Raw genomic sequence first — 48,572 nt, forward strand, 5'->3', positions numbered from 1 at the left:
TTATCCGGTATTAGCCCCGGTTTCCCGGAGTTATCCCAGTCTTATGGGCAGGTTACCCACGTGTTACTCACCCGTCCGCCGCTAACTTCTTGAGAGCAAGCTCTCAATCCATTCGCTCGACTTGCATGTATTAGGCACGCCGCCAGCGTTCATCCTGAGCCAGGATCAAACTCTCCAATAAAGTTAGTTTGTCTAGCATCTAAAAATAAAAATTGACGTTTCACGTTGTTTGTTTCGTTCAGTTTTCAAAGAACTACGTTGTCGCTCACAAGCGACTTTATCAATATAACATTTTGTTATATTTTCGTCAACAACTTTTTTCAATAAGTTGTTTTTCGTTTGTTTTGCTTGTTACCTTTCGTGGCAACGGATATAAATATACCAGTTTAATTATTAAAATGCAATAGTTTTTCTAATAAAATTTTTAACTTAGTAAAAAAGTATAAAAACAGCACATTTCTTCTATATAAATATAATTTCTCGCACCATCAAGATCTATTATACCCACGCAACTCATACTCAAATAAAAAAAGCTTTGGAGAAATCTCCAAAGCTTAGTCTTGTTTATGACGCATAGCAGGGAATAATAATACATCACGAATAGATGGTGCATTTGTTAATAACATAACTAGACGATCAATACCGATTCCTAATCCACCCGTAGGAGGCATACCGTACTCAAGAGCTTCGATATAATCATCATCCATCATGTGAGCTTCGTCATTACCTTGCTCACGCTCTTTTAATTGAGCTTCAAAACGTTCTTTTTGATCAATTGGATCGTTTAACTCAGTGAATGCATTTGCATGTTCACGTGCAACGATAAATAACTCGAAACGATCTGTGAATCGTGGATCTTCGTCATTCTTTTTCGCAAGTGGCGAAATTTCTACCGGATGACCGTAAATAAATGTTGGTTGAATTAATTTATCTTCTACTTTTTGCTCGAAGAACTCATTAATGATATGACCAACTTCCATTGTATCCTTAATTTCTACATTATGTTCTTTTGCAAGCTCACGCGCTTCTTCTACACTCATCGGCGTCCAGAAATCCGCTCCAGAGTGTTGCTTAATTGCATCTACCATATGAAGACGTGTCCATTCTGGTTCTAGATTAATTTCATAATCACCATATTGGATCGTTGTTGTACCCAATACTTTTTTCGCAATATGAGCAACCATATTTTCTGTTAGTTTCATAATATCATTATAATCAGCGTACGCTTCATATAATTCAATCATCGTAAACTCAGGATTATGACGAGTTGATACACCCTCATTACGGAATACACGGCCGATCTCATAAACTTTTTCTAATCCGCCCACAATAAGACGTTTTAAATGAAGTTCAATTGCGATACGCATATATAATTCCATATCTAACGCATTATGATGCGTAGTGAAAGGACGAGCAGATGCTCCACCCGCAATCGCGTGCATCATAGGCGTTTCTACTTCAAGATAACCGTTGTCATCTAAATATCTTCTCATTTCACGAATGATTTTACTACGAGTAACAAATGTTTCACGACTTTCCATACTTGTAATTAAGTCTAAGTAACGTTGACGGTATCGTTGTTCAACATCTTTTAATCCATGGTATTTATCCGGTAATGGACGAAGAGATTTCGTTAAAAGCGTAAATCCTGTTGCTTTTACTGAAAGTTCTCCAACGTTTGTTTTGAACACTTTACCTTCAATACCTACTAAGTCACCTAAATCTGCTGTCGTAAATAACTCGTACTCTTCATCTCCAACAGTATCTTTACGAACGTAAATTTGAACTTGTCCGTGTAAATCTTGAATGTGTGCGAATCCAGCTTTTCCTTTACCGCGTTTTGTCATAATACGACCAGCGATAGAAACCGTGATTTCCTTCTCTTCTAATTCTTCTTTAGAGAATTCTCCATATAGACTTACTAAGTCGGTTGTTGAATTTGTGCGTTCAAATCGTTTACCGAACGGATCGATTCCTTGCTCACGTAAATTATGTAGCTTTTCACGACGAACAAGCAATTGGTCGTTTAATTCTTCGTGGTTCATGTTATCCATGATATTGATATCACTCCAGCTCTATTAATTTTTACAATATATACAGTATAGCATTTTCTACTCAACTAGAAAAACTGCCAGCAACTAACTGGCAGTTCTTCTTTCTTTCACGTAATTATAGGAAGTGTGTAGAAGAATGTCAATCTTCTCCGTCCTCCTTATTAACCAACGTAAATTGTTTGTTGTTTCGCCTCTACTTCTTCTACAAATGCACCTAATACATTCGCAAGGTCTTCACGCGTGTTGCAAGTATTGATACCATTACGCACACTCGCATTACCACGAACACCTTTTAAATACCAAGCCGCATGCTTTCTCATCTCTCTTACAGCAACATTTTCGTTCTTTAAATCGATAAGACGATCTAGATGCAACATACATACATCAATTTTCTCACGGACTGTTGGTTCCGGCATTAATTCACCTGTCTCTAAATACTTTACCGTACGATAAATCATCCATGGATCCCCAAGAGCTGCACGACCAATCATAACACCATCTACACCAATCTCATCAAGCATACGCTTCGCATCTTGCGGTGTTTCGACATCACCATTTCCGATAACCGGGATATTCACAGCTTGCTTTACTTGTTTAATGATATCCCAATCTGCTTTCCCTTCATACATTTGCACTCGCGTACGTCCGTGAACCGCCACAGCTTGTCCGCCAGCACGCTCAACAGCTCTAGCATTTTCTATTGCGAAAATATGTTCTTCATCCCAACCGATACGCATTTTAACCGTAACCGGCTTTTCAACAGCATCTACAACCGCTGCTACCATTTCGTATATTTTATTTGGATCTAGAAGCCACCTTGCCCCCGCATCACATTTAACGATTTTCGGTACTGGGCAACCCATATTAATATCAATAATGTCTGCTGTCGTATATTTATCTACGTATTTCGCAGCATCTACAAGCGTTTCTTTCTCTCCACCGAAAATTTGTAAACTTAATGGTTTTTCTCTCTCATCAATATATAACATATCTAATGTTCTTTTGTTATTCAGTAATATTGCCTTATCACTTACCATTTCAGCACAAACTAAACCTGCACCAAATTCTTTAACTGTTAAACGGAATGCAGAGTTACACACTCCCGCCATCGGTGCTAATACAACCGGATTTTTCATCTCAATATTTGCAATCTTTAACAATCAACCTACTCCTTCCTGCACAGTCACTTTGGCATTAATTCATCTATCGAAACATTTAACGCCTTAGCAACTTCTACTACAAAATCTTGAGAAGGCGATCGATTCCCTCTCTCAACTTCACCTAAAACAGATACTGATACCCCTAATTCTTTAGCAAAACCTTCTTGCGTGTAGCCTTTTAGCTTTCGAAAAGCACGAATGCGTCTTCCCCATTTTTCTGCTTCCATACCGTTACTCCCTCTCGCCTTTTCATTTCTTCTACTTGTGAACGTGAAATGTTTTGTTTTATATCTTGATTAATCTCTAACAACGGAACGATAACAAAAGCTCTTTCGAACATCCGCGGATGCGGAACAATAAGATTCTCTGCTTCAATATTCTCTTGATTATAAAGTAAAATGTCAAGGTCGATAGTCCTCGGCCCCCACCTAATTTCCCTTTTTCTTCCTAGGTCATTTTCTACTTTTTGTGTTACTTTCAATAATTCTTGCGGTGATAAATTGGTAGAAATTTTTATAACTAAATTTAAAAAACAACTTTGGTCAGTATAGCCAACTGGATCAGTTTCATACACTGACGAAACATCATCAACTTGAATATACGGACTTTTATTTAAAAACTGAATGGCTTCAGTTAAATACGTATAACGCTCTCCAATATTTGACCCTAATGCAATGTACGCTATATTATTCATGGACGTTCTCTCGTAATTTCTACTGCTACAGCGCGATAATGGCCCGGTATCGGCGGATCTGGTTTAATCACCTTAATTGTACACCGTGAAATACTTTTATATTGCTTTAATATATCTGCAGCAATATTTTCAGCGATACTCTCCACAAGCTTATACTTTCTATCCTCAACAACTTTTCTACATAATTCGAAAAGCTCTCCATAATTGACCGAATGCTCTAAGTCATCACTTTCCCCTGCACGCTTTAAATCCAACTCCACCGTTAAGTCAACTTTAAATCTCTGACCTAATCTATTCTCCTCTGGAAACACACCATGATAACCATAAAATTCCATATCGTGGATATAAATTTTATCCAATTACCTTACCCCCTTACCAATCATCGCATCCATCATTTTAGCCATACGCGCCATTTCTTTCACATCATGGACACGAACAAACTCACAGCCCTTTTCAATACCAAGACAAACAGTAGCTCCCGTTCCCTCAAGGCGTTCCTCTACTGGCAAATCTAATACGTGCCCAATAAAGGACTTTCTCGAAGTACCTAAGAGAACCGGATAACCTAGCACATTTAACTGTTCTAAATTACGCATCGCCTCTAAGTTCTGCTCCGGTGTTTTAGCAAAACCGATACCTGGATCTAAAATAATATTCTCATCTCGCACACCAGCATTTTTAGCAATTTTAATACTGTCATACAAATCAGCAATCATATCCGCCATTAAATTACGATAATTCATATTATCACGGTTATGCATTAAAATGATGGGTACATCATAATGGGCTGCGACTTCAGCAATTTTCGGCTCCGCCTTCGCCCCCCAAATATCATTAATAATATGAGCACCAGCCTCAATTGCTTGCTTTGCAACTTCAGCTTTATATGTATCGATAGATATAGGTAATTTTACTTCTTTTGAAACTGCTTGAATCATCGGGACGACTCGCTTTATTTCTTCTTCTACTGATACTTTAGCAAAACCTGGGCGAGTAGATTCGCCACCAATATCAATAATATGAGCACCTTCACCTTGCATTTCTTTTGCGTGACGTACCGCAGCATCTACCTCGTTGTAACTCCCACCATCAGAAAACGAATCTGGTGTTACATTTAAAATCCCCATAATTAATGTCTTTTCATTTAAATTCAATGTATATTCGCCGCAGCGTAAATCATAATCCCACTTCAAACTACACATCTCCTCTTCGTAATTCATTTCTGCTCCATAATTTCTCTCTTTGCATTCCATAAAGGTACATTAAACTTTTTGTAACCACTCCTACTTTACCCGGGAAATCCTGCGCTTCTATACGATAAAGCGGAACAATTTCTTGAATGGAGTTTGTTACGAAGACTTCATCCGCTGAAAGTAGCTCATCTTTTGTAAAGAAACCTTCCTTTACTTCTATATTTAATTCTTCAGCACTCTTTATAATAAACGCACGAGTGATACCATTTAAAATACCTGTCTCTAACGAAGGTGTATATAAAACATCACCTTTCACAAAAAATAGATTCGAAACAATACCCTCTGCAACATAACCTGCTTCAGTAAGGAAAATACCTTCCTTGCTCACAACATTTCCAATTTCACGCTTACCTAAAACATTATTTAAATAGTGATGAGACTTCAGGCGAAATGTCCCTTCCGGTGTATTTCGCACTTGTTTTAAAATAACACCTTCTTTTTCTACTACATCTCCTGGAGCTGTTAAAGGTTTTATAAAAACAATAACCGAAGGCTCTTCGTATATTTCCGTTTGTAATCCTATTTCATCTATACCTGCCGATACATTAAAACGTACATATGCATGCTTCAATTCATTCTTAGCGAGTAAATCTTTCAAAATAAGCATCACATCATTTTTTGTCATTGTCCATTTAATTTGCAATGTATCCAGCGCCTCTATTAAACGGTCATAATGATCATCCAATAAGAAAGGATGACCATTATAAATACGAAACGTTTCAAAAACTCCAAGACCATATAAATAACCATGATCATAAGGAGAAATTCTCGCTTCACTTGCTTCTACATACTGACCATTTACGTAAATTAACATAATGTCGCACTTGGACTGTATTTACGAATGAAATTCTGCAATAACTCTTTCCCATGAGAAGTCATAATAGATTCCGGATGGAATTGCACACCCTCTATCGGCAATGTCTTATGACGAAGTGCCATAATTTCCCCTTCCTCCGTCCAAGATGTTACCTCTAAGCAATCTGGTAACGTCTCTTTCTTAACAATAAGGGAATGATAGCGCGTCGCAGTAAACGGATTAGGAATATCCGAAAAAATCGTCTTTCCATCATGATGCATAAGCGAAGTTTTCCCATGCATTAATCGCTCTGCACGAACAACCTCTCCACCAAACACTTGTGCAATAGATTGATGCCCTAAACAAACTCCAAAAATCGGAACCTTCCCCGCGAAGTATTTAATAACTTCCATACTAATCCCCGCTTCATTAGGACTACATGGACCTGGAGAAATCATTAGAAAATCTGGTTTCATATTCTCGATATCTGAAATCGTCACTTCATCGTTACGTTTAACAACGAGCTCTTGTCCAAGTTCTCCAAGAAACTGCACTAAATTAAATGTAAAAGAATCATAATTATCAATCATTAATATCATTTCTCTCACCTAACCGTTTCTTCGCTACGTTCTTTTGCACGCCATAAAGCAATCGCCTTTTTTAACGACTCTTTATATTCATTTTCCGGATTTGAATCAATTACAATTCCCGCCCCCGCTTGTACATGAGCTTTTCCATCTTTAGCAAGAAGTGTTCTAATTACAATATTCAATTCTGTATCTCCAGAATAACCAATCCAACCGATTGAACCTGTATAAATCCCTCGGCGAACAGGTTCTAATTCCTCAATAATTTCCATTGTACGTATTTTCGGGGCACCAGTAATTGTTCCACCAGGGAATACAGCCTTCACTAAATCAAAAGCATCTTTATCTTCTTCCACCTCACCACGCACATTAGAAACAATATGCATAACATGTGAGTATTTCTCAATTACCATAAATTCATCTACTTCTACAGTGCCATATTTACAAACACGCCCTAAATCATTTCTTTCTAAATCCACAAGCATTACATGCTCTGCTCTTTCTTTTTCGTTCTCAATTAATTCTCTTGCTAATTCTTCATCCTCTTGCTCATCCGCGCCTCTAGATCTCGTTCCAGCAATTGGTCTTGTACTTACTTCAGTTCCTTGTTTCTTAATTAACAACTCTGGCGATCCACTAACAATTTGAAAATCCCCAAGCTCCAGGTAACCCATATATGGAGATGGATTAATTTCACGAAGACTTGTATAAATTTCTAGTGGATGCGTTTGTAAAGTTCTTTCTTGTCTCGTCGACAAGTTTACTTGGAACACATCACCCGCCCCAATATATTCTTGAATACATTCAACTGCCTTCATAAAGCCTGTTTCTGTAAAGGCAACCGCTTCGTTTTTCTTTTTAGGACGTTCAAACGGCATAGTCACTTCAGGCACTTCTGCCACCCAAAGATCCTTCCATTCATTTAAACGTTCTTCTGCTTCTGCATGCTTATCTACATAATGTGTAATAATCCACAATAGCTTTTCTTTTTGATCATAGACAAACACATCGTCAAATAATAAAAAGTATATATCGGGTATATTCAGATCATCCTCTGCAAGAGAAGGGAGTTTTTCGATATAACGGATACAATCATAACTAAAGTAGCCAATTGCACCACCTTGAAAAGGCGGGTACTCTGGATTGTAGTCTGTTTTCCATTTCTCCATATATTCTTGCATTAAATCTAATGGATTCCCTCTTTTTATTGTTTCCTTACCGCTTTCACTTATATGTAACTTTTCACCCTTCCCTTGGATTACCGATACCGGGTTTAAACCCACTATGTTATAACGACCGCCACGTCCACTTTCCAGCAAAATATGTTGCGGCTTATCCTGAGAAAGAAATTTATATTGCTTAAAGAAATCTAACTGATATGGAATAGAAAGCGCTAAAGATTTTCTTCGTTGCATATCAACACCCCGTCTTCTTTTATCCCACCCTCTTAGATGAACCAGCTCCAACTACATAAGTTATTTATATAGAGATTGATTATACTCGAAGGCTAGTGAAAATAATTTAATTATACTACCTCTTATTTTACATGAAGTTTTCTAGTCATTCACTCTTTTCCTATTTCCAATCCAAAAAGAAAAAGCATCCTTTTTCAAGGATGCTTTTTCAATCGCATTTAATTATGATTCAAATTGATAAAGTGGTGTACTTAAATAACGTTCACCGTTACTCGGGATAATAACAAGTACCTTTTTCCCTTTACCTAACTTTTTCGCAACTTCTGTTGCTGCATAAATAACTGCGCCTGAAGAGATACCAACTAAAATACCTTCCTCTTTAGCCACTCTTCTCGCATATTCAAATGCTTGCTCTGTTTTCACTTGAATAATTTCATCATATACTTCTACATCCAACGTCTCCGGAACAAATCCCGCCCCAATTCCTTGGATTTTATGTGGACCTGGTTTCCCACCAGATAATACTGGTGAATCTGCAGGTTCTACTGCATAAATTTTAATATCTTTATACGCTTCCTTCAGCACTTCACCAGCACCAGTAATCGTTCCACCTGTACCAATACCTGCAATAAACGCATCTAATTGGTCGCCCATTTGTTCAATAATTTCTGGACCTGTTGTTAAACGGTGAATTTCTGGATTTGATTGGTTTTTGAACTGTTGTGGTATAAAGTAGCCATGCTCTTTCGCTAATTCAGTCGCTTTACGAATTGCTCCACCCATCCCTTCAGGACCTGGAGTCAATACTAATTCAGCACCGTAAGCACGTAATAAATTACGACGCTCAATACTCATTGTTTCTGGCATTACTAAAATTGCATTATATCCTTTAGCAGCCGCTACCATCGCTAAACCAATCCCTGTGTTACCACTTGTTGGCTCAATGATTGTATCGCCCTCTTTTAACAATCCCTTTTTTTCAGCATCTTCAATCATAGCTAGTGCAATACGATCTTTAACGCTACTCCCTGGATTCATAAATTCTAGTTTTAAGTATATATCTGCGCTGTCTGATTCTACGATGCGGTTCAACTTAACGATCGGCGTTTTCCCGATTAATTCTGAAACTGATTGTGCCACTCGCATTCCTGTCACTCCTAACACCGAGTATTTTTATTGGTTTTATCTATATTTAGATTTTGTCAGAAAATTCCCTGTTTGTCAATCTATTCGGAGGGTTAATCCCCTTATTACAAATTCTCAATTAAATTTGTAATATCTTCTTTAGAGAACTTGTATCGTTCATTACAGAAATGACAATGAACTTCTGTTTCTTCTTCTTCTTCACGAATTTGCTCTAACTCTGTTTTACCTAAACTAATTAACACACTCTCAATACGTTCACGTGAGCACGTACAATTAAATTGAACATCCATTGTTTCTAATACTTTTACTTTATCTTCTCCAAGGACTGCATATAGTAGCTCTTCTGGAGAAAGACCTTGTTCGATCAATGTTGATACAGGCGGGATTTTTTGCAAACGATCTTCAATGAATGAAATTGTTTCTTCCTGTGCGCCCGGCATAATTTGAAGGATAAATCCACCCGCCGCTAATACGCTGTCATCTCCATTTACAAGTACACCCACACCAACAGAAGAAGGCGTCTGCTCAGAAACTGCGAAATAATACGTGAAATCTTCCCCTAGTTCTCCCGAAACGATTGGAGATTGACCGATAAACGGCTCACGCATACCAATATCTTTAATTACTGTTACAAACCCTTCTGTACCTACAGCTTGATATACACGTAATTTCCCTTGTTCCGTTCCTTCAAAATCAACATGTGGATTCGTTACGTAGCCACGTACATCCCCATTTGCATGAGCATCTACTAAGATAGGGCCAATCGGACCATTACCTTCTACCTTAATCGTTAACTTTTGATCACCTTTTAACATCGCACCCATCATTGTACCTGCAGTTAAAGAACGACCAAGTGCCGCCGAAGCTGTCCTCCATGTATCATGACGTCTTTGTGCCTCACTTACTGTATTCGTTGTACGTACACTATACGCACGTACTTCTCCATCAAACGCTAACGCTTTTACTAAATAATCTTTCATACTTATTTATTCACCTTTCTCATGCTGTAAATTTGCATTACGCTCATATAACATATACAAGCCTTTTAACGTTAAAAATGGATCTACAATATCAATTACATTCGATTCTTCTGAAATTAATTTCGCCAATCCACCTGTTGCAATAACTTTCGGTTCTTGTTTAGCTTCTTCTTTCATACGCTTAACAATACCTTCCACTTGTCCTACATAACCATAAAGAATACCTGATTGCATCGCACTTACTGTATTCTTCCCAACAACACTGCTCGGTTTTGTAATTTCAATACGAGGAAGTTTTGCTGCCCTACTATATAAAGCCTCTGCTGAAATCATAATTCCTGGCGTAATAACTCCACCCATATAATGCTTTTCTTCATTAATATAACAATATGTAGTAGCCGTACCAAAATCAACAATAATAAGTGGACTTCCATACAATTGGATTCCCGCTACTGCATTTACAATTCGATCTGCGCCTACTTCACGTGGATTTTCATATTTAATATTTAGCCCCGTTTTTATTCCAGGCCCTACTACAAGCGGTTTAATTTTAAAATATTTTTCACACATACGTTCTAAAGCGAACATAATTGGTGGTACGACTGAAGACACAATAATACCTTTCACATCTTCAAACGAAAGACCCTCATGATCAAGTAACTGTTTTACAAGCATTCCATATTCATCTTCTGTCTTATGACGATCTGTTTCCATGCGCCAATGCTGACGAAGTTCCCCCTCTTCAAACACGCCTAGTACAGCATTTGTGTTCCCTACATCCAATACAAAAATCATATTCTCACCACTTATCTTATTTAATCTATATTTGTGTAGTATGTATAAAACTTATAAAAACATCATATCACACATACTTATATAATCAGCTTTCCTATCCTCATCATTTTACAAAAAGATTGCTCTCTATTTCAATTTTTAATACTAGTTTTACTTAAATTACTTTATCCACTAAGCCCTTAATAGTAATTAACAAAAATCTTAACAAACAAAAAAGGAGTGACGATAGTCACTCCTTCATTTCTTACTTATCTTCTTTATCTTCATCGTCTTTCTTCATATTGATGTTTACTTTCACATCATCTGAAGATGTTGGACGCTCAGGTAATCTGCCATAATCATATAAATGATTAATTTGCTCTGCGTCTAATGTTTCTACTTCAAGTAACGTTTTCGCGATAATATCAAGCTTATCTCGTTTTTCAGTAAGAATATGTTTCGCACGAGCATAACATTCTTTAATAATTGTTTGCATTTCCACATCAATTTCATGTGCGATTGCATCACTGTAGTTTTGTTCTGAATGGAAGTCTCTTCCTAAGAATACCTGACCACCTTGTGAGCTACCAAATTGCATCGGTCCAAGCTTATCACTCATACCGAATTCCGTAACCATACGTCTTGCAATACCAGTTGCACGTTGGAAATCGTTGTGAGCACCTGTACTTGCTTCACCAAATACAATCTCCTCAGCTACTCGACCACCAAGTAAACCAGTGATTTTATCAAGTAACTCTGGCTTTGTCATGAAGTAACGATCTTCCTTCGGAAGCATTACCGCATATCCACCAGCCTGACCACGAGGGACAATTGTTACTTTATGAACGACATCAGCTTCATCAAGAACAACACCAATTACAGTATGGCCTGCTTCATGGAAAGCAACGATATTACGTTCTTTTTCAGAGATAACACGACTTTTCTTAGCTGGACCTGCAATAACACGATCCGTTGCTTCATCGATATCACTCATATCAATCTTCTTCTTATCTCGACGTGCAGCTACTAAAGCAGCTTCGTTTAATAAGTTTTCAAGATCCGCACCAGAGAATCCTGGTGTACGAGTCGCAATTGCTCTTAAATTAATATGCTCATCAAGCGGTTTATTACGCGCATGTACTTTCAGTACAGCTTCACGGCCATTTACATCTGGACGATCTACTGTAATTTGACGGTCAAAACGACCTGGACGTAATAACGCTGGGTCAAGAATGTCTGGACGGTTTGTCGCAGCAATGATAATAATACCTTCGTTTGCACCGAATCCATCCATTTCAACAAGTAACTGGTTCAATGTTTGCTCACGCTCATCATGACCACCACCAAGACCTGCGCCACGTTGACGACCTACTGCATCAATTTCATCAATGAAAATGATACAAGGAGCATTTTTCTTTGCATTTTCAAATAAATCACGTACACGTGATGCACCGACACCGACAAACATCTCTACAAAGTCAGAACCACTGATAGAGAAGAATGGAACGCCAGCCTCACCTGCAACAGCACGTGCTAATAAAGTTTTACCTGTACCTGGAGGTCCAACTAATAGGACACCCTTCGGAATACGGGCACCAACTTCAGAAAACTTACGAGGGTCTTTTAAGAATTCAACTACCTCGACAAGTTCTTGTTTCTCTTCATCCGCCCCAGCAACATCTCTGAAACGAACTTTTTTCTTTTCATCATTATATAACTTCGCCTTACTTTTCCCGAAGTTCATAACACGGCTACCGCCGCCTTGAGCCTGGTTTAATAAGAAGAAGAATAAAATGAAGATGATGACAAACGGAATGATTGAAGTAAAGAATGTTACCCAAGCACTTGTTTCTTCTGCTGGTTGATACTTAACTTCGGCACCTTTCGCTTTATCATTGATTTTCTTTTGTAATTCCTCAGTATTTGGTGCATAAGTAACAAATTGTTCTCCTTGGCTAGAGTTATTGAATTGTCCTTTTACCTCAAATACACCATTTTTCGGTTGAAGTTGCACATTACGCACTTCACCGCTTTCTAGTTTAGTAATGAATTTGTCGTAGCTAACTGATGTCGTTTTTTGTGTCGAACCATTAAAATAGCTCACGATTCCAATTACTACTAAGAATATCAGTAAATAAAAGATGGTATTACGGAAGATACGATTCATTCCTAACCTCCTCTCACGGCATAAACACTATAGTAAATCGTAACATAGAAAAACTTTCCTATACAATTGTAAAGCCTGTATTTAATTAATTTGAGTAAACGCTTGGTTTTAATACGCCTACATAAGGAAGATTACGGTACTGCTCTTTATAATCTAATCCATATCCTACTACAAATTCATGTGGAACAGTAAATCCAACATAATCCGCTTTCAGATCAACCTTACGGCCTGTTGGCTTATCTAATAATGTAACAATTTTTACAGACTTCGCTTTACGATATTTGAATAAGTCTACTAAGTAGCTTAGTGTAAGACCACTATCAATAATATCTTCGACGATTAAAATATCGCGACCTTCTACAGAAGTATCAAGATCTTTTAAAATTTTCACTTCGCCTGTTGAAACTGTAGAGTGACCATAACTAGATACAGCCATAAAATCCATTTCAAGATATGTATCTGTTCTCTTTAATAAATCTGCCATAAATGGCATTGCGCCTTTTAATACACCAATTGCAAGAGGTACTGTGTTTTTATAATCCTCTGCAATAACTGCACCTAGTTCGCGCACCTTTTCTTGTATTTGTTCTTCAGAAATTAATACTTTTTCGATATCTTGATTCATCATTTCATTATCCTCCCGGAAGACTCCTTGCTTTTGTAGTGAATAATCATATATTTACCCTTCTTTGCCATCTCTTTCGAAATTGCAAATGCAGATCGCTTCAACAAGGGTACCCAAATAATGTTCCCACTTGCATCACAAACGACCGGCCATTCTTCTCTTTTTTCTTTTGGTACTTTCGCTTCGATAAAAATAGCTTTTATCTTTTTCGTGCCATCCATACCTTGTATTGACATGCGATCTCCATTTTCCCTAGAACGAATACGAAGTGGATATGATATATCATTATACTTAGCAACAAATACTGTTTCATTCATGTTACTTGGTATATCTTCGCTCACCTCTGTTACAAATTCATCCCCGTTCAATAGTGTAATGGTCCCGGGTACTGATAAATCTTGCAAAAAAGGAGAGACAATTTCTTGTTTAAATCTAAAGCTACACTCCTCGTATGTGCGAACAATTTTCAAATCACCTGGAAAATCAAGTGAACCTGAAGGTTGTGTCCGCTTAAAAAACTCAATCACCTTGTCAATATGTATAGAAGAAAGAGAAGATGGAATCTTATATTCATAAAGATAGTTTAATATTAGTTGAATCCCTCTTCTTTGTAAAGGCATAGACATGGATTCAAAGGCAGGAATTGATAAGCTAATTTGTTTATCACTTTTTTTTGTAATTACTTTATTCATTTTCTCAAAAGCTAATTCCTGCAAATAAGCCTCATCCTCTTGCATCTGCACGCTAAATTTTTGGAATTTCTCATGCATTTGTGGATTTTCTTCTTTTAAGTGAGGAAGGACATATTTACGTAATCGATTCCTTGTATATACTTCCTTTTTATTACTCGGATCTATACGTGGAATTAAATTTAGCTTATTACAGTAATCAACAATTTCTTCCTTCGTTACCCCAAGTAACGGCCTAATTAAATATCCATTATGAAAAGGACGCTTCACTGCAATTCCTGCATATCCTTTCGGAGTACTCCCTCTTACAAGACGCATTAAAATTGTCTCGACTTGATCATCTCCATGATGTCCAAGAGCAACATATCTTGCATCATATTTCTTCATTATTCTTTCCAAAAATGCATATCTGCATTCTCTAGCAGCAACCTGTGCATTCATTCCGTATTGCTGTTGATATTGTGATACATTAATCCTTATCGTTTCACAAATAATTCCTAGTTCTTCACAAAGGTCCTGCACAAACTGTAAATCCTCATGAGATTCATCACCTCTAAACATATGATCTACATGAGCTACTACAATTTCCAACTGTTTTTCCGCTCTTTTTTCTAATAAATAATATAAAAGGGCTAACGAGTCAGGACCACCAGAAACTCCCACAACAATTGTTGAATCATTCTTTAATACATCATGCTGCTTTACAAAGTCATCTACTTTTTCAACAAATGTATCTTTCAACTTCGCAATCACCTTTCATTAAACAAGAACAGCAACGTTAGTTACCTTGTCTATAATGGTACAACTTTTACAAACATTGTGCAAAAAAAAGATATACAAAAATTACATTTTTATCTTACATCCTCCGTGTATATTCATAAAATCAATAACATTACCTTTTCCCACAAAAAAACCTAGGTATTCACCTAGGTTTTTAAAATCAAATTATAGATAAACATTCCACTTATATTTTACTGCGCCTGCATTCCTACAATCGGAATCGTAGCCCACTTCGGCATATTTTTCTTCACTTTTGCCACCACAATAGTCATATCATCATTTATATAACCATCACAAGAGCGAATCACTTCTTCCATAATGATATCAGCAATTTCTTGCGGGTCTTCGGTTTGCAATTCTTTAATTTTCCGCTTCATCCATAATTCATGATTCTCTACATGCTGCGCGCCCTCAAAAATCCCATCGCTCATCATAATAAGGATATCGCCCGTTTTTAATTGTTCACCCACCACATCAACTTCAACATCTTCGATGATTCCCATCGGCAAATTACTTGCTTCAATTTTCAAAATATTATTCGCGCGTTTAACAAAACTCGGGGTTGATCCAATCTTTAAAAACCTAGCACTCGCATCCCGCAAATCTACCATAGCTAAATCTAATGTTGTAAACATCTCTTCTGTCGTTCTCAAAGAAAGAATTGAATTGATAGACTTAATAGCTATTTCTTCATCAATACCCGATTGGAGTATTTTTTGTAATAATTTCACCGTTTCCTTACTTTCCATATGAGCTCTTTGCCCATTACCCATACCATCACTAATCGCAAGTGCGTATTTACCAACACTTAAATCCATCATCGCATAAGAGTCACCCGAAACAAACCCACCGCCTTTTGCGGCTGTAGCCAATCCTGTATCAAGAGAATACGTCTTCGCCGAACCAAATGATATTAAACTGTGGCCATTCGGATAAGAAGACTTTTCTTCATGTTTAACGACAATATTTTCTTTAAGGATATCCGAAAGCATCGGTGCAACTAACTTTTCACATTCACCATGTTCATTAGATGCAACTGGAATCAACATTTCAATATCAATACTTCCTCTATCTAAACAATAAATATCAACATGCTCTACTTCGACACCAAAATCACGGAACGCTTGCATAATCTGCTCTTCCTGCACTTGATGATTTTCACGCTCTCGTTGTATCTCCTTAGCAAAATCTTCCATAACCTTTGATACACCTAATAGTTGCTCCGCTACTATTCTACGATTTTCCTTCATTTGTTTTCGCAATTTTTGCCCCTCATAGAAGTGATCTAATTCACCCGCTACTAAATCCGTCACTTTTTTCCCTCTCACACAATGCTTATCCCACTCACGAACTAATTTACGATTATGTTGCAGGGTTCCTTCTTCCGTTTCATTCATTATTTGTTTCATATAATCGTACGTTTTATCGAAATTCACTACCCAGCATTGATCCTTTTTAAAGCACGTTTGACATGTTTTCGCAGTAATTGTACTCAAAAACAAATCTGCTTCTGTCTCTTTATCTTCTTCCTCTACATACCCATATACAGAAAAACTATTAGATAAAGCAGCAAATACATTTGCGAATTGGTTGATTTTGTTCGCTGTAACATCACGCATCCTTCTTAAATATTGTTGTTGATCTTGCGAATGCTCTTGTGTACCTGGCATAAATTTAGCAATACGATCCAAAACAAGCTTTGGCGTTAATAAGAAGATAGCAATCGCTACACCTGACTCAATTAAAGTTGTTACAATATTTGTCTGCTTGTCTACATATAATGTAATTAAGCTTGTCCCTATTAATAAACCTAAACTAACACCTAAACGCTTCCCTTCTTTTAACAACCCACCAAGTAATCCAGAAAAAGCGAGAAGGCTAAGCTGAGACAAACTAGACACATTTGCTAAACTTAATATCAATCCTGTTACGACCCCCACTGTAGATCCTGTAGCAGCACCCGCAATAAATGCAAATACTAGTACTAAATACCTTGTAAAAATATGTTGAATAGAAGCATCATATACAAACCAATCTGTTGTACCCGTTAAAACAGATGCTAGTAATATAATCAAACAAACAATTTCTTCCGTCTCTAACGCCTGTTGCTTTCCTTTCCTTTCCACTAAAAGCGGGACACTTTGTAAAAATATCATAGTTAATACGAAACTAAGCCCAGCCTCAATGGTACTAACGAGTAAATCGTACATGGTGACAGTTTGTTGCGCAAAATATACAACAACTAAGTGTGCGGTTAATGCGGAGATAAATACTTGAAATGGAACAAGTCCAACGGTTTTACGTGTAAATCTACTAAAGAAGATATTATAAATGAAGAAAGTAAAGATAGATGCAAAAGTAAAAAACAAATTATCTATCGAGACTGAAAGAGCTCCTCCCATTAGAGCTAAAAATGCTAGCGGCATCTTATCCCGCTTCATAACATAAACAGCAGCAAAAAACGGTAGTGCAAACGGTAAAATATTTGTTAATATATATGCTCTTCCCAAAAGAAAACCAATAACAACAATAATAAATCCCCATCTAAAGAAAACTTGTTCGAATTTCATTCGCAACTTACTCGTCCACTTTATTCCTCCAAGCTGACTCTCATTCATTGCCAATGCACTTGTATTCATAGTATTCCTTCCTGCTTTAGGCATATTTTTAACACCACCTGCATAGTTTAATTACTGTCATTATAAAAGATGATTGTTGGGATTTTTGTCAAAACAACAGTTTTCACTTTTATAATCGTTCGACTTTTTATTCGAAATAACTCTACAGATATACACGGTATGTAAGTTATCCTTGATTTTTTAATTAAATATTCAGAAAATATAGGGTGATTTTGTAGAAGTGTTGTATGTCTTAATCCATTTAACAAAAAAAGATCATGCAAATTTGCATGATCTTTTTAGATGACCCGTACGGGATTCGAACCCGTGTTACCGCCGTGAAAGGGCGGTGTCTTAACCACTTGACCAACGGGCCGTTAAAATAAATATAGCGGCGGAGGGGATCGAACCCCCGACCTCACGGGTATGAACCGTACGCTCTAGCCAGCTGAGCTACACCGCCATGTCGTCGTATTTAACGGACAATTAGTATCTTACATCAGATATTATTTAAAGTCAACACATCTTGAAAACTTTTTTAAAATATATTTTCACATATAAAAAAGCACCCTGAGCCATCACTCTGGGTACCTCTCTATATGTTAAAAACTAAACGGCCTTATTATCCGCGACGTGCGCCACGGCCACCACGTTTAGACTCTGTGTTACGCTTTAAAGAAGTTAAACGATCTTCGCTATCCTTTAAGAAGCGCGCCATCTTTTGCTCAAATGTTTCTTTTGGAGCTCGGTCGTTACCGCCACCACGATTATCTCTGTTGAAAGAGCGATTATTACGTTGTGGACGTCCAGAACGTTGTTGATCACCACCGCGTTGGTATTCACCACGTGGACGATCTCCTTCTGTTTTTTCACGTTCTTTCGCTTTTTTGATAGATAAACCAATCTTTCCATCTTTTTCAACATTAATAACTTTTACTTCTACTTGGTCGCCCACTTTTAAGTGATCGTTAATATCTTTTACATAGTTATCAGCAACTTCACTAATATGAACAAGACCAGTTAAGCCTTCTGGCAGCTCCACAAAAGCCCCAAAATTTGTAATACCTGTTACTTTACCCTGTAACTTGCTGCCTACCTCGATTGACATAAAAAAAATGCTCCTCCTTAGTGGTTAAAAAGTCAAATTTTACTTTATTATATATAATCCTAAAATATAGTGTCAATAAGACATACTCTACTTCGAAACAGGAAAAATTATCTCCCCTTTACCAGAGAAGAAATAATCCCTTCTAGCAATCTTTAATACGTACTCTTCATCATTTAACTTTTGAACTTCGTCTTTTAGACTTTTTTCTTTATTCGTTAATGAATCCAGTTCTTTTTTCATGTCCTTAACTTTTGCTTCTTTTGCTTTAATGGAACTGTTTTGTTGATAAAACGTTACACTAATACTCGCAATAATTGTAAAAGTAAAGACAAGAAAAACCGCTAAACGGCGATAAAGTCGCTTCCTGTTCTCATCCGTTTGTATTATATGCTCTTTAACAGGATTTGGACTCTGTTTTTCGATTGTTCTTTGTCTCAGTTCCCTCATTTCCGAGGTCCCCCTAACTTCTTTTTTATACGCTCCCATATTTGGAAGATATGTCCCTTCAATTTTGCTATATATTGCAGGAACCCTATATGTTTCACTATAAAAAGTTTAACACGATTAGGGAGAAGTTTCCATATGAGCGAAGCAATAAATCGAACAGGCCAGAAAAAAACTTTCCATATGAAAAGTAATATCCAAATCACAATTTTCCATAACACATGTCCAATTGAAAGCAGTATACGAAATAAGAATAATATAAATGCAATAAATAGCTGCGCTATAATAATAACAGGTTTTATCATGAGTAGCTGTATAATTCGAACAAAAAAATATGTTGTTTGCATAAAAATATAGATGAGAAAATTTAACAGCTTCATGTATAGTGCTTTCAGTAAGCTTTGATATGCCGCAAAACCACATAACAATGCCAAAAACACATATATACGTAGTTCAGCTTCATTTACGAGAAGCAATACATAAAAGACGAATAATGCTTGGACAATCCAAAATAATATATCTTGTATAAATACAAGCCAACGTTTACGTTCTTGGCGCTTTAAAAAACGTTGATATGTATCTAAAGACGCTCCAATCCAAGCACCCATTCCAATCATTGAAAGCATTGTATACAACTGAATTGTTAGACTCATTTAAACAACTTACTAAAGAAACCTTTAGTTTTTTCCCCTTGATTTTCATCAATATACAGCATCTCATTAACTTTCCCTTTAATCGACACAATACCTTTTTCTACATCTAAATTTTTCATTTGTAAATTTTGACCACGAATCGTTAAAAAACCCATTACGGTCTCTAGCAAAAACTCTTCGCTATCAAAACTCTCTACCTGCTTCACACCGGTAATATCAATTATACGCCTGCCACGCATAATAATGTCATGTTCTACAGAAACATTTTGTTGATTAGAAGACGTAGGTGAGTAACCATTATTCACGTAAATCCCCCCATAGGTTTTTACTAGCTAATAGTAATGTATGAGGGGATACATGATTTTAGAACAAGCCTTCTTCCGCTTTTACTTTTTCTTCACGAACTAAGCTATACATATTTGCTGCATCTTCTTTTTTAGTTGTTTCTTTCAATTCATTTATTTTTACAGTCACTATTTTTTGACCAAAACGAATTGTTAATTCATCAGCTACTTTCACATCAGAACTCGCTTTTGCCACTTGACCATTAATAGATATTCTTCCTTGATCAGCTACTTCTTTCGCTAATGTTCTTCTTTTTATTAAACGTGACACTTTTAAAAACTTATCTAGACGCATATCAAATCCCCCTATTAACGCTCTGTTTGTTTCGCTTCTTCCCATAAAACATCTAACTGTTCTAATGATAAATCTTCCATCTCTTTATTCATTTCAGCTACTTTTGCCTCCATGTATAAAAAACGACCAGTAAATTTCTCATTAGTTGAACGTAACGCCTCTTCTGGATCTATTTTGTAATGACGGGCTATATTAACAAATGCAAATAGTAAATCACCAAACTCACCTAGCATCTTTTCCTCATCCATGTTTGTAACTTCTTGTTGGAACTCTTGCCATTCTTCCAAAGCTTTCTCTATCATCGGCTGCACATCAACCCAATCAAATCCAACCTTACCAGCTTTCTTCTGAATTTCAAAGGCGCGTAGTAACTGCGGCAAACTTTTAGGAACGCCATTTAAAACAGATTCTTTCACGAATCCTTTTTCTTGTTTTTTAATTTCTTCCCAATTGGCAATCACTTCATCAGCATTGTTTACATCCGTATTTCCAAATACATGTGGATGACGACGAACCATTTTTTCAGATAGAGTTCGAATGATATCATCTATAGAGAACCAACCTTCATCTTCTCCGATTTGAGCATGAAGCATAACTTGTAATAATATATCACCTAATTCTTCTACTAAGTGATCATCATCCTCTTCATCAATTGCTTCCAACACCTCATAAGCTTCCTCAATTAAATATTTCTTTAATGATTGATGCGTTTGCTTTTTATCCCACGGACAACCATTTGGACCACGCAGGTCTGCAATAATTTCTCTAAGAACATCAAACTGTTGATACAAGGACGCACGCTCCTGAACAGGTGGCACGTACACACTTGTTAAATTATTCAATTCCGTTTCATGATCTAACATGTACAACGGTACCTTCTTTACTTGTTCAAATGAAGTTCCTGCAGCTGTTACGATATACACTTCATAATCATCTGGCAACATCTCCATTAATGTTAATTTCACATCAGATGCAACGAATGCATCATATACTTGGCAAAAGATTAAATGTTGACGTAATTCTAATTGCCCTCTTTCAAATGATGTAGCATCAAGTAATTGAAATCCTTCAATCGGATCAATTTTTAGGCTTGCAAACATAGGATCAAGGAAACTTTGTCCACCCTCAATTCGCACTTCAACATTTGAAACGTCTCCTTTTTCCAACAATAGCTGAACTGTTCTTTCTGCTACAAGTGGATGCCCCGGAACCGCATAGATAATTTCTGTACCTTCAGCTTGTTCTAGCAATTTATTCGCAATTGTTTCATATACAATTTCAAACGTATCATGTGCTTCATATACAGCATCAAAAGCCGTATATTGTATGCCTTCTTTCTCCAATTCTTCTATAACTGGATGTTCCTTCGTTCTAACAAACAGATGATCTGCTTCTTTTATTTTTCGATATACACCCATCGTTAGCTGATCTAATTCACCAGCACCTAAACCTAAAACAGTAATGATTCCACTCACAACCTGTCACCTCTATCCACTCTTCTTCAATGAACCTTCTTTTTTCTCTTGTTTCATAACAGTTCCTAATTCTTTTTTTGTAAATACACGTAATTTTAAAATAAAAAACATATATGTCAATCCGCCGATGGCTACACCTAACAACGCTTCAAGCGTCGCGCTCGCTCTATGTTCCGTATCAATTACTAATCCAGACATCTGCAACACACGCGTGAACATCATTAATACAAACCCCATACAGATACCACTAATTACTACACCTAACATATTTCGCTTATTGATAAGTGACACTGATACAGCTCTCATAAGCAACAAACTATTTAGTCCAGAAATTATGATTAACGCACATAAAGTCGCTAAGGCTGCCCCTTTCACACCAAAATAAGGCATGAATATATAATTTAACGCTAACTTTAAGCAACCTCCAAATACAACAAATAATGCTGGCTTAAATGTTTGTCCCAACCCTTGTAAAATAGAAGCCGTCGTAATTGACAATGAACTAAATAAAATAGATAAAGATAAAATAGATAAAACATCTGATCCATCACTATTTTCAAACAACATAATATTCGTAGGTTGAATAATACAAGTTAGTCCAATAGCTGCTGCAAATCCAATAACAAATGTTATTTTCATTGCTAACTTTACCTTTTCTTGAATAAAGGAAAGATCTCCTCTTTCTTTCGCCGCTGTAATAATTGGAATAAGTGATAACGAGAAAGAAGTCGTCACAACAGTACCTAATTGCATTAGCGGAATACTTCTATCATAAACACCCTTTAATACTTTTGCACTTTCAGTCTGTTCTCCCGCACCAATAAGTAAAGTGTACAAGGACATTGAATCAGCCATCTGTATAAAAATAAGCACTAAATTACTAACACAAATCGCTAACCCCTGCCAAAAAAGGATTTTAATTATCTTCCTTTTACCCTTAATTCTCGCTACACGTTTAAAAAATATGGAACGAAAATCTCGACGCATATACAACATAAGTACAATAATCCCAATAAGTCCACCCGCAATTGAGCCTAACATAGCCCCTGCACCAACTGTATATAAATCAAATCTGTGAGCAATTAGGAATAGCGATAAAAATACAATAATAGAAACTCGAATTGTTTGTTCTATTACTTGCGAAACAGCCGTTGGCATCATATTATTGAACCCTTGAAAATACCCTCTTGCTACAGACAAAAACGGCATCAATAAGAACGAAAATGAAATAACACGTAGCAACTTATCTAAGTGCATATCGCCCATAGCTATCGCGATTGTTTCGGCCCCAAAAAACAATGTAAAGAAACCTATAAAACCAATTCCTAATAAAAACCAAAAAGATACACAAATAATTTCTTCTGCTTCTCTCTGTTTTCCCCACTCTAGTCGTTCTGCAACCATTTTTGAAATGATAACAGGAAACCCATAAGTAGCTAAAATTAAACAAAATCCATAAAACGGGTAAATTTGTTGGTAAATATAAAAACCAATATCCCCTGCTATATTTTGATATGGAATACGGTAAAAAGCGCTTAATACTTTTGTAACAAAACTTGCAATCGTTAATATAATAGCCCCACGCCAAAAGGCTTGATACTTCTTCGCTTCCATACAAGAAAACTCCTTTTTCTATTCTCACCTCTCATATTATATCATAAAGAAAAGTACAAAATCCCTTACCACCACGGGTAATACTAGGTCCCTACACGTTAAAAATATTCAACGAAAAAAGGTAGCAAAGCGCTACCTTCATTCAATATACATATATCTCCAAATAATTGATTTCTCAAAAAGAAAGATCATAATTAGGAAAGATTGCTACTTCTAAAATCAATATACCCTTACTGTTCCATTTGTTTCGCTAAGAAACTGGCAGCAGTATTAACCGCTTTATGCTCGATTTCGCTTATAATAGCTTCTTTTGAAAAAATAATGACGGCTCCAATTGGGTCTCCGTTTGCAACAATCGGTCCAACTGTATAAGAATGAACCTTTTCTGTTACACCATCGATAATGGAAATATCACTTTCGTCCGTCATAATAACAGACTTTCTTTCTTCCATCGTTTTTTCGATTAGATCGCCAACACTTTTATTTAAGTATTCTTTTTTCGATACGCCTGATACTGCGATGATAGAATCTCGGTCACAGACAAGCACATTATGTCCTAAGCTGTCATATAAAGCCTCAGCATATTCCTTTGCAAAATCACCTAGTTCACTAATTGGAGAATACTTCTTTAAAATTACTTCTCCATCGCGATCAACAAATATTTCTAGTGGGTCTCCTTCTCGAATACGTAAAGTTCTACGAATTTCCTTTGGGATTACTACCCTGCCTAAATCATCAATTCGACGTACGATTCCAGTTGCTTTCATTCTAATGCTGCCTCACTTTCTACTGATGATCAAAGTGGTGAATTTACCTGTTCATGTAAAAATCACCAACTGTTAGACATAGTATTTTACACATTAGTTCTTCTATGCACGTCGAATTGTATTTTTTTATCTTATTTTAGGCATTTATTACTTCTTTTTTCACATCTGGTAAGCCTTTTAATAAATTTTCAGCAATTGTTAACCACTTCGATGTCTCTAAGCCATTTGTTTTCATAACAATTTTCAATTGTGATCCTTCCATTCCTAGACCGATCATACGTCCAAAACTATTTCCGAGCATGAATAATTTTCCACCATCAATATTTTGACTTGCTTGTTCAGAAAACAGGAATGTTACTTCAAATTTATTTTGCTTAATTAACTCAATTTGTTCTTTCATTGCCAACACTTTAATATTTGCAATTTGTAATAAATAACCAACTTCTTGTGGGTAATCACCGAATCTATCGATCATTTCTTCCTGCAATTCTTCAATATCCTCAATTGCAGAAACACCTCTAAATTGTTTATACATCATAATTTTTTGCTTACTATCTGAAATATAAGCATCTGGTAAGTATGCATCTACCTCTAAGTCAATTTCAACATTAACTGTATTTTCAGCTCCATCTGTTCCTCTTCGCTGTTCAATTGCATCTTTTAACATTTGAGAATATAGATCAAATCCGACAGAATCAATAAACCCATGCTGTTCTGCTCCTAACAAATTACCTGCTCCACGAATAGATAAATCTCTCATCGCAATTTTGAAACCAGATCCAAGTTCTGTGAACTCTTTAATTGCTTGCAGACGCTTCTCTGCAACTTCTGACAGCACTTTGTCACGTTTATAGGCAAAGTATGCATATGCAACACGATTAGAACGTCCAACACGCCCACGAAGCTGGTACAACTGTGATAACCCCATACGATCTGCATCAAATACAATTAACGTATTTACGTTCGGAATATCTACACCCGTCTCAATAATTGTTGTACTTACAAGAACATCATGCTGTCCTTCTAAAAATGATAGCATAACAGACTCTAATTCACTTTCGTTCATTTTCCCATGTGCGTACGTTACGCGAGCATCTGGAACTAACATCGAAATTTCATCTGCTTTTCTTTCAATATCCTCTACACGGTTATATAGGAAGTAAATTTGACCGCCTCTTGCAAGCTCTCGCTCTATCGCCTCTCGCATTAATGCTGGATTATACTCTACTACATACGTTTGGACTGGGAAACGATTTTCTGGCGGTGTCTCAATAACAGATAAGTCGCGCACACCAAGCATAGACATATGAAGCGTCCGCGGAATCGGAGTTGCCGTTAATGTTAATACGTCAACATTCGCCTTCAATTGTTTAATTTTTTCTTTATGCGTTACACCAAATCTTTGTTCTTCATCAATAATAAGAAGCCCTAAATCTTTATAAGTGACATCTTTAGATAAAATACGATGTGTTCCGATTACAATATCTATTGTGCCATCCTTTAAGCCCTTAATCGTTTCATTTTGTTGTTTTCTCGTACGGAATCTACTTAATAATCCTATATTGATTGGATAATCTTGAAAACGCTCTCGAATTGTTTCATAGTGTTGCTGCGCAAGAATCGTTGTCGGTACTAAAATTGCAACTTGTTTTTCATCCATAATTGCTTTAAATGCCGCACGAATAGCCACTTCCGTCTTTCCATACCCTACATCACCACAAAGGAGCCTATCCATCGGGCGTCCGCGTTCCATATCTTTTTTAATCTCGTCAATAGAACGTAACTGATCCTCTGTCTCTTGATATGGGAAAGATGATTCGAACTCTTGTTGTTCTGCCGTATCTGGCGTATATGCATAGCCTTTTGAAGCTTCGCGCTCAGCATATAGTTTAATTAGGTCATCCGCAATGTCTTGTACAGATTTTTCAACTTTCGTTTTAACCTTTTTCCAATCATTTCCACCTAATTTGTAAACTTTCGGATCCTTACCTTCAGACCCTACATATTTTTGGACTTGATCAATTTGTTCAATTGGAACGTATAACTTATCATTACCTTGATATTTAATATTTAAATAATCTTTATGAACACCATTAATCTCTAATGTCTCAATACCTAAAAATTTACCTATACCATGATTTACGTGAACTACATAATCTCCAACTTTTAATTCCGAATAACTTTTAATACGTTCAGCATTCGATAACTTTTGTTTACGTTGTGATTTTTTAACTTTCTTATGAAAAAGCTCCTTTTCAGTAATGACAACAAGCTTTTGCATCGGCATTTCAAACCCTGCATGTAAATCACCTACAGCAATTTGTAGCCTTCCAGGCAATAAGATATCTGTGCCTTCTACAATATCTGCCTCAATATCATAATCACTTAAAATATGTTGTAATTTCTTCACACGTTCATCATCTGTTCCAAGTACAACAGTCGTAAAATGCCCTTCATTCCATCTATCAATTTCTGTTTTTAACAAATTCATCTGTCCATGGAAATCTTGCATTGTTTTACATGTTACATTTACAATATTTTGCGGATGTGTGTGTGCGATATGACGCAAGAATAACGTTAAATATACAAAACTTCTTTTTTTATGATGAAGAAACCCCTCAAATGCGTGAGAGAAAGATAAATCTTGAATAATTGTTCCTTCACCAAGAAGTGATATATACCATTCCGCCTCTTCTGTTTCAAGATGTGATGCTGTTTCTTGAATACGGGAAATCTCATCTAAAATTACAACACCATCTTCTGGTAAATAATCTATCAGACTAGCAGGTTCTTTATAGAAAATAGATAAGTATTTAAACATCTGTTCTATACTTTGCCCGTTTTTCAACATCTCAATTTCATGACTTACCGTCTCAAGCACTGTAGTCTTTAGTTTATCATCAGAAAGTTTTTGCATCGTCTTAGTCAAACCTTCTTCAAGATGCTGAATTCCTGATTTTAATTCTTCCTGTGAAAATAAAAACTCTGTTGCCGGACCAAACCTAACGCTTTCTTTTTTACCTTGAGAACGCTGTTCATCCACATCAAATAATCGAATAGAATCGACTTCTGTATCAAAAAATTCAATACGAAATGGTAGTTCTTCAGTTAAAGGATAAATATCTAATATTCCCCCGCGCAAACTGAACTCCCCTGGAGCTTCTACCATCGACTTACGTTCATAGCCAATATGATGTAAAGTATGCAAGAGCGCATCTAAATCAATCTCTTGCCCTAGATTGATTTCAACTTGCTTTTGCTTCCACAATTCTTTTATTGGTAAAAATCTACGCAATCCTGCCACTGGCGCTACAATGATTCCATTCTCTCCCGCAGCCAAGCGATTTAACACTTCTATACGTTGCGCCTTCAATTCTGGACTTGCAACCCCAATTTCCGATGCTATCAGTTCATTCACTGGATATAGCCACACATCTTTTTCACCAAGTAACGCCACTAAATCTTCATGTACTTTTTGTGCTTGGTATAAGTTATGTGTAACGATTAATTGTGATTTTTTTGTTTTTTTATATAAAGCCGCCATTAATAATGAACGAGAAGACGTTGCCATCCCTGATATAAGTTGTTCTTTTAACCCATCTTCTAATCCATTAATAACCGATTGTATCTCTTCATTTTTATAAAATTGCTCTAATAAACCTATCATTTTTAAAACTCCTCTCAACATAAAGAGCAAGTCATTCTATTTTATGCAAATATTTTGGAAAAGGAAAACAGAAAAATGCTTTGGACATGCCAAAGCGACAACATTTCATTGCAGAAATTTTTCATACTCATAATACTCAGGATAAGATGCGAGCGTTTCTTGACACGATTCACAAATTGTTTTTATATATATATTTCCATTCTCATGAAAATGAATCATCTCTACTACTTCCTGCTCTGTTAGTTGAAATAAAACGTCGCTATATACTTTTTCTGCGTTAATGGAGCCTACATTACCTCCGCAGTGTCTGCAATAATAATACCCTTCCATACTAGCCTCCTAAAAATTCAATTACTACTAGTATGGGTAAAACAAAAGAGAAATATTCCCAATCTCATTTTTAACTATTGAAAGTATTCATGATTTGGAGAAAAGGCTTATTTAGCCACTCTTCACATGCATCCGCTGCTTTTTCAATAGAATGGTTAACATCCGGAATCTCTTCAGATGTAAAGCGTCCTAATACATAATCGACTACCTTCATTCCATTTTTCGGGCGATCGATTCCCATACGGATACGTTGAAATTCTTGTGTTCCTAGGTGCGAAATCGTTGACTTTACACCATTATGTCCACCAGCACTACCTTTCATGCGAAGACGCAATTTACCTACAGGAATGTCTAAATCGTCGTACATAACAACGAAGTCCTCAACATCAATTTTATAATAATCCATGAGTGGACGAATACTTTCCCCAGATAAATTCATATATGTTAGCGGCTTTAATAAGATTACCTTTTCTCCATTAACAAACCCTGCACCAAATACACCTTTAAATTTTTGTTCATTCAAAGAAATGTTCCAACGCTTCGCAAGTTCATCAATGGCCATAAATCCAATATTATGCCTTGTTAATTCATATTCTCTACCTGGGTTCCCAAGTCCTACTATCAATTTCATTCTTGTACCACTACTTTCTTTTTTCGATACGAAAAGACGTAACCAAAATTGGTTACGTCTCATTCTATCCAATTAATTGAATAATACACTCACAGATTCTTCTTCGTATACACGAATGATTGCTTCTCCAATTAATGGAGCAACTGAAAGTTCATGTACTTTGTCGATTTTCTTCTCTTCTGGTAATACGATAGAGTTCGTTACAACTAACTCTTTAATATTTGAATTTTGAATACGCTCAATTGCTGGGCCAGATAATACTGGGTGTGTACAGCAAGCATATACTTCAGAAGCACCGTTCTCAACAAGAGCGTTTGCTGCTAATGTAATTGTACCAGCTGTATCAATGATGTCATCAATTAAAATCGCTGTTTTGCCTTCAATATTACCGATAATGTTCATTACCTCTGATACGTTCGGACGAGGACGACGCTTATCAATAATAGCGATTGGCGCTTTTAGACGATCTGCCATTTTTCTTGCACGAGTTACACCACCATGATCAGGAGACACGATTACGATATCTTTAAGACCTTTTGTTTCAAAGTAATCAGAAAGAATCGGTACACCCATTAAGTGGTCGATTGGGATATCAAAGAACCCTTGAATTTGTGGAGCATGTAAATCTAGAGTGATTACACGAGTTGCACCTGCTGTTTCAAGCAAGTTTGCTACAAGTTTCGATGTAATTGGTTCACGAGAACGCGCTTTACGGTCTTGACGCGCATAACCATAATAAGGAATAACAATATTAATTGTTTTCGCAGATGCACGTTTTAATGCATCGATCATAATAAGTAATTCCATGATATGTTCGTTTACTGGGAAGCTTGTAGATTGAATAATGAATACATCGCAACCACGGATACTTTCTTCAATGTTAATTTGAACTTCTCCATCACTAAAACGATCAACAGAACATTTTCCTAGTCCTACTCCAATATGCTTTGCAATCTGCTCAGCAAGTTCCTTATTAGAGTTTAAAGAGAATACTTTCAAATTAGAATTTAGATATTGAGTCGACATCTAGATTAACCCTCCACATTATGATTTTTTCTTATTCAGCAATTGATCAACATAGTCTTCTTTGTTAACTTGACGTGCACGTGCTACCGATAATGCTTTTGATGGAACATTCTCTGTAATTGTAGAGCCTGCTGCCACATAAGCACCATCTTCAACTGTTACTGGAGCAACAAGGTTTGAATTACATCCAATAAATACCCCATTACCAATCACAGTTTTGAATTTATTCTTACCGTCATAGTTCACCGTAATTGAACCACAACCAAGATTCACGTCTTCTCCAACTTGTGCATCCCCGATATAACTCAAGTGTGAAGCTTTACTTCTATTACCAAAGACAGTTTTTTTGATTTCCACGAAGTTTCCAACGCGTACTTCGTCTCCAATAACTGAATCTGGGCGAATGTGTGCAAATGGACCAACCGATACTTCTGTACCAAGTTTACTATCATGTACAGTAGATTGACGAATTGTCGTACGATCTCCAATTTCACTATCACGAATTACTGTATGTGGTCCAATTTCACAATCAGAACCAATTACAGTGTTCCCCTCAATAATTGTTCCTGGATGAAGAACTGTATCACTACCGATAATTGCATCAGCAGAAATATAAGTGTTACTTGGATCAATAATTGTAACACCATTTACCATGTTCTTTCGGTTGATACGGTTTTTCATAATAATTTCCGCTTGCGATAGAGCGACTCTGTCGTTAACACCTAACGTTTCATCGAACTGCTCTGTTTGATAAGCTGATACGATATGACCTTCATTTTTTAAAATCTCAATAACATCTGGAAGGTAATATTCACCTTGTACGTTATCATTTGAAACTTTAGAAAGTGAAGCAAATAAAGCCTTATTATCAAAACAATACGTACCTGTATTGATTTCTTTAATAGCTAATTCTTTCTCATTTGCATCTTTATGCTCAACAATCTTTTCAACATGACCATTCTCATTACGAACAATACGGCCATATCCAGCAGGTTCTTCTATGTACGCTGTTAGCACCGTCGCCATTGCTCCCGCTTCTTTATGTTGCTGAAGTAATGCTTCCATCGTTTCAGCAGTTATTAGCGGCGTATCCCCACAAATAACTAAAGTTGTTCCTTCTTCATTTGCAAGTACACTTGCAGCTTGATCTACAGCATGTGCTGTACCAAGTTGTTCTGCTTGTAATGCAAACTCACTTACGTTTCCTAGCTGTTCTTGTACCATTTCAGCACCATGCCCAACAACCGTTACAAGTTTCTGCAATCCTAATTGAGATACTTGATCGACTACGTGTTGTACCATAGGTTTTCCACATACAGGATGCAGCACTTTGTATAGCTTAGACTTCATACGTGTGCCTTTACCTGCAGCTAGAATCACTGCAAATCTGTTTGACATATAGACCCTCCATCGCAACCTATTTATCCATTAAAGATATTATCCTAAATCATCATATATTTCAAGAAACACATTTTAACTATTAAATTTTACCATAATTCTTATAAGATGTTTTACTCTTTAGTATCTTTTTTAAGAAATAAGCTATACTATTTAAAATGATTTTGAAAAAATTAGTAGTTTCTTCTTTTTATGTTAATGAATTATGAAATTTTCAAATATAAAGCAAAAAAAAACAAACTCCTGTAAATGCTTACAGGAGTTTGCTACAAAATTATAAGGCTTTTCGTCAAAGCCCTTTTCATTCGAATTTTACGAAGCACCTGCTTCTTCAAACTCAACCTCTTCTAACTCGCCTAAACGATGATACTCTGTTAAAACCGCATCTTGAATTTTAGAGCGTGTACCAGAATTAATCGGATGTGCAATGTCACGGAACTCTCCATCTGGAGTACGTTTACTTGGCATTGCTACAAATAATCCATTATTACCATCAATTACACGAATATCATGAACAACAAATTCATGGTCCAAAGTAATAGAGGCAATTGCTCTCATGCGGCCTTCTGTGTTTACGCGGCGTAATCTTACGTCAGTCACTTCCATCTTGTGTTCACCACCCTTTTCTAAATAAGCGATATATTTGTATAAATTCCACAAATTTTCTATTTTCCCTTTAATTTTTTAAAAATTTTTAAGATAAAAATTTTTAATGTAGTTGAATATAGAGATTAGTGGAGGTTATCGCTTACAAAAGGTTACTTAACTAGGGCGATTACTTCAATTTCAACGGAAACATCTTTCGGTAATTTTGCTACTTGCACACAAGATCGAGCTGGTTTATGAGTAGAGAAATAAGAGCTATATACTTCATTCACAGCATTAAAATCATCCATGTCCTTTAAAAATACTGTTGTTTTTACGACTGTATCAAATGAAGCACCCGCTTCCTCTAATACCGCTTGTAAATTTTGAAATACTTGTTCTGTTTGTACTGTTACATCTCCTGTTACAAGCTCCCCATTTTTCGTTAATGGAATTTGTCCTGAGCTATAAAACATATTATTTACAATAATCCCTTGTGAGTAAGGTCCAATCGCTTGTGGTGCCTTGCTTGTTTGAACAACTTTCATACTTTTCACCCTTTTATTATTTATTTTACTCTTTAAAAATAGTGTACGAAAGGCAGTTTGTCCATCTATTTTATAATCTATAAATAAAATAAAAAAAGATAGAGCTATCTGCTCTACCTTTTATTCAGCCTCTACAAGCCCTTCATCAAATGGTGCAAGAGAATAATTCCCTTTTTCCACTTGAATCGTTTTTTCTTTCACATCAACTTCCGATAGACGAATTAATGATACAAAATTATTAATTAGTCGTTCTTCAATATCTGTGGATTCTACTAATACACCAATACCAACAACATTAGCCTTGAACTCTTCTAACATACTCATCATACCTTGAATCGTTCCACCAGCTTTCATGAAGTCATCAATAATTAAAACATTCGATCCTTCTGGAAGGCTGCGTTTTGCTAACGTCATTGTTTGAATTCGTTTAGAAGAACCCGACACATAGTTAATACTAACAGTCGGACCTTCTGTTACCTTATTATCTTTCCTTGCAATTACAACTGGTACATCTAAGTAATTTGCCACTGCATAAGCAAGTGGAATCCCTTTCGTTGCCACTGTCATAACCGCATCAATTGATTGCCTAGCAAAAACAGAAGCAAACAAACGACCTGCGCCATTAATATGGCGAGGATTACTCAATAAATCTGTCATGTATAAGTAACCGCCAGGCAAAATACGATCTGGGTTTTCAAATAAGCCACAAAGCTCATCAATAATTAGATCTGCCTCTTCTTCACTTATATACGGTATATATTTCACTCCTCCTGCTGCTCCTGGTATCGTTTGCAATGTGCCGACCCCTTGTTGCTCAAACGTTTGCTTAATAATAACTAAATCCTCACTAATGGAAGACTTAGCCGATTGATACCTTTCAGCAAAAAAAGTGAGAGATACTAGCTGACGAGGGTTTTGTAGCAAGTAATAAGTCATATCGACTAATCTTGTACTTCTTCTAATTTTCATACTCTCACCTCAAATCACGAATATTCTAAACAAATCATAACGTATTATACGTCTTTATTCAAGCGTTTCTCGCTCTCCTAATAAACGTACCGCATAGACCTGTTCACAAAATCCTTTTAATCCGTTATAAATGCGATGCATTCGAGAATCATGGTGTACAAGTCCAAATACAGTTGGACCACTTCCACTCATCAATACAGCATCCGCTCCGAATCGCTTCATCTGTGATTTAATACGTGCAACTTCAGGATGCATTCCAAATGTTACATCTTCTAAAACGTTACCAACAGTATCACAAATCCCTTTATAATCTCCAGAATTTATGACATCAACCATTTTATCTACATTTGGATGTGTAACTCGATTTAACTTTAAATTTCCATACACATCAGCAGTAGATACACCTATATGTGGTTTCGCTAAAATAACCCAACAAGAAGGCGGAGTCTTTATATGCTCAATTTTCTCTCCTCTTCCAGTGGCAATTGCTGTGCCGCCGTATACACAGAAAGATACATCTGATCCAATTTCTGCGCCAAGCTCTGCTAACTCATCAATTGTAAGCCCTAAATTCCATAATTTATTAAGACCACGTAATGTCGCTGCTGCATCACTACTTCCACCTGCTAATCCAGCTGCTACTGGAATCGTTTTTTCAATAGTAATAGATACACCTTTTTTTACATTAAACTTCTCTTTTAATAATTTCGCTGCCTGATAAGCTAAATTTCGTTGGTCGTCTGGGACATACCGATTATGGGATAAAATTTCAATACGGTCTTCTGCTAATTCCGTTAGTTCTAGACGATCTGCTAAATCAATGGTTGTCATAATCATTTTCACTTCATGATATCCGTCTTGTCTTTTTCCCAGTACATCTAACGACAGATTAATCTTTGCTGGTGCTTTCACTAGTAGCTTCAATCTATTCACCCACTCTATGTACTCAATCTTTTATCGTTTATTTTACCATAAATTTATAGTAAGACGATGACACTTCCCTAATTATAACGAAAAGCATTCAGAATGAAACTACTTATGTAAAATGATGGCACCTTTTAGAGTACAAAAAGCCGAGGAATGTCTCCTCGGCTACCGTAGCATAGAAAGTATCTTACAACTACTGGTTTCGTTTCATTAATTGCTGTTCTGCAATTTCTATAGCACGTTTCACCATGTTACCAGCATCTTTCGCACGAATTCCGCCCCATCCTTCTTTCTGAACAACATCATAAAAGCCAAGCTCTTTTGCTAGCTCTTCTTTAAATTGGTTTGACATGACACCTCTTCGTCTACTCAATGCAGAGTCCCTCCTTATTTTGCTACGGTATAGTTAGTATGCAAAATAATATAGCTTTTCATTTATGGAAATATATGTAATGATATACGGATTATAAAATGACCTCATCATGAGGGTCTCCATAAAATGTTAACTCTACTGTCTCTGTTAAAACATCTGCATAACTATAAGATACACGTTGCAACGCATCTTCTTGTTGATCCAATTGTACAACAAAAACAGAACGGTATGTTTCTGCTAGTACACCTGATTGCTCCACAGTTTTTCTTCTTCCACTATTTGCTTTTAACATAAGTCGCTGTCCAAGATGGTGATCTAATTCGCTTTTAATTTCATCTAAACGTTTTGACATATACTTCGCTACACCTCGCTGTAATTTAGATTGAACACTTAAAACACGATATATCTATCCTAATTATTAACCTCGATTCACAGCTAATATCATCTTGCGTTTGAATAGATAGAAGAAATACTATATTGTAAAAGTATCATTACGTAGTCTGTACGTTCTTGTCTCTTTTTATCCAAATTCATTTAAATCCTTCCATACAAAAAAGCAAGATACATATGTACCCTGCTTACTCTTCGTAATGTTGAAAAGGTAATCCCGTTCGTAAAATCCCTCTCGTTTCAATTCCACCTAGTCCCTTTTCACCAGTAATTGTATTACGTACGACATCCCATACATTGACTCTCTCCATAAATGAAGTAAAACTAATTTTACCAACTACATATACAGGATCTAGTGCATGAATATTAATTCTAGATGGTGAACTAGCGAAATTGGCCCCTGCACGAATTAGTGCCTCAAAGTGCGATTGACATGCCCCAGCAAAAATAACAAGTTGATCCAATGATGGATATTTTTTTCGCACTTCTCGAACAGCCTGTACAAAATGCCTTGAATGCCTATATGCCGCTAAATCTCCCTTCACTCCTTTCGATTTTGTATATGCATCATGCCCCGTAATAACGAGAATGTCTGGGCGAAAGTGATCTATTAAGTCTACTACCTTTTCATGCATCTCCGTTTCTTTACAATGAATACCTTGTACAGGAACGCCAATTTTGTTATATAAGTCTAAGCACTTGCGCAAATATAAAGGGTCTCCATCTATATGCAATACACGTCCCGGCATTTGAAAATAATTCACCTCACTTGTGTATCCACCAGTTGAAGTATGTTCATGCCTTTGTTTCATTAACACATAATCTTGTTGAAACAAACGATACGTGCGCTCCATTGTTTCTTTCTCACGCTTCACCCTTTTTTTATGTTCTCGTTGATCTATACTAATTAAATCTTCAAGTGGCGCATCCGCCACCAGTCTAATTTCCTCTCCAAACAATATAGCTATCTCGCCTTTTATTTCTATAATACGAAAAAGAATATCCCTCTTATGAGAATATCGTTCCACTAATTCTCCAACATGTAAAGCCATTCTCCTACCTCCAAACTCATTAGGCCATCTTACCTGTTTTTAAAATATGAATTTAGAGGGAGAAAGGTGACAAAAGGGACAGTTCAAGTTGAACTGTCCCTTTCATATTCTTATGATAATTTATGAAGAACCAATGCATTACTTAATGTTGCAAACTCTTCAATAGATAGCGTTTCGCCTCTTCGCTTTGGATCAATTCCTACTTCTGTTAAAATTCGATCCAATAATTCCTTATCTTTCGGGAAACCATTTAAATTATTTGATAAATTATTCATCAAAGTTTTACGGCGCTGTGCGAAACTTGCTCGTACTACTTCAAAGAAGAATGTTTCATCTGTCACCTCTACAACCGGTTTCGGACGCTTTAGAAGGCGAATAATTGCAGAATCAACATTTGGCTGTGGTACAAACACTGTACGCGGTACAGTCATAACTGTTTCAACTTCTGTATAATACTGAATAGCAATCGATAAAGAACCATACTCTTTCGTTCCAGGTTTAGCAGCTAAACGATCTCCAACTTCTTTTTGCATCATAACAACAAATCCACGAACTGGTAACTTTTCTTCAAGCAATTTAAATAAAATTGGCGTTGTAATATAGTATGGCAAGTTAGCTACTACCATTACATCTTGCCCTTCTTCAAATTGCTCATTAAATACTTCATGTACATCCGCTTTTAGTACGTCTTTATTAATAACTGTAACGTTACCATATGGTGCTAACGTCTCATCTAAAATTGGTAATAGTCTTTGATCAATTTCAAAAGCCACTACTTTTTTAGCACGCTTCGCTAATTGCTCTGTTAATGCACCGATACCTGGTCCAATTTCAATTGCACCACTTTCTGAACCAATTTCTGCATGATCGACAATACGATTTAATACATTTGTATCAATTAAAAAGTTTTGTCCTAAACTTTTTTTGAATGAAAATCCATACTTTTCAACAATGTCTTTTGTACGATTTGGCGTTGCGATATCCTTCATTTTTTTTCCTCCTGTATTACTTGCTTATAAGCTTCTCCAAATGATTCCTTTGAAACTTGAAACATCTGTAATCGTTTATGTAACTGTTTTGCATTTGTATAACCAATCTTTAATAGCTTACCCATTCTTTCTCTGCGGCTCTTTGCCATTTCTCCGCCCACTAAGCCTGCATCGACTAAATCACTCCAACTAATTTCACTTGTATAAGCTTCCATTTCTTCATGTATATTCTCTAGAGCACGGCGAATCGACTCATTAGAAGCATGTTCGATCCCAACTCCCTTTTTCCTTTTAGCAAGCGCTTCTTCCTTCGGTAAAAAGGCATGCTTACAGCCGGGAACCTTGTCAGAAATAATTTTTCGAATACGCTCTCCAGGATAATCTGGATCTGTGAAAATAATAACGCCCCTTTTTTGCTGCGCTAATTTAACTTGCTCAATAACATGATCACCGATTGCTGAACCGTTCGTTTCAATTGTATCCGCATCAACAGCACGCTTAATCGCAACTGTATCATCTTTACCTTCTACAACGATAATCTCTTTTATTTTCATGCTTGCCTCCACACTCGTTTCGTCTCTACTTAGTAAAACAAAAAAATGACGACTTTTCCATTATTATTTTCCTCATTCTTATATTTTAAAAAATAGAATAGAAAAATCTTTGTTCTCTGTCCTTATTGTAACACTTCATCATTCACATTTATTTTCTTCATCACTTCTACTAGTGTTTTTTCAAAATAAAAAAGAACAGGTTTCCCCATTCTTTTTTATTCAACACCAAATAAAGCTTTTGCATTTTTGGTTGTCATTTCTGCTACTTCCTCATAAGAAACACCTTTTAAATTCGCAATTTCTTCTGCTACGAGTTTTACATAACTCGGTTCATTTCGTTTCCCTCGAAATGGATGCGGCGTTAGATATGGACAATCCGTCTCTATTAACAATTTCTCTAATGGAATCTCCGTAGCAACCTCTTTCGGCTTTTTAGCGTTTTTAAATGTAACTGGTCCGCCTAACGAAATTAGAAAGTTCATATCAACACATCGCTCTGCTACTTCTACGCTGCCGCTAAAACAATGCATAATGCCTCCTACTTCAGCTGCATTCTCTTCTTCTAGAATATCAACAATATCTTGAGTTGCATCGCGATTATGTATAATAATCGGCAATTTCACTTTTTTCGCTAATGCAATTTGTTTACGAAATACTTCTTTCTGTATTTCTTTTGGAGACTTATCCCAATGATAATCTAAACCCATTTCTCCAAGTGCAACGACTTTAGGATGAGAAGCAAGTTCTTCTAACCAAGCTAAATGTTCTTCTGTCATGTCAATTGCATCAACTGGATGCCATCCAACCGCAGCGTAAATAAAATCATAAGCTTCAGCTAATTCCATCGCCTTTTTTATCGTTACTTCATCAAAACCAACAACAACTGTATAAGTAACTCCCGCTTCTTTCATTCGGGCAATAACTTCTTGCAAATCTTCTTCAAATTGCTCTGCATTCAAATGCGAATGTGTATCAAACAACATAATACATAACTCCTTTTATATTGAAATCAAGTTTATTCTACAAAAATAAGTTCTTTAATAACTTAACGATAACAATACTACAATCTTAATGCAAAAATAGAGAATGTAAAAAGAAAAAAGACGCTTCACACATGTTACACGTGAAACATCTCTTTTCTTGTCTTAATTACTTGATTTTTGTACCATTTGGTAGATTTTGGTCAATTGATGCTAATGACAATACACCATTCTCTTCACCCGCTAAAATCATACCTTGCGATAATTCACCGCGTAATTTTACAGGTTTTAAGTTTGTTACACAAATAACCTTTTTACCTTTTAGGTCTTCTGGCGAATAGAATTTTGCAATTCCAGAAACAACTTGACGCTTTTCTGTGCCTAAGTCTAGTTGAATTTTTAACAACTTGTCTGCTTTTTTCACAGGTTCAGCAGATAGTACTTCAGCTACGCGTAATTCTACTTTAAAGAAATCATCAATTGTAATTTCTTCTGCCTTCGGCTCTTCTTCTTTTTTCTCTTCTACTTTAGGGGCAGAGCTTTTCATTTGTTCTTTAATGTACTCTACTTCCACTTCTATTTCTAAACGAGGGAAAATTGGGTTTCCTTTTTCTACTTTTGTTCCAGCTGGAATACAGCCAATTGTAGATAGACTTTCCCAAGATTTATGAGCCTCATCAGTAAGGCCAAGCTGAGCAAACATCTTGCTTGGTGCTACTGTTAAGAATGGCATAAGCATAATACCTGTTTGACGAAGTACTTCTGCTAAATGAGCCATTACGGAAGCTAACTTTTCACGATCATTCTCATCTTTTGCTAATACCCATGGTTGTGTTTCATCAATATATTTATTCGTACGACTAACCAATTGCCAAATAGATCCTAACGCTACAGAGAACTCCATATTCTCCATTGCTTCTTCTACTTTTTTCAAAGTATCTTGTGCAAACGCTACTAACGTTTCATCAAATTCTGTTACATTTGCTTTAAATGCAGGGATTTCTCCGTTAAAGTACTTATCAATCATAGCTACTGTACGATTTAATAAATTACCTAAGTCATTTGCTAAGTCGAAATTAATACGCTCCACAAATCCTTCTGGTGTAAATACGCCATCAGATCCAAATGGAACTTCACGAAGTAAGTAATAACGTAATGCATCCAATCCATAACGATCGATTAATGTAACTGGATCTACTACGTTTCCTTTTGACTTACTCATCTTTCCATCCTTCATTAAAATCCAGCCATGAGCAAAGACTTTCTTTGGAAGAGGTAAATCTAATGCCATTAAAATTATCGGCCAATAAATTGTATGGAAACGAACGATTTCTTTCCCAACTAAATGCACATCTGCAGGCCAGAATTTTTTATATTTCTCTTCATTTGCTGTTCCATAACCTAACGCCGTAATATAGTTAGATAATGCGTCAACCCATACGTAAATAACGTGTTTTGGGTTACCAGGAACACGAACTCCCCAGTCAAATGAAGTACGAGAAACTGCTAAATCTTCTAATCCTGGTTTAATAAAATTATTAATCATTTCATTTTTACGAGACTCCGGCTGAATGAAATGTGGATTATCTTCATAGAACTTTAATAGTCTGTCGACATATTTACCCATTCTAAAGAAATAAGATTCTTCACGAACAAGTTCTACATCATGACCACTATCTGGACTTTTTCCTCCAACTACTTTGTCACCTTCCATAATTGGATCTACTAATTGGTGCTCTGTATAGAACGTCTCATCTTGTACAGAATACCAACCTTCATATTCATCAAGATAAATGTCACCTTGATCTACTAATTGCTTAAAGATTTTTTCGACAACATCTTTATGACGATCTTCAGTTGTACGAATAAAATCATCATAAGAAATATCCATCTTCTCCCAAAGCTCTTTAATTCCTGCAACAATATTATCAACATATGCCTGTGGCGTAATATTTAACTCTTCTGCTTTCTTTTGGATCTTCTGTCCATGCTCATCAGTTCCTGTTAAATAATGCACATTATATCCTTGCATACGCTTATATCGTGCCATTGCATCTCCTGCTACTGTCGTATAAGCATGTCCAATGTGTAATTTTCCACTTGGATAATAAATTGGGGTAGTAATATAAAAGGACTTATTTTCCTCTGTCATTGTTTTGGACCTCCCGAATAACCTCATATGTATTTATAAACAGTATATCAAAAACTCATATATAAAGTGAAACTTTAATCAGTGGGGTTTTTCTTCATCCCCACTGATTATTAGCCCACATCAATCGGGCTTTTACGAGCAGCCCGAATCTCACTTATCTTCTTTAAGCCAACCTAATTTTGAATTCTGGGTCTTAATGCTCGATATCTTTATCATCTATTGCTCATATTTCAAAAAAATATACAATCTCCACTTGGAATTTGTAATTTTTTTCTGAAAATATTGTAAATAATTGTGGAATTTCCTCTCAATCTATTATATATAAGAAATAAGAAATCTATAAATCTTTTTAAAAAATATAGAATTTAAGAATTGACGGAAATGTAAATGATTGGTATCATATGTCCATAGGGTATTTTGTCGAAAAATGACGAATCTAAAAATAGACTCGAAACTTATAAACTATTTATTTAGGAGGAAAAAAATTATGAAATCTACTGGTATTGTTCGTAAAGTTGATGAATTAGGTCGTGTAGTAATTCCAATCGAATTACGCCGTACTTTAGGTATTGCAGAAAAGGACGCTCTTGAAATCTATGTTGATGACGAAAAAATCATCTTAAAGAAATATAAACCAAACATGACTTGCCAAGTAACTGGTGAAGTATCTGACGGTAACCTTTCTTTAGCTGAAGGTAAAATCATCTTAAGCAAAGAAGGCGCTGAGCAAATCTTAAACGAACTTCAAGATTATATCGAAACAGCAAAATAAGCTTCTCAATTATGAGAAGCTTATTTTTTATCGACATGATAGATTTGATATACATCTCTTTTCGACAAATCTCGATCTTTAGCGACTGTTTTAATCGCTTCTTTTGAATTCATACCTTTTTCATTTATATAGTGTTCAATATGATCATATACTGAAAGAGATTCCCACCATTGTTCTTCTGGAGCAGGTTCTTCTGTTGAACCAGCTACTAAAATACAAAACTCACCACGTACTTCATTTTGCTTCGTCCACTCAATTGCTTCTTGAATTGTCCCTCGAATAAATTCCTCAAATTTTTTCGTTAACTCTCGACACAATACAATCTCTCTATTTCCCAACACTTCCTGCATCGAAATTAAAGTATCATCTAAACGATGAGGCGCTTCATAAAACATCATTGTAGTTTGTACATAACGAAGCTTTTCTAACTCCATCTTCCGTTCCTTTTTGTTTCTCTGCAAGAAACCATAGAAATAAAACTGCTTTGTTTCAAGACCGGATGCAATTAATGCTGTAAGGGCTGCATTTGCTCCAGGAAGCGGAATTACATGATATTGCTCAGCTACTGCCTCAACAACAATATCGTAACCCGGATCAGAAATACACGGCATACCAGCGTCACTAACAAGTGCTACATTCTTTCCATCCTCTAACTTCTCTAATATTCTCTTTCCACTTACTTCTTTATTATGCTCATGATAACTCGTGACAGGTGTTTCAATTTCAAAATAATTACAAAGTTTTTTCGTTTGTCTCGTATCTTCAGCAGCAATTAAATCAACTTCTTTTAAAATTCGGATTGCACGAAATGTCATATCTTCTAAATTTCCAATAGGAGTTGGTACTAAATATAAAACTCCCTTTTCATTTTGTTGAAAGCTTTTTTGTTGCCACATAGCGTTCTCCTTTTTGCATATATGCCTCTTTTTGTTTTCTCGTTAATTGCTTAAAGTAATACTCCGCTTGCATAGCTGTACGTTTATCATCATGGGTCTCTACATATTTTAAAACGACAGGAAGCCTGACGCGTGTATACTTAGCTCCTTTGCCGCTATTATGAGTCTGTATTCGTTTTTCTATATGGTTTGTATATCCAGCATAATAACTTCCATCAGAGCACTCTACCACATAAAAAAAATGCTTATTCTTCTCCATATAAAATTGAACGTATCTCCTTTGTATATTCGTTATTGTTCTCATATACAACGAGAGGTGGTAAAATTTTTAAATCTGCATTTCCATCCTTAATTCCTTCAATTAACAATGTATTTGCTTCTTTTCCAACCTTAGGATAAACAAATCGCACACGCTTTGGTTCAATTTTATATTTACGCATTAATGTGACAATGTCGAGTAATCGCCCTGGACGATGTACAAACGCCACTTTCCCACCTTGTTTTACTAACTGACTACTTACAGATACAACATCTTCTAATGTACACATAATTTCATGACGAGCTATCGCTAAATGTTCATTCATATTTTTCTCTGAAGTTTGAGGTGTTTGAAAATATGGTGGATTACATGTAACAACATCATATTGATGACGTCCGAGTTTCTCTGGCATATCTTTCAAATCTCCATGTATGAGGTGAATTCTTTCTTCCAGCCCATTATATTGAACACTTCTTACTCCCATATCATATAAGCGTTCTTGAATTTCCACACCAGTAATCTTTCCTTTTGTTCTTGTACTTAATAGAAGGGGGACAACTGCGTTACCTGTACACAAATCAAGTAAATTCCCCTTTTGAATTGGTACCCATGCAAAATCTGCTAGTAAAACAGCATCTAAAGAAAAATTAAATACTGATGGGCTTTGTATAATCTTCATGTCTTGCGCTAATAAGTAATCTAAACGTTCATCTTCATATAAATTCATATACTGCTCCTTTTCTTACCCTTAACCTACCCTATTTCATGTATAAAAAATTACCTTTCCAATTATAATTGGAAAGGTAATTTCACTTTTTATTTAAGAATGACAGACAGAACAAACAATCTCCCTCTTTACGTACACTTCCATAATGTAGATTGCAAATATGAAAACCTTCTTGATACAGTCTCGCTAAATTGTCATAGCCTTCACCAATATCTGTCTTCGGCTTCACTTCTTTACGCTTTTGAGTTTTTTGTTTTTCTTTATTCTGCACTTCTTCAAAACGGTGTCGCAAATTGTTATTTTCCATTTTTATATGCTGGTTTTCTTCCAACAACTCTGCAAGATGCTGTTTTAACTCTCCCAACTGTTTGTATAAATGTCCAATTTGCTCTTCCATACTAGAAACCGATTCAAAAATATCTTTTTTCTCCACAAGCACCCACCTCATTAATCTGTGGTTTGACTCGAAACGACCCCTTTATTCACTAACTCATCTAACGTATATTCTACTATCCGTTCCTTGTCTACTAGTTCCACTTGAATTAATCTTTCTAAAATATTTAATCCGATCACACGGCCAGTACCATGCGGGGTTTGTATACGTTGATCTAAATCAGGAAGTTGTTCCTTTGCTGCCTCATATTCATCATTCTCATATTTTAAGCAACACATTAAGCGACCACATAAACCAGAGATTTTTGCAGGATTTAATGATAAATTTTGATCCTTTGCCATTTTAATGGATACAGGTTCAAAATCTCCTAAAAAAGTAGAACAACAAAGCATACGACCACATGGACCAATACCACCTAGCATCTTCGCTTCATCACGAACACCAATTTGTCTTAGTTCAATTCTTGTTCTAAAAATTGCCGCTAAGTCCTTCACTAGTTCGCGGAAATCAATCCGACCATCCGCAGTAAAATAGAAAATAATCTTATTACGATCGAATGTATACTCTACATCTACAAGTTTCATATCAAGATTATGCTCTACTACCTTTTGCTGACAGACTTGATATGCTTCTTTTGCAGCATGTTTGTTCTCTTCAACAATGGTACGATCATTTTCATTTGCAATACGAATAACCTTTTTTAGCGGTAATACAACGTCGTTTTCATCAACTTGCTTTTTGGTAATAACTACTTTTCCGTATTCAATACCTCTTACCGTTTCTACAATAACAAACTCATTTTCAGAGATATCGAACTGATTTGGATCAAAGTAATATACCTTTCCGGCCTTCTTAAAGCGAACACCTACTACATCATACAAAACGGTCATCCCTCCTGCAACCGCAACACTAACTGTTCGAACACAAGCTGCGCATTTACATTAGCGTTGATTCTATTTTTTGCCTCTAATATATTAAAGAGAGCTGATACAATGCGCTTCTGAGCATAGGAAAACGATTCAAACATCTCTTTCTGCTCATGAAAAACAAGACGATCTTCTTCTCCAAGTTGAACATATAGTAAATCCTTATAAATAAGGAGTAACATATCTAACCCTTGCTGTAATTGTTCTTTCTCTCCAAAGTGTTTTCCCCATTTTTCTTGTACAAAAAAAATAGAGGTTTTATCTTTTTCGAGCGCTTCACATAATTTTATCACTAAAGCTCGTGCTTGTGCAAACCATTCATCACTACATAAAGCTAAAGCTTCATCAAAACTATTTGTGAGTTGAGCAGCAAGTGTCGATAAAGATGCTGTAATACCTTCTTCCTGTAATCTTCTAATTAAAGATTCTGTAGGTAACGGTCTAAACGTAACAACTTGGCAACGAGATAAAATCGTATTTAAAATTTGATGACTTTGTTCAGTAAGTAAAATAGCGGTTGTATCACTACTTGGTTCTTCTAAAAATTTCAAAAGTGTATTTGCCGCATTTGCCGTCATACGATCTGCGTGCTCAATAATATATAATTTTTTATTTGCCTCTAATCCTGTTTTTGAAAACTCTTCTTGTAAATCATGAATTTGCTGCTTCTTAATAGATAATCCGTCTGGTTTTACAATATGTAAGTTAGGGTGGTTACCTGAATCAATTCGCTTACAATTTGTGCATACATGACAGGGCTCTACTCCATTCCGCTGAGAACAGAGGAAACTCTTTGCCATTTGAATTGCTGTCGCAAACTTTCCCGTACCTTTCCCTCCCTCTAACAAGTAAGCGTGGGATATACGCTCTTTTGCAATGCTATTCATCAACATTTTTACACCGATGGGTTGTATAGCAGAAAGCTGCTCCCACGTCTTCATCATAATGCATACCTCACTTATTTCATTCTTTCCTTCTATTATAACAATTTATCTTCTATAATCCGAACAACTTCTTCTATAAGTTTTTCCATCGGCTGATCAGCATTTACCAATACAATACGCTCCGAGAAACGTTCTACAACTTGTAAATACCCTTCGCGCACACGTTTATGGAAAGAGATATCTTCCATATCTAGTCGATTTACTTCACGTCCTGCATCTTTTTCAATCCGAGCCAAGCCAACCTCAGGCTCAATGTCTAGATAAATTGTTAAACTAGGCATACAGTCCTCTGTTGCGAAACGATTTATTTCAAATACCTTATCCATACCCAATCCTCTTGCATAGCCTTGATATGCTAAAGAACTATCTATAAAACGATCACATAACACGAGATAGTTCTCATTAAGTGCTGGCATAACTTTTTCTACTAAATGTTGTCTGCGCGCAGCAGCATAAAGAAGCGCTTCTGTACGTGCTTCCATCATCGTATATTCTTGTTTATGTAAAATCGTCCTAATGTCCTCAGAAATTGCAATACCACCTGGTTCCCTTGTCGCCATTACCTTTTGTGCTTTTTGTTCAAAATATGGCAATAAGCTTTTAATTAACGTTGTTTTACCTGAACCTTCTGGGCCTTCAATTGTTACAAATAATCCCTTCATCCTAAAACCTACTTTCTATATCATACACTTTCATATATTTCGTATTACCTTGAAAACGAGCTCCTGCTCTCTCTAAATACATAATTTGCTCTTTATGCTCTGAAGTAATTCTCTCTCCATACATAACCAATGGAATCCCAGGTGGATACGGAATCACCATTTCTGCCGCTATCATTCCAACAGCCTCTTCTATAGATACTATCCTTGTTCCATATCTTTCTAGTTGTTTATACGTATACGGCAACGGAGAGAATTCACCTTTATAAGTATAACGAATAGATTCCCTCTTGTCTTTCACGTCATAATGTTGCAATGCTACTCGGATCATCTCTATAACCTTCATATACCCCTCATTTGCTTGCAAGGGTAAAATAAATAGGACATTGTACGGATCAGCCATCTCTGTATATATACCGACCTTTTCAAATACGGACTGTAATTCGTACCCTGATAACTGACAACGAGTTTGTACGGTAACCTTTAACTCGTCTTGCAACGGATATTCTAAAATGGCGATTTGGGGAATAGAACGTAACCGTTCCTTAAATCTCCGTAAAAACTCAACAATTTCACCATGACCTTCTTCTTTTATACGCGCCATTGTAAAGCGTGCTATATCCAAGGAAGCCATAATTGGATACGATGGACTACTAGATTGTAGCATACTTAAATAAGTAGTAACCTTCTCTTCGTCTACTAAGTGACTATTTATATGTAAATAGGAACCCATTGTCATTGCGGGTAATGTCTTATGTGCAGAATGCACTACAATATCTGCACCATATGTTAACGCTGATTTCGGGAATGGTTCTCCTAAACAAAGATGTGCCCCATGTGCCTCATCTATCAAAACAGGAATTTCATGTGCATGAGCAAAAGCGATGCTTGCCTCTAAATCCATCCCCATACCATAATAATTAGGATGCGTTAGAATGAGTGCTTTCGCATTTGGATATTTTCCAATTGCTTTCTTAATAATTTCATTACGAACTCCCACTGGTACATTATAAGTTTCATCAATCCATGGATCTAAAAAAATGGGATTTGCTCCCGCTAGTTTTAAACCATTAATAATTGATTTATGACAATTTCTTTGTACAAGAACAATATCATGTTCCCCACAACAAGACAAAATCATCGCTAAGTTCCCGACTGTTGAACCATTAATTAAAAAATAACTTTTCTTTGTATCATACACTTCAGCCAATAATTGTTGTGCCTCATCTATACATTCAAACGGACTATGCAAATCATCTAGTCCTGCTAACTCAGTTACATCAATAGATAGAATATCTTTAAACTCTCTTATTGCCTTCTGAGGGAAGTTTAAACCATTCTTATGACCTGGGACATGAAAGGATAAAGGCCCTCTTTCTTTAAACTCGATTAACGCCTCATATAAAGGCATATGATTTTGATTCATCTACATCTCTTCCTTATTATTCATTCTCCATCTATTATACAGAACAAAAAAAATAATAGGCATATGCCTATTTAAAAATATGATACTTCTAATTTTCGAAGTTGCTTTAAATAATGTATATATTTCGGATCATCTGTCTCTGTATTCACCATATCCTTTTCACATTCATAACATATTAAATTATTATAAACATATATACCTTCTTTTCTTTTTGTCTCACAAACAATACAAACTTCACTTTGTAATTTCATAACCTTCCCTCCCTATTTAAGTGAACCTATTTTATACTTCTAATCCTTAACAATTTCCAGAAAAATATACACCCATCTCTTATATAATATGATTAACTCTTGGGCAACGTGTTTGTATTACCATTACTTCTTTCCCATTCTTTTTAACAATACAAAAAAAACACAAGTCAAAAGACTTGTGTTTTTAGTTGCTTGGCGACGTCCTACTCTCACAGGGACAAGGTCCCAACTACCATCGGCGCTAGAGAGCTTAACTTCCGTGTTCGGTATGGGAACGGGTGTGACCTCTCTGCCATCATCACCAAACTA

General features: G+C 36.1%; 50 protein-coding genes, 2 tRNA genes and 2 rRNA genes. 1 reads left to right on the forward strand and 53 read right to left on the reverse strand.

Features of this window, described 5'->3' with window-relative positions; all coding sequences use genetic code 11:
• The 43 genes from ACO6VI_RS24790 to metG all read right to left on the reverse strand — a co-directional run.
• Positions 1-181 (reverse strand): 16S ribosomal RNA (locus ACO6VI_RS24790); the annotation flags it as partial.
• A gap of 373 nt (positions 182-554) precedes the next feature.
• Entirely contained in the window at positions 555-2,054 is a 1,500-nt protein-coding gene (lysS, locus tag ACO6VI_RS24795) for a lysine--tRNA ligase (protein WP_000369686.1), read from the reverse strand.
• Positions 2,055-2,215: 161 nt separating this feature from the next.
• Positions 2,216-3,214: a tRNA dihydrouridine synthase DusB gene (gene dusB / locus ACO6VI_RS24800; protein ID WP_000912249.1), complete on the reverse strand. Its 999-nt coding sequence runs from the start codon at positions 3,212-3,214 to the stop codon at positions 2,216-2,218.
• Positions 3,215-3,237: 23 nt separating this feature from the next.
• On the reverse strand, positions 3,238-3,441 hold the full coding sequence (locus ACO6VI_RS24805) for a helix-turn-helix domain-containing protein (RefSeq protein ID WP_000387030.1): 204 nt from the start codon (positions 3,439-3,441) through the stop codon (positions 3,238-3,240).
• Positions 3,393-3,908: a 2-amino-4-hydroxy-6-hydroxymethyldihydropteridine diphosphokinase gene (gene folK / locus ACO6VI_RS24810; protein ID WP_001059456.1), complete on the reverse strand. Its 516-nt coding sequence runs from the start codon at positions 3,906-3,908 to the stop codon at positions 3,393-3,395. Before folK ends, ACO6VI_RS24805 begins: the two co-directional genes overlap by 49 nt.
• Positions 3,905-4,267 (reverse strand): dihydroneopterin aldolase, encoded by a 363-nt coding sequence (gene folB, locus ACO6VI_RS24815; protein WP_000358070.1) that lies wholly within the window; start codon positions 4,265-4,267, stop codon positions 3,905-3,907. Before folB ends, folK begins: the two co-directional genes overlap by 4 nt.
• On the reverse strand, positions 4,268-5,128 hold the full coding sequence (folP, locus tag ACO6VI_RS24820) for a dihydropteroate synthase (RefSeq protein ID WP_002103948.1): 861 nt from the start codon (positions 5,126-5,128) through the stop codon (positions 4,268-4,270).
• Complete coding sequence (pabC, locus tag ACO6VI_RS24825; protein WP_422424325.1) at positions 5,103-5,975, reverse strand: aminodeoxychorismate lyase; 873 nt, start codon at positions 5,973-5,975, stop codon at positions 5,103-5,105. The genes folP and pabC overlap by 26 nt, the downstream gene beginning before the upstream one ends.
• Complete coding sequence (pabA, locus tag ACO6VI_RS24830) at positions 5,969-6,556, reverse strand: aminodeoxychorismate/anthranilate synthase component II (protein WP_063546187.1); 588 nt, start codon at positions 6,554-6,556, stop codon at positions 5,969-5,971. Before pabA ends, pabC begins: the two co-directional genes overlap by 7 nt.
• A gap of 5 nt (positions 6,557-6,561) precedes the next feature.
• The gene (gene pabB / locus ACO6VI_RS24835; protein ID WP_001189713.1) at positions 6,562-7,959 is read right to left on the reverse strand and encodes an aminodeoxychorismate synthase component I; all 1,398 of its coding nucleotides are present in this window, start codon (positions 7,957-7,959) and stop codon (positions 6,562-6,564) included.
• Between the two features lie 222 nt (positions 7,960-8,181).
• Positions 8,182-9,105 (reverse strand): cysteine synthase A, encoded by a 924-nt coding sequence (cysK, locus tag ACO6VI_RS24840; RefSeq protein WP_001261712.1) that lies wholly within the window; start codon positions 9,103-9,105, stop codon positions 8,182-8,184.
• A gap of 104 nt (positions 9,106-9,209) precedes the next feature.
• Positions 9,210-10,085, reverse strand: coding sequence for a redox-regulated molecular chaperone HslO (gene hslO, locus ACO6VI_RS24845; RefSeq protein WP_000656367.1), 876 nt, complete (start codon positions 10,083-10,085; stop codon positions 9,210-9,212).
• Positions 10,086-10,091: 6 nt separating this feature from the next.
• Positions 10,092-10,880: a type III pantothenate kinase gene (locus ACO6VI_RS24850; protein WP_000578365.1), complete on the reverse strand. Its 789-nt coding sequence runs from the start codon at positions 10,878-10,880 to the stop codon at positions 10,092-10,094.
• Positions 10,881-11,124: 244 nt separating this feature from the next.
• Positions 11,125-13,026 carry an ATP-dependent zinc metalloprotease FtsH gene (gene ftsH, locus ACO6VI_RS24855; RefSeq protein ID WP_001079669.1) on the reverse strand — a complete coding sequence of 634 codons (1,902 nt, stop codon included), beginning with the start codon at positions 13,024-13,026 and terminating at the stop codon, positions 11,125-11,127.
• A gap of 85 nt (positions 13,027-13,111) precedes the next feature.
• Positions 13,112-13,654 carry a hypoxanthine phosphoribosyltransferase gene (gene hpt / locus ACO6VI_RS24860; protein ID WP_000981846.1) on the reverse strand — a complete coding sequence of 181 codons (543 nt, stop codon included), beginning with the start codon at positions 13,652-13,654 and terminating at the stop codon, positions 13,112-13,114.
• Positions 13,651-15,081 (reverse strand): tRNA lysidine(34) synthetase TilS, encoded by a 1,431-nt coding sequence (gene tilS, locus ACO6VI_RS24865; protein WP_000655457.1) that lies wholly within the window; start codon positions 15,079-15,081, stop codon positions 13,651-13,653. The genes hpt and tilS overlap by 4 nt, the downstream gene beginning before the upstream one ends.
• A gap of 230 nt (positions 15,082-15,311) precedes the next feature.
• Positions 15,312-17,783: a stage II sporulation protein E gene (gene spoIIE / locus ACO6VI_RS24870; protein ID WP_001123550.1), complete on the reverse strand. Its 2,472-nt coding sequence runs from the start codon at positions 17,781-17,783 to the stop codon at positions 15,312-15,314.
• Positions 17,784-18,042: 259 nt separating this feature from the next.
• Positions 18,043-18,114 (reverse strand) — tRNA-Glu (locus ACO6VI_RS24875).
• 13 nt (positions 18,115-18,127) lie between these two features.
• A tRNA-Met gene (locus ACO6VI_RS24880) sits at positions 18,128-18,201 on the reverse strand.
• Positions 18,202-18,360: 159 nt separating this feature from the next.
• Positions 18,361-18,846, reverse strand: a complete 486-nt coding sequence (locus ACO6VI_RS24885; protein WP_000021451.1) for a S1 domain-containing RNA-binding protein — start codon at positions 18,844-18,846, stop codon at positions 18,361-18,363.
• Positions 18,847-18,933: 87 nt separating this feature from the next.
• Positions 18,934-19,293 carry a cell division protein DivIC gene (divIC, locus tag ACO6VI_RS24890; protein ID WP_001208739.1) on the reverse strand — a complete coding sequence of 120 codons (360 nt, stop codon included), beginning with the start codon at positions 19,291-19,293 and terminating at the stop codon, positions 18,934-18,936.
• Positions 19,290-19,943 carry a spore cortex biosynthesis protein YabQ gene (yabQ, locus tag ACO6VI_RS24895; RefSeq protein ID WP_000059781.1) on the reverse strand — a complete coding sequence of 218 codons (654 nt, stop codon included), beginning with the start codon at positions 19,941-19,943 and terminating at the stop codon, positions 19,290-19,292. The genes divIC and yabQ overlap by 4 nt, the downstream gene beginning before the upstream one ends.
• On the reverse strand, positions 19,940-20,248 hold the full coding sequence (gene yabP, locus ACO6VI_RS24900; protein ID WP_001059104.1) for a sporulation protein YabP: 309 nt from the start codon (positions 20,246-20,248) through the stop codon (positions 19,940-19,942). Before yabP ends, yabQ begins: the two co-directional genes overlap by 4 nt.
• A 58-nt stretch (positions 20,249-20,306) precedes the next feature.
• On the reverse strand, positions 20,307-20,582 hold the full coding sequence (locus tag ACO6VI_RS24905) for an RNA-binding S4 domain-containing protein (RefSeq protein WP_001234876.1): 276 nt from the start codon (positions 20,580-20,582) through the stop codon (positions 20,307-20,309).
• Positions 20,583-20,596: 14 nt separating this feature from the next.
• Positions 20,597-22,057 (reverse strand): nucleoside triphosphate pyrophosphohydrolase, encoded by a 1,461-nt coding sequence (gene mazG, locus ACO6VI_RS24910; protein WP_000014278.1) that lies wholly within the window; start codon positions 22,055-22,057, stop codon positions 20,597-20,599.
• Positions 22,058-22,069: 12 nt separating this feature from the next.
• Positions 22,070-23,671: a putative polysaccharide biosynthesis protein gene (locus ACO6VI_RS24915; RefSeq protein WP_088019998.1), complete on the reverse strand. Its 1,602-nt coding sequence runs from the start codon at positions 23,669-23,671 to the stop codon at positions 22,070-22,072.
• 230 nt (positions 23,672-23,901) lie between these two features.
• Entirely contained in the window at positions 23,902-24,438 is a 537-nt protein-coding gene (gene spoVT / locus ACO6VI_RS24920) for a stage V sporulation protein T (RefSeq protein WP_000648306.1), read from the reverse strand.
• A gap of 136 nt (positions 24,439-24,574) precedes the next feature.
• Positions 24,575-28,105 carry a transcription-repair coupling factor gene (mfd, locus tag ACO6VI_RS24925; protein ID WP_000579684.1) on the reverse strand — a complete coding sequence of 1,177 codons (3,531 nt, stop codon included), beginning with the start codon at positions 28,103-28,105 and terminating at the stop codon, positions 24,575-24,577.
• A 105-nt stretch (positions 28,106-28,210) separates the two neighbouring features.
• A complete protein-coding gene (locus tag ACO6VI_RS24930; protein WP_000399438.1) occupies positions 28,211-28,435 on the reverse strand; it encodes an anti-sigma-F factor Fin family protein in 225 nt (74 codons plus the stop codon).
• Between the two features lie 70 nt (positions 28,436-28,505).
• Positions 28,506-29,066 carry an aminoacyl-tRNA hydrolase gene (pth, locus tag ACO6VI_RS24935; protein ID WP_000767702.1) on the reverse strand — a complete coding sequence of 187 codons (561 nt, stop codon included), beginning with the start codon at positions 29,064-29,066 and terminating at the stop codon, positions 28,506-28,508.
• Between the two features lie 72 nt (positions 29,067-29,138).
• Positions 29,139-30,092, reverse strand: a complete 954-nt coding sequence (locus ACO6VI_RS24940; protein ID WP_000107420.1) for a ribose-phosphate diphosphokinase — start codon at positions 30,090-30,092, stop codon at positions 29,139-29,141.
• An 18-nt stretch (positions 30,093-30,110) separates the two neighbouring features.
• A complete protein-coding gene (gene glmU, locus ACO6VI_RS24945) occupies positions 30,111-31,490 on the reverse strand; it encodes a bifunctional UDP-N-acetylglucosamine diphosphorylase/glucosamine-1-phosphate N-acetyltransferase GlmU (RefSeq protein WP_000071039.1) in 1,380 nt (459 codons plus the stop codon).
• Positions 31,491-31,802: 312 nt separating this feature from the next.
• The gene (gene spoVG / locus ACO6VI_RS24950) at positions 31,803-32,096 is read right to left on the reverse strand and encodes a septation regulator SpoVG (RefSeq protein WP_000454041.1); all 294 of its coding nucleotides are present in this window, start codon (positions 32,094-32,096) and stop codon (positions 31,803-31,805) included.
• Positions 32,097-32,248: 152 nt separating this feature from the next.
• A complete protein-coding gene (locus ACO6VI_RS24955) occupies positions 32,249-32,623 on the reverse strand; it encodes a RidA family protein (RefSeq protein WP_000869824.1) in 375 nt (124 codons plus the stop codon).
• Between the two features lie 120 nt (positions 32,624-32,743).
• Complete coding sequence (gene purR, locus ACO6VI_RS24960; protein ID WP_000702467.1) at positions 32,744-33,592, reverse strand: pur operon repressor; 849 nt, start codon at positions 33,590-33,592, stop codon at positions 32,744-32,746.
• Between the two features lie 54 nt (positions 33,593-33,646).
• Positions 33,647-34,516 carry a 4-(cytidine 5'-diphospho)-2-C-methyl-D-erythritol kinase gene (gene ispE / locus ACO6VI_RS24965; RefSeq protein ID WP_000772104.1) on the reverse strand — a complete coding sequence of 290 codons (870 nt, stop codon included), beginning with the start codon at positions 34,514-34,516 and terminating at the stop codon, positions 33,647-33,649.
• 196 nt (positions 34,517-34,712) lie between these two features.
• Positions 34,713-34,892: an acid-soluble spore protein SspF gene (gene sspF, locus ACO6VI_RS24970; protein WP_002094215.1), complete on the reverse strand. Its 180-nt coding sequence runs from the start codon at positions 34,890-34,892 to the stop codon at positions 34,713-34,715.
• A gap of 91 nt (positions 34,893-34,983) precedes the next feature.
• Positions 34,984-35,244, reverse strand: a complete 261-nt coding sequence (gene veg / locus ACO6VI_RS24975) for a biofilm formation stimulator Veg (protein ID WP_000044346.1) — start codon at positions 35,242-35,244, stop codon at positions 34,984-34,986.
• Between the two features lie 226 nt (positions 35,245-35,470).
• Positions 35,471-36,334 (reverse strand): sporulation peptidase YabG, encoded by an 864-nt coding sequence (gene yabG / locus ACO6VI_RS24980; RefSeq protein ID WP_001173734.1) that lies wholly within the window; start codon positions 36,332-36,334, stop codon positions 35,471-35,473.
• A 110-nt stretch (positions 36,335-36,444) separates the two neighbouring features.
• Positions 36,445-37,323: a 16S rRNA (adenine(1518)-N(6)/adenine(1519)-N(6))-dimethyltransferase RsmA gene (gene rsmA / locus ACO6VI_RS24985; RefSeq protein WP_000651548.1), complete on the reverse strand. Its 879-nt coding sequence runs from the start codon at positions 37,321-37,323 to the stop codon at positions 36,445-36,447.
• Complete coding sequence (gene rnmV / locus ACO6VI_RS24990; protein ID WP_000692837.1) at positions 37,320-37,877, reverse strand: ribonuclease M5; 558 nt, start codon at positions 37,875-37,877, stop codon at positions 37,320-37,322. The genes rsmA and rnmV overlap by 4 nt, the downstream gene beginning before the upstream one ends.
• A 215-nt stretch (positions 37,878-38,092) precedes the next feature.
• Entirely contained in the window at positions 38,093-38,860 is a 768-nt protein-coding gene (locus ACO6VI_RS24995; RefSeq protein WP_000895840.1) for a TatD family hydrolase, read from the reverse strand.
• Positions 38,861-39,026: 166 nt separating this feature from the next.
• The gene (gene metG / locus ACO6VI_RS25000; protein ID WP_000134131.1) at positions 39,027-41,009 is read right to left on the reverse strand and encodes a methionine--tRNA ligase; all 1,983 of its coding nucleotides are present in this window, start codon (positions 41,007-41,009) and stop codon (positions 39,027-39,029) included.
• A gap of 487 nt (positions 41,010-41,496) precedes the next feature.
• Between metG and ACO6VI_RS25005 the strand changes: the two genes are divergently transcribed.
• Positions 41,497-41,781, forward strand: coding sequence for an AbrB/MazE/SpoVT family DNA-binding domain-containing protein (locus tag ACO6VI_RS25005; protein WP_000843036.1), 285 nt, complete (start codon positions 41,497-41,499; stop codon positions 41,779-41,781).
• A gap of 20 nt (positions 41,782-41,801) precedes the next feature.
• Here the strand turns inward: ACO6VI_RS25005 and rsmI are convergent, their stop codons facing one another.
• The 10 genes from rsmI to rrf form a co-directional block, all read right to left on the reverse strand.
• Positions 41,802-42,677, reverse strand: a complete 876-nt coding sequence (gene rsmI / locus ACO6VI_RS25010) for a 16S rRNA (cytidine(1402)-2'-O)-methyltransferase (RefSeq protein ID WP_000267824.1) — start codon at positions 42,675-42,677, stop codon at positions 41,802-41,804.
• Positions 42,646-42,936, reverse strand: a complete 291-nt coding sequence (locus tag ACO6VI_RS25015) for a GIY-YIG nuclease family protein (protein WP_000414350.1) — start codon at positions 42,934-42,936, stop codon at positions 42,646-42,648. The genes rsmI and ACO6VI_RS25015 overlap by 32 nt, the downstream gene beginning before the upstream one ends.
• Positions 42,923-43,663, reverse strand: a complete 741-nt coding sequence (locus tag ACO6VI_RS25020) for a tRNA1(Val) (adenine(37)-N6)-methyltransferase (protein ID WP_088020000.1) — start codon at positions 43,661-43,663, stop codon at positions 42,923-42,925. The genes ACO6VI_RS25015 and ACO6VI_RS25020 overlap by 14 nt, the downstream gene beginning before the upstream one ends.
• Positions 43,664-43,745: 82 nt before the next feature.
• Positions 43,746-44,096 (reverse strand): DNA replication initiation control protein YabA, encoded by a 351-nt coding sequence (gene yabA / locus ACO6VI_RS25025; protein ID WP_000412063.1) that lies wholly within the window; start codon positions 44,094-44,096, stop codon positions 43,746-43,748.
• Between the two features lie 14 nt (positions 44,097-44,110).
• Complete coding sequence (locus ACO6VI_RS25030; RefSeq protein ID WP_000272429.1) at positions 44,111-44,938, reverse strand: PSP1 domain-containing protein; 828 nt, start codon at positions 44,936-44,938, stop codon at positions 44,111-44,113.
• 5 nt (positions 44,939-44,943) lie between these two features.
• A complete protein-coding gene (gene holB, locus ACO6VI_RS25035; RefSeq protein ID WP_000978578.1) occupies positions 44,944-45,927 on the reverse strand; it encodes a DNA polymerase III subunit delta' in 984 nt (327 codons plus the stop codon).
• 35 nt (positions 45,928-45,962) lie between these two features.
• Positions 45,963-46,589: a dTMP kinase gene (gene tmk, locus ACO6VI_RS25040; protein WP_088020002.1), complete on the reverse strand. Its 627-nt coding sequence runs from the start codon at positions 46,587-46,589 to the stop codon at positions 45,963-45,965.
• Between the two features lies 1 nt (position 46,590).
• Positions 46,591-48,012, reverse strand: a complete 1,422-nt coding sequence (locus tag ACO6VI_RS25045) for an aminotransferase class I/II-fold pyridoxal phosphate-dependent enzyme (protein WP_001073004.1) — start codon at positions 48,010-48,012, stop codon at positions 46,591-46,593.
• 71 nt (positions 48,013-48,083) lie between these two features.
• Complete coding sequence (locus ACO6VI_RS25050; protein WP_000776279.1) at positions 48,084-48,263, reverse strand: sigma factor G inhibitor Gin; 180 nt, start codon at positions 48,261-48,263, stop codon at positions 48,084-48,086.
• 190 nt (positions 48,264-48,453) lie between these two features.
• A 5S ribosomal RNA gene (rrf, locus tag ACO6VI_RS25055) occupies positions 48,454-48,569 on the reverse strand.
• Positions 48,570-48,572 lie beyond the last annotated feature (3 nt).

It is taken from the genome of Bacillus sp. PSXD-155, assembly GCF_049310765.1.
Taxonomy (GTDB): Bacteria; Bacillota; Bacilli; order Bacillales; family Bacillaceae_G; genus Bacillus_A; species Bacillus_A cereus.

Bases quoted from the DNA above. Each gene is read 5' to 3' on its own strand.
- cysK (WP_001261712.1), bottom strand. From the start codon at position 9,105: ATGCGAGTGGCACAATCAGTTTCAGAATTAATCGGGAAAACGCCGATC.
- purR (WP_000702467.1), bottom strand. From the start codon at position 33,592: ATGAAAATTAGAAGAAGTACAAGATTAGTCGATATGACTTATTACTTG.
- ACO6VI_RS24915 (WP_088019998.1), bottom strand. From the start codon at position 23,671: ATGGAAGCGAAGAAGTATCAAGCCTTTTGGCGTGGGGCTATTATATTA.
- ACO6VI_RS24995 (WP_000895840.1), bottom strand. From the start codon at position 38,860: ATGTTGTTTGATACACATTCGCATTTGAATGCAGAGCAATTTGAAGAA.
- pabA (WP_063546187.1), bottom strand. From the start codon at position 6,556: ATGATATTAATGATTGATAATTATGATTCTTTTACATTTAATTTAGTG.
- ACO6VI_RS24955 (WP_000869824.1), bottom strand. From the start codon at position 32,623: ATGAAAGTTGTTCAAACAAGCAAGGCACCACAAGCGATTGGACCTTAC.
- pabC (WP_422424325.1), bottom strand. From the start codon at position 5,975: ATGTTAATTTACGTAAATGGTCAGTATGTAGAAGCAAGTGAAGCGAGA.
- ACO6VI_RS24885 (WP_000021451.1), bottom strand. From the start codon at position 18,846: ATGTCAATCGAGGTAGGCAGCAAGTTACAGGGTAAAGTAACAGGTATT.
- ACO6VI_RS25015 (WP_000414350.1), bottom strand. From the start codon at position 42,936: ATGGAGAAGAATAAGCATTTTTTTTATGTGGTAGAGTGCTCTGATGGA.
- ACO6VI_RS25020 (WP_088020000.1), bottom strand. From the start codon at position 43,663: ATGAATTTATATGAAGATGAACGTTTAGATTACTTATTAGCGCAAGAC.
- ACO6VI_RS24905 (WP_001234876.1), bottom strand. From the start codon at position 20,582: ATGCGTCTAGATAAGTTTTTAAAAGTGTCACGTTTAATAAAAAGAAGA.
- yabG (WP_001173734.1), bottom strand. From the start codon at position 36,334: ATGGCTTTACATGTTGGAGAATTAGTGGAACGATATTCTCATAAGAGG.
- veg (WP_000044346.1), bottom strand. From the start codon at position 35,244: ATGTCAAAACGTTTAGATGAAATTAAAAGCGAATTAGATCACCATCTT.
- tmk (WP_088020002.1), bottom strand. From the start codon at position 46,589: ATGAAGGGATTATTTGTAACAATTGAAGGCCCAGAAGGTTCAGGTAAA.
- ACO6VI_RS24930 (WP_000399438.1), bottom strand. From the start codon at position 28,435: ATGGAAGGGTATTATTATTGCAGACACTGCGGAGGTAATGTAGGCTCC.
- rnmV (WP_000692837.1), bottom strand. From the start codon at position 37,877: ATGAAAATAAAAGAGATTATCGTTGTAGAAGGTAAAGATGATACAGTT.
- pth (WP_000767702.1), bottom strand. From the start codon at position 29,066: ATGAAATTGATAGTAGGACTTGGGAACCCAGGTAGAGAATATGAATTA.
- ACO6VI_RS24940 (WP_000107420.1), bottom strand. From the start codon at position 30,092: ATGTCGACTCAATATCTAAATTCTAATTTGAAAGTATTCTCTTTAAAC.
- pabB (WP_001189713.1), bottom strand. From the start codon at position 7,959: ATGCAACGAAGAAAATCTTTAGCGCTTTCTATTCCATATCAGTTAGAT.
- ACO6VI_RS25045 (WP_001073004.1), bottom strand. From the start codon at position 48,012: ATGAATCAAAATCATATGCCTTTATATGAGGCGTTAATCGAGTTTAAA.
- ftsH (WP_001079669.1), bottom strand. From the start codon at position 13,026: ATGAATCGTATCTTCCGTAATACCATCTTTTATTTACTGATATTCTTA.
- rsmI (WP_000267824.1), bottom strand. From the start codon at position 42,677: ATGTGGCAACAAAAAAGCTTTCAACAAAATGAAAAGGGAGTTTTATAT.
- folK (WP_001059456.1), bottom strand. From the start codon at position 3,908: ATGAATAATATAGCGTACATTGCATTAGGGTCAAATATTGGAGAGCGT.
- yabQ (WP_000059781.1), bottom strand. From the start codon at position 19,943: ATGAGTCTAACAATTCAGTTGTATACAATGCTTTCAATGATTGGAATG.
- spoVG (WP_000454041.1), bottom strand. From the start codon at position 32,096: ATGGAAGTGACTGACGTAAGATTACGCCGCGTAAACACAGAAGGCCGC.
- metG (WP_000134131.1), bottom strand. From the start codon at position 41,009: ATGACAGAGGAAAATAAGTCCTTTTATATTACTACCCCAATTTATTAT.
- lysS (WP_000369686.1), bottom strand. From the start codon at position 2,054: ATGGATAACATGAACCACGAAGAATTAAACGACCAATTGCTTGTTCGT.
- divIC (WP_001208739.1), bottom strand. From the start codon at position 19,293: ATGAGGGAACTGAGACAAAGAACAATCGAAAAACAGAGTCCAAATCCT.
- holB (WP_000978578.1), bottom strand. From the start codon at position 45,927: ATGATGAAGACGTGGGAGCAGCTTTCTGCTATACAACCCATCGGTGTA.
- hpt (WP_000981846.1), bottom strand. From the start codon at position 13,654: ATGATGAATCAAGATATCGAAAAAGTATTAATTTCTGAAGAACAAATA.
- spoVT (WP_000648306.1), bottom strand. From the start codon at position 24,438: ATGAAAGCAACTGGAATCGTACGTCGAATTGATGATTTAGGCAGGGTA.
- ACO6VI_RS24805 (WP_000387030.1), bottom strand. From the start codon at position 3,441: ATGGAAGCAGAAAAATGGGGAAGACGCATTCGTGCTTTTCGAAAGCTA.
- spoIIE (WP_001123550.1), bottom strand. From the start codon at position 17,783: ATGCCTAAAGCAGGAAGGAATACTATGAATACAAGTGCATTGGCAATG.
- ACO6VI_RS24850 (WP_000578365.1), bottom strand. From the start codon at position 10,880: ATGATTTTTGTATTGGATGTAGGGAACACAAATGCTGTACTAGGCGTG.
- ACO6VI_RS25050 (WP_000776279.1), bottom strand. From the start codon at position 48,263: ATGAAATTACAAAGTGAAGTTTGTATTGTTTGTGAGACAAAAAGAAAA.
- hslO (WP_000656367.1), bottom strand. From the start codon at position 10,085: ATGAAAGATTATTTAGTAAAAGCGTTAGCGTTTGATGGAGAAGTACGT.
- ACO6VI_RS25005 (WP_000843036.1), top strand. From the start codon at position 41,497: ATGAAATCTACTGGTATTGTTCGTAAAGTTGATGAATTAGGTCGTGTA.
- folP (WP_002103948.1), bottom strand. From the start codon at position 5,128: ATGAATTACGAAGAGGAGATGTGTAGTTTGAAGTGGGATTATGATTTA.
- mfd (WP_000579684.1), bottom strand. From the start codon at position 28,105: ATGATAGGTTTATTAGAGCAATTTTATAAAAATGAAGAGATACAATCG.
- rsmA (WP_000651548.1), bottom strand. From the start codon at position 37,323: ATGAAGGATATCGCAACGCCAAATCGTACAAAAGACATTGTTGAAAAG.
- glmU (WP_000071039.1), bottom strand. From the start codon at position 31,490: ATGTCAAACAGATTTGCAGTGATTCTAGCTGCAGGTAAAGGCACACGT.